Origin of the sequence: Proteiniclasticum ruminis DSM 24773 (assembly GCF_000701905.1) — a bacterium.
GTDB classification, from domain to species: domain Bacteria; phylum Bacillota; class Clostridia; order Clostridiales; family Clostridiaceae; genus Proteiniclasticum; species Proteiniclasticum ruminis.
The window spans coordinates 920,513-978,183 of record NZ_JNKC01000001.1 but is presented as its reverse complement, the minus strand read 5'-3'; the positions used below and the strand labels follow the sequence as shown (position 1 = coordinate 978,183).

47 protein-coding genes and 2 pseudogenes (2 of these 49 running past the window's edge) are annotated in these 57,671 nt (G+C 43.8%); 47 read left to right on the top strand and 2 right to left on the bottom strand.

The features are described from left to right. The 9 genes from T487_RS0104750 to T487_RS0104710 all read left to right on the top strand — a co-directional run. A protein-coding gene (locus tag T487_RS0104750; protein WP_031574644.1) for a DUF1836 domain-containing protein crosses the window boundary here: on the top strand, positions 1 to 99 show its final stretch. 480 nt of this gene lie to the left of the window's left edge; 99 of the gene's 579 nt are visible here — the last part of the coding sequence; its start codon lies off the left edge, out of view; the stop codon is at positions 97 to 99. A 47-nt stretch (positions 100 to 146) separates the two neighbouring features. Beyond that, positions 147 to 290: a YvrJ family protein gene (locus T487_RS16185; protein WP_074542595.1), complete on the top strand. Its 144-nt coding sequence runs from the start codon at positions 147 to 149 to the stop codon at positions 288 to 290. A 151-nt stretch (positions 291 to 441) separates the two neighbouring features. Next, a complete protein-coding gene (locus T487_RS0104740; protein ID WP_031574642.1) occupies positions 442 to 2,748 on the top strand; it encodes an ATP-dependent DNA helicase in 2,307 nt (768 codons plus the stop codon). Positions 2,749 to 2,862: 114 nt separating this feature from the next. Next, a complete protein-coding gene (locus T487_RS15350; protein ID WP_036909073.1) occupies positions 2,863 to 5,958 on the top strand; it encodes an SH3 domain-containing protein in 3,096 nt (1,031 codons plus the stop codon). Positions 5,959 to 6,098: 140 nt separating this feature from the next. Further along, positions 6,099 to 6,842: a MurR/RpiR family transcriptional regulator gene (locus T487_RS0104730; protein ID WP_207638283.1), complete on the top strand. Its 744-nt coding sequence runs from the start codon at positions 6,099 to 6,101 to the stop codon at positions 6,840 to 6,842. 119 nt (positions 6,843 to 6,961) lie between these two features. Further along, positions 6,962 to 8,539 carry a PTS transporter subunit EIIC gene (locus tag T487_RS0104725; protein WP_031574637.1) on the top strand — a complete coding sequence of 526 codons (1,578 nt, stop codon included), beginning with the start codon at positions 6,962 to 6,964 and terminating at the stop codon, positions 8,537 to 8,539. 33 nt (positions 8,540 to 8,572) lie between these two features. Further along, on the top strand, positions 8,573 to 9,898 hold the full coding sequence (locus T487_RS0104720) for a 6-phospho-alpha-glucosidase (RefSeq protein ID WP_031574636.1): 1,326 nt from the start codon (positions 8,573 to 8,575) through the stop codon (positions 9,896 to 9,898). Between the two features lie 87 nt (positions 9,899 to 9,985). Next, entirely contained in the window at positions 9,986 to 10,891 is a 906-nt protein-coding gene (gene gnd / locus T487_RS0104715) for a phosphogluconate dehydrogenase (NAD(+)-dependent, decarboxylating) (RefSeq protein ID WP_031574635.1), read from the top strand. Then, positions 10,891 to 12,378, top strand: coding sequence for a gluconokinase (locus tag T487_RS0104710; protein WP_051651501.1), 1,488 nt, complete (start codon positions 10,891 to 10,893; stop codon positions 12,376 to 12,378). Before gnd ends, T487_RS0104710 begins: the two co-directional genes overlap by 1 nt. Positions 12,379 to 12,447: 69 nt before the next feature. Here the strand turns inward: T487_RS0104710 and T487_RS0104705 are convergent, their stop codons facing one another. Next, positions 12,448 to 13,317 carry an aldose 1-epimerase family protein gene (locus T487_RS0104705; protein ID WP_031574630.1) on the bottom strand — a complete coding sequence of 290 codons (870 nt, stop codon included), beginning with the start codon at positions 13,315 to 13,317 and terminating at the stop codon, positions 12,448 to 12,450. Between the two features lie 132 nt (positions 13,318 to 13,449). On the opposite strand from T487_RS0104705, the gene T487_RS0104700 reads away from it, so the two are divergent. From T487_RS0104700 to T487_RS0104525, 36 genes and pseudogenes are all read left to right on the top strand, one after another. Continuing rightward, positions 13,450 to 13,671 carry a DUF1659 domain-containing protein gene (locus T487_RS0104700; RefSeq protein ID WP_031574627.1) on the top strand — a complete coding sequence of 74 codons (222 nt, stop codon included), beginning with the start codon at positions 13,450 to 13,452 and terminating at the stop codon, positions 13,669 to 13,671. 13 nt (positions 13,672 to 13,684) lie between these two features. After that, positions 13,685 to 13,891, top strand: a complete 207-nt coding sequence (locus T487_RS0104695; protein WP_031574626.1) for a DUF2922 domain-containing protein — start codon at positions 13,685 to 13,687, stop codon at positions 13,889 to 13,891. Positions 13,892 to 14,058: 167 nt separating this feature from the next. Then, complete coding sequence (locus T487_RS0104690) at positions 14,059 to 15,042, top strand: YihY/virulence factor BrkB family protein (RefSeq protein WP_031574625.1); 984 nt, start codon at positions 14,059 to 14,061, stop codon at positions 15,040 to 15,042. A gap of 167 nt (positions 15,043 to 15,209) precedes the next feature. Beyond that, positions 15,210 to 15,584 carry a holo-ACP synthase gene (acpS, locus tag T487_RS0104685; protein ID WP_242848013.1) on the top strand — a complete coding sequence of 125 codons (375 nt, stop codon included), beginning with the start codon at positions 15,210 to 15,212 and terminating at the stop codon, positions 15,582 to 15,584. A gap of 4 nt (positions 15,585 to 15,588) precedes the next feature. Beyond that, on the top strand, positions 15,589 to 17,133 hold the full coding sequence (locus T487_RS0104680) for a bifunctional ADP-dependent NAD(P)H-hydrate dehydratase/NAD(P)H-hydrate epimerase (protein ID WP_031574621.1): 1,545 nt from the start codon (positions 15,589 to 15,591) through the stop codon (positions 17,131 to 17,133). A gap of 52 nt (positions 17,134 to 17,185) precedes the next feature. Further along, entirely contained in the window at positions 17,186 to 18,415 is a 1,230-nt protein-coding gene (alr, locus tag T487_RS0104675) for an alanine racemase (RefSeq protein ID WP_242848012.1), read from the top strand. Positions 18,416 to 18,423: 8 nt separating this feature from the next. After that, on the top strand, positions 18,424 to 19,296 hold the full coding sequence (locus tag T487_RS0104670) for a YitT family protein (RefSeq protein WP_031574618.1): 873 nt from the start codon (positions 18,424 to 18,426) through the stop codon (positions 19,294 to 19,296). Then, on the top strand, positions 19,293 to 20,156 hold the full coding sequence (locus T487_RS0104665) for a YitT family protein (protein ID WP_031574612.1): 864 nt from the start codon (positions 19,293 to 19,295) through the stop codon (positions 20,154 to 20,156). Before T487_RS0104670 ends, T487_RS0104665 begins: the two co-directional genes overlap by 4 nt. A gap of 179 nt (positions 20,157 to 20,335) precedes the next feature. Beyond that, positions 20,336 to 21,028: a cell division ATP-binding protein FtsE gene (gene ftsE, locus T487_RS0104660; protein ID WP_031574610.1), complete on the top strand. Its 693-nt coding sequence runs from the start codon at positions 20,336 to 20,338 to the stop codon at positions 21,026 to 21,028. After that, positions 21,015 to 21,899, top strand: coding sequence for a permease-like cell division protein FtsX (ftsX, locus tag T487_RS0104655; protein ID WP_031574608.1), 885 nt, complete (start codon positions 21,015 to 21,017; stop codon positions 21,897 to 21,899). Before ftsE ends, ftsX begins: the two co-directional genes overlap by 14 nt. 41 nt (positions 21,900 to 21,940) lie before the next feature. Further along, positions 21,941 to 23,149, top strand: coding sequence for a S41 family peptidase (locus tag T487_RS0104650; protein WP_036909072.1), 1,209 nt, complete (start codon positions 21,941 to 21,943; stop codon positions 23,147 to 23,149). Positions 23,150 to 23,166: 17 nt separating this feature from the next. Then, a complete protein-coding gene (locus tag T487_RS0104645) occupies positions 23,167 to 24,300 on the top strand; it encodes a PDZ domain-containing protein (protein ID WP_031574603.1) in 1,134 nt (377 codons plus the stop codon). Positions 24,301 to 24,385: 85 nt separating this feature from the next. Further along, on the top strand, positions 24,386 to 26,383 hold the full coding sequence (gene uvrB, locus T487_RS0104640; protein ID WP_031574601.1) for an excinuclease ABC subunit UvrB: 1,998 nt from the start codon (positions 24,386 to 24,388) through the stop codon (positions 26,381 to 26,383). A 23-nt stretch (positions 26,384 to 26,406) separates the two neighbouring features. Continuing rightward, on the top strand, positions 26,407 to 29,226 hold the full coding sequence (gene uvrA, locus T487_RS0104635; RefSeq protein WP_031574600.1) for an excinuclease ABC subunit UvrA: 2,820 nt from the start codon (positions 26,407 to 26,409) through the stop codon (positions 29,224 to 29,226). A 209-nt stretch (positions 29,227 to 29,435) separates the two neighbouring features. Then, positions 29,436 to 29,867, top strand: coding sequence for an FHA domain-containing protein (locus T487_RS16380; protein ID WP_031574599.1), 432 nt, complete (start codon positions 29,436 to 29,438; stop codon positions 29,865 to 29,867). 9 nt (positions 29,868 to 29,876) lie between these two features. After that, complete coding sequence (locus tag T487_RS0104625) at positions 29,877 to 31,076, top strand: FtsW/RodA/SpoVE family cell cycle protein (protein ID WP_031574597.1); 1,200 nt, start codon at positions 29,877 to 29,879, stop codon at positions 31,074 to 31,076. Beyond that, entirely contained in the window at positions 31,073 to 32,569 is a 1,497-nt protein-coding gene (locus T487_RS0104620; RefSeq protein ID WP_031574594.1) for a peptidoglycan D,D-transpeptidase FtsI family protein, read from the top strand. The genes T487_RS0104625 and T487_RS0104620 overlap by 4 nt, the downstream gene beginning before the upstream one ends. Before the next feature lie 4 nt (positions 32,570 to 32,573). Further along, positions 32,574 to 34,478 carry an excinuclease ABC subunit UvrC gene (gene uvrC, locus T487_RS0104615; RefSeq protein WP_051651499.1) on the top strand — a complete coding sequence of 635 codons (1,905 nt, stop codon included), beginning with the start codon at positions 32,574 to 32,576 and terminating at the stop codon, positions 34,476 to 34,478. Positions 34,479 to 34,708: 230 nt separating this feature from the next. Beyond that, entirely contained in the window at positions 34,709 to 35,623 is a 915-nt protein-coding gene (gene murB, locus T487_RS0104610; RefSeq protein ID WP_031574588.1) for a UDP-N-acetylmuramate dehydrogenase, read from the top strand. Positions 35,624 to 35,781: 158 nt separating this feature from the next. Beyond that, positions 35,782 to 36,885, top strand: coding sequence for a histidinol-phosphate transaminase (hisC, locus tag T487_RS0104605; RefSeq protein WP_031574585.1), 1,104 nt, complete (start codon positions 35,782 to 35,784; stop codon positions 36,883 to 36,885). Positions 36,886 to 36,898: 13 nt separating this feature from the next. Further along, on the top strand, positions 36,899 to 37,351 hold the full coding sequence (locus T487_RS0104600; RefSeq protein ID WP_031574583.1) for a zinc ribbon domain-containing protein: 453 nt from the start codon (positions 36,899 to 36,901) through the stop codon (positions 37,349 to 37,351). 127 nt (positions 37,352 to 37,478) lie between these two features. Then, complete coding sequence (locus tag T487_RS0104595) at positions 37,479 to 38,816, top strand: gluconeogenesis factor YvcK family protein (protein WP_031574581.1); 1,338 nt, start codon at positions 37,479 to 37,481, stop codon at positions 38,814 to 38,816. Positions 38,817 to 39,015: 199 nt separating this feature from the next. Then, positions 39,016 to 39,966, top strand: coding sequence for a DNA-binding protein WhiA (whiA, locus tag T487_RS0104590; protein WP_031574579.1), 951 nt, complete (start codon positions 39,016 to 39,018; stop codon positions 39,964 to 39,966). After that, positions 39,966 to 41,264, top strand: a complete 1,299-nt coding sequence (locus T487_RS0104585) for a DRTGG domain-containing protein (protein ID WP_031574576.1) — start codon at positions 39,966 to 39,968, stop codon at positions 41,262 to 41,264. Before whiA ends, T487_RS0104585 begins: the two co-directional genes overlap by 1 nt. A gap of 47 nt (positions 41,265 to 41,311) precedes the next feature. Beyond that, complete coding sequence (locus T487_RS0104580) at positions 41,312 to 41,602, top strand: Dabb family protein (protein ID WP_031574572.1); 291 nt, start codon at positions 41,312 to 41,314, stop codon at positions 41,600 to 41,602. 39 nt (positions 41,603 to 41,641) lie between these two features. Further along, positions 41,642 to 45,214: a DNA polymerase III subunit alpha gene (locus T487_RS0104575; protein ID WP_031574570.1), complete on the top strand. Its 3,573-nt coding sequence runs from the start codon at positions 41,642 to 41,644 to the stop codon at positions 45,212 to 45,214. A gap of 154 nt (positions 45,215 to 45,368) precedes the next feature. After that, positions 45,369 to 46,325, top strand: coding sequence for a 6-phosphofructokinase (gene pfkA / locus T487_RS0104570; protein WP_031574568.1), 957 nt, complete (start codon positions 45,369 to 45,371; stop codon positions 46,323 to 46,325). A gap of 20 nt (positions 46,326 to 46,345) precedes the next feature. Further along, positions 46,346 to 48,118, top strand: a complete 1,773-nt coding sequence (pyk, locus tag T487_RS0104565) for a pyruvate kinase (RefSeq protein ID WP_031574565.1) — start codon at positions 46,346 to 46,348, stop codon at positions 48,116 to 48,118. Positions 48,119 to 48,453: 335 nt separating this feature from the next. Continuing rightward, positions 48,454 to 49,818: a 23S rRNA (uracil(1939)-C(5))-methyltransferase RlmD gene (gene rlmD / locus T487_RS0104560; protein WP_031574563.1), complete on the top strand. Its 1,365-nt coding sequence runs from the start codon at positions 48,454 to 48,456 to the stop codon at positions 49,816 to 49,818. A gap of 118 nt (positions 49,819 to 49,936) precedes the next feature. Further along, positions 49,937 to 50,800, top strand: a pseudogene (locus T487_RS15345) (recombinase family protein); the annotation flags it as partial. 308 nt (positions 50,801 to 51,108) lie between these two features. Continuing rightward, positions 51,109 to 52,022: pseudogene (locus tag T487_RS15340) on the top strand (virulence RhuM family protein). A gap of 284 nt (positions 52,023 to 52,306) precedes the next feature. Further along, entirely contained in the window at positions 52,307 to 53,017 is a 711-nt protein-coding gene (locus T487_RS16180) for a helix-turn-helix domain-containing protein (protein WP_074542593.1), read from the top strand. 358 nt (positions 53,018 to 53,375) lie between these two features. Next, positions 53,376 to 53,840, top strand: a complete 465-nt coding sequence (locus T487_RS0104540) for an immunoglobulin-like domain-containing protein (RefSeq protein ID WP_031574557.1) — start codon at positions 53,376 to 53,378, stop codon at positions 53,838 to 53,840. A 232-nt stretch (positions 53,841 to 54,072) separates the two neighbouring features. After that, positions 54,073 to 54,660, top strand: a complete 588-nt coding sequence (locus T487_RS15780) for a helix-turn-helix domain-containing protein (RefSeq protein ID WP_074542592.1) — start codon at positions 54,073 to 54,075, stop codon at positions 54,658 to 54,660. 383 nt (positions 54,661 to 55,043) lie between these two features. Next, complete coding sequence (locus T487_RS0104530) at positions 55,044 to 55,799, top strand: formate/nitrite transporter family protein (RefSeq protein WP_162178217.1); 756 nt, start codon at positions 55,044 to 55,046, stop codon at positions 55,797 to 55,799. A gap of 88 nt (positions 55,800 to 55,887) precedes the next feature. After that, positions 55,888 to 56,109: a YdbC family protein gene (locus T487_RS0104525; RefSeq protein ID WP_031574551.1), complete on the top strand. Its 222-nt coding sequence runs from the start codon at positions 55,888 to 55,890 to the stop codon at positions 56,107 to 56,109. Positions 56,110 to 56,154: 45 nt separating this feature from the next. On the opposite strand, the gene T487_RS0104520 is transcribed toward T487_RS0104525, so the two are convergent. After that, entirely contained in the window at positions 56,155 to 56,673 is a 519-nt protein-coding gene (locus T487_RS0104520) for a GNAT family N-acetyltransferase (RefSeq protein ID WP_031574548.1), read from the bottom strand. Between the two features lie 220 nt (positions 56,674 to 56,893). On the opposite strand from T487_RS0104520, the gene T487_RS0104510 reads away from it, so the two are divergent. Together T487_RS0104510 and T487_RS0104505 are read left to right on the top strand one after the other, a co-directional pair. Further along, positions 56,894 to 57,385 (top strand): pyridoxamine 5'-phosphate oxidase family protein, encoded by a 492-nt coding sequence (locus tag T487_RS0104510; RefSeq protein ID WP_051651496.1) that lies wholly within the window; start codon positions 56,894 to 56,896, stop codon positions 57,383 to 57,385. Positions 57,386 to 57,558: 173 nt separating this feature from the next. Further along, positions 57,559 to 57,671 carry the 5' end (the start) of a flavodoxin family protein gene (locus T487_RS0104505; protein WP_031574545.1) on the top strand. 586 nt of this gene lie beyond the right edge of the window, so 113 of the gene's 699 nt are visible here — the first part of the coding sequence; its start codon is at positions 57,559 to 57,561; its stop codon lies off the right edge, out of view.

Below are 57,671 nucleotides of genomic sequence, written 5' to 3'. Positions count from 1 at the left end.
GAAGAAGACAAAGAAAGAATATTTGTGTTTATTTCGGTGCTTGCGCTTGTTGCTCAAGCAAGTTTCATTAAAAATACAGCTAAGAGGCTTTTGGATTAGACAGCTAATTTGATCATATCTGCATAGTTCAGTTAGGGGTGATTGATGTGGATGTTTTACTGGAAGCTGCAGCTAATGTTGGTTTTCCGATGGTTGTGTCCATTTATCTGCTTACAAGAATTGAGGGAAAAATGGAGAATCTTACGGTTAGTATCAATAAACTGACAGGAGCGCTGGAAAAAAACACTTAAAATTCCATGGAAATCAGGACAGGCAAAAAAGTCTCAGAGGAAATCTGAGACTTTTTTCCGTTCAAGCAGAGTTTTCCCCATACAGAAGATGAAGAACTGCAAATAGTGCTATAATCAGTGTATACATAATGAAGAAACTGGGAGAGGACCAATGGAAATCAAGATATCTGTCAGAAACCTAATTGAATTTGTGCACCGTTATGGAGATATCATCTCTTCCGGCACAGGATCGAGCCCAAGCCGTATGGAAGAAGGAACCAGGGCTCATGTGAAGATTCAGAAGCAGAGACAAAAAGAAGATGCCTCTTATGAGAAAGAAAAATATTTCAAGTATACTGTGGAAAAAGAGGATCTGATGTTCATCGTGGATGGACGTGCGGATGGAATCGTTCCGCGTTCTTATATTGAAGAGATCAAATCCACGTACATGCCTTTGGAAGACCTCACTGAGGATTATAATTTTCTTCATTGGGCTCAGGTGATGTTCTATGGGTTTATGCATATGAAGGAAGAAGAGCTTGAAGAGATCACACTTCTTCTTACGTATCATAATCTGGAAACAGAAATTTCCAGAACCTTTGAAAGAAGATATACCATACAGGAACTTATGACTTTTGTAGATCAGACCATAGAAGAGTATCTCAAATTCGTCAGAGAGGATATCCACTGGAAAGAAGAAAGAAACAGATCTTTAAAAACTCTAGGGTTTCCTTTCAGCCGGTATCGTGAAGGTCAGAGAGATCTTGCAGTGGATGTGTACCGTACCATGCGTCAGGGAGGGAAGTTCTTTGCCAAGGCACCCACTGGAATCGGTAAGACCATCTCTACATTGTTTCCTGCAGTGAAAGCATTAGGAGAAGGAGAGACGGATAAAATCTTTTACCTTACAGCAAAAGGAACACTGAAAACTGTAGCGGAGGAGACCATGTCTATCCTTGAGAAAAAAGGAGGACAAGTAAAATTTCTGACACTGACAAGTAAAGAGAAGATCTGCATCAATGATGAAGTAAACTGTCATCCGGACCATTGTGAAATGGCAAAGGGTCACTATGACAGGGTCAATGACTGTATACTGGCCATATTAAGAAATGAGAAGCGTTATACCAAAGAGATGATTGTTGCTTATGCAAGGGAATATCGGGTATGTCCCTTTGAACTTTCTTTAGATCTTGCTTATTTCAGTGACCTCATCATATGCGATTACAATTATGTGTTTGATCCCAGGGTTTATCTCAAAAGATTTTTTATGGACGTGAAAGAAAATTATGTTTTTCTTGTGGATGAAGCGCACAATCTAGTAGACCGGGCCAGAGATATGTACTCTGCTGAGCTTTCCAAGGAGTCGCTGATGGAAGCGAAGAAAGCAGCGGACAAGTTCAGCTATCTGAAAAGACCTCTGAAAAAAATCAATGACAAGTTCATTGAAATGCGAAAAGTATTGGAGGAAAGGGGAGGAAAGTACACCTATTTTGGTGTTTCAGACGACCTTGTTTTTCTGCTTAAAGATTTTCTGCAAGGGTTTGAGATTTTTCAAAAAGAAGTGCAGGAGGAGTTTGACGGAAGAGAAAAGATTGTAGACTTCTTTTTCGCAGTGAACACCTTTCTGAATATTTCAGAGCTTTATGATGAAGGGTATGTGACCTATGAAGAAACCTATGGAAGTAATGTGAGAATCAAGCTCTTCTGTGTGGATCCAAGAGATGTGCTGATAGAAGTGTTTAAGAGGGCGAAAGCTTCGGTGCTGTTTTCTGCGACACTTTCTCCTATGAATTATTACTTCGATGTTTTAGGTGGAGAGGAAGGAGATTTCAGGAGAACGCTCCGGTCCCCCTTTGACAAAGAGAAGCTTCGGGTGTTCCTGGATGCTGCAGTGGATACCAGATTTTCCAAACGAGAAGACAGCTATATGGCCATTGCGGAGAATATTGAACGGATGGCATCGAAGAAAAAAGGAAACTATATCGCTTTTTTTCCTTCCTATAAATATATGAGGGATGTCTATGAGGCCTACGAAGAAAAGTATGGTGGAGCTCATGAAGTGTATATTCAGGAACCGAGTCTGACGGAAAAAGAGCGGGAAGATGTGCTGGGGCTATTTTATCAGGAGAGAGAGAAGAGTTTTCTTGCGTTTATGGTCCTTGGCGGTATTTTTTCTGAGGGAATCGATCTGCAGGGAGAGGCACTGATTGGAGCATCTGTTGTTTCTGTGGGATATCCTCAGGTATCTTATGAAAGAGATCTTATAAAAGAATATTTTTCCAGGGAGAACTGCGGATTTGAGTATGCCTATATCTATCCGGGTATCAATAGAATTCTGCAAGCTGCTGGAAGAGTCATCCGTTCTGAAGAAGATGAGGGGATGGTTCTTCTTATGGATATCAGATATAATTGGGCTCAGTATAAAAAGCTGCTGCCTGAGGAGTGGTTGCCTCTTCTGCCTTGGGCTGAATTTAAGTAAGGATTCCGAGGGGCAATTGTGAAATATTTTTAATACAGTTTAATTTATTGACATAACTTATGAAATAATTATAACATATAGTAGAAATCAAAATGAAATCAAAGGAGGTCGAGTATGTTAAGCAAAAAGACAAAGAAGGTTCTTTTGCAGACAGGAATAGCACTGACTATCAGTTTATCGTCATTCGCTTTACCATCACATGTGATGGATTTTACAGCTGAAGCGGCTGTCGTCAACACACAGACAGGAAAACTGACTGTGACCGCGTTTTCCTTATGGGCATATAGCGCACCTGACTGGAATGCAAAAACGAGAACTTATAACAATGGAACTACGTTTGATGTGGTGGAAAAACATGCGATTGATGGCAGAGAAATGTATAAGCTCTCCAACGGTCTTTATATAAGTGCGAATCCAGCTTATGTGAAGTTTGAAACAGCAGGAGCTTCAGAAGCACCATCAGCTCCAGTTCAGAATGAAGGGGACACTCGAGAGACCACAGCAAACCTTAAGATGAGGGAGAGCGGATCACTCAATGCAAATACTCTTCTGACGATTCCAAAAGGCACCAGACTGAAGATTGAGAGCGTTTCTGGCATATGGGCAAAAGTGTCCTATAACAGCAGAACGGGTTATGTCAGCACCGATTATCTGAAAGCAGTCACTGATTCGTCTCCTGTAATTACTCAACCTCAGACTGGTGTGCAGGAAACTCCATCAACTCCAGCTTCTGGAACAGATTTAAGAAAGTCGACCGCAAATCTTAATATGCGCAGTGGCGCAGGAACTAATAATAGAATTGTATTGACAATACCAAAAGGAACCTCTCTGACTGTAGAGAGTCAGTCCAGCGGATGGGCAAAGGTATCTTATGGTGGGAAAACAGGGTATGTTTCCACAAGCTACCTGCAAGCGGTAAGCACTACTCCTGCACCTGCCCCAACTCCGACTCCAACCCCACCAACTTCAGGGGAACAGGACACAAGAAAAACTACAGGAAACCTTAATATGAGAACTGGACCTGGAACGACAAACAGTGTCATCCGGGTCATACCTAGGGGTACAACACTTACAGTGGAAGCACTTAGTGGAACTTGGGCTAAGGTGAGCTATGCGGGAAGTACAGGATATATTTCCACCAATTATCTGGAGAAAGTTACTGTCAGCCAGCCGTCAACACCTGCGAATCCGAATCCAGGACCTGTTGTTGGAACTGATGAGCGTGAAACTACAGCAAATCTAAATCTCAGAAGTACGGCCAGTGTAAGTGGAAGAGTTATTCTTACCATGCCAAAAGGAAGTAAGGTTACAGTTCTTAGCGAGAGCAATGGTTGGGCAAAGATTAGGTACAATGGAACGGAAGGGTTCTCTTCTACAAGTTATCTGAAGAAACTTGCTGCAGCGCCAGCGCCAACACCAACACCAGAACCAACACCAGAACCAACACCAGAACCAACGCCAACCCCGGATCCGACACCAACACCAGAGCCAACGCCAACACCGGATCCAACACCAACTCCGCCGGTTGAAGTCCCTGTGACACAGAAAGATCAAAGAATCATCACAGGAAACCTCAATATGAGAGAAGCTGCAGACGGTGTATCAAAGGTGCTGACAGTTCTGCCAAAGGGTACAATTGTTACAGTGGAGTCCCTCACAGGGAAATGGGCGAAAATCACCTATAATGGTATGAGTGGATATGCTTCCACAAATTATATGAGTCCATATACAGCACCGCCATCAACCGAGGCGCCTCCAGCTGAGAAGGATGTGCGTCAGACCGCCTACAACCTCAATATGAGAGTAGGGCCAGGAACAAGTCATGGTATCATTCTTACGGTTCCCAAGGGTGTAATGCTGACTATTGAAGCCCTCGAAGGATCTTGGGCAAAAGTGACTTATAATGGAAAGTCCGGATATGTATCCGTGGACTATCTGACAAAGGTGGTTTCTACGACACCACAGCCACCAGCCACTGAGGTTCCAGCTGTAGACACCGTGCTGAAGATTGAAGGACCTGCAGGAACAAAGGAATATGGCGATCAGACCATCTCTGGATATCTGCTTACCAAGGGTACTCTGCAGAGCATCAGCATTTCAGTTAATGGTATAAACATTGGAAATGCCACACTGAATCAGAAGCGGGATGACCTACTGGCTTCCCATGCACAGTATCCAAATGCTTCTTCGGCTGGGTTCAATCTTTCAGCCAATAAAGATGTGTTTGTCAATGGTACAAATACCGTAAAAGCTACAGCCAAGCTGTCTGATGGCAGCAGCATCTCTGAGTCCATCACCTTTACTTACAACAGACCAACCTTTGACCCGGTTGGCGTGCTGGACAACAAAGATGTGGTGAATTATAAGAACGAGGATATCAAGGTGTCCGGTTACGCGAAGATTGCTACAGGCGTCAAAAATGTCAGGGTATATCTGAATGGAAGAGCTCAAGGCACAGCCGTATACGGAAAGGCAAGAACCGATGATGGGAATGCCAACACTGGATATGAATATCTCATTCGAAGAAATAACATCTTCCCTGGTGAGAACACACTTCGTGTGGAAGTAACGGGGAATGGTGGAGAGAAACTGGAGTTCACTAAGGTGCTGAAGGTGGAGAAAATCCCTACCATCGTCATTGATGCCGGACATGGCGGAAAAGATCCTGGAGCAAGGGGTATTCTCAATGGAAGCTATGTCTATGAAAAAGTATATGTGCTGCAGTTTGCCTTAGCCCTGGAAGCAGAGCTGAAGGCAGCAGGATACAATACCATCATGACAAGAAACAACGACACCTTCATCGAACTGAATGAAAGAGCAAGAATTGCCAATGCAGCTCATGCGGACCTGTTCTTCAGTATCCATCATGACTACAACAGCAATCCAAGTTCAAAGGGTGCTTTCCTCATTTATCCATCTACAAAGCTAACGAGCATTTCGGAGTCTACACTGAAAGAAAGTGTGGATGTGGCTTCTGCCATCAAGCAGTCCTTTGTTGCCATGGGGTTCCAGGATAGAAGAAATGGAACCGACAGCAGCATTTCCGGACATACTCTGGCAGTGCTGAGGCAGACAGAAATGCGTTCTGTGCTTTCTGAAATTGGATATATGAGCAATTCAGAAGATCTTTCCAAAATAACAGATCCTGTGTTCCAAAAGGCCATGGCCAAGGGAATCGCAGATAAAATCCGTGCTTATTTCGGATATTGATTTAATTACTCGGCTCCTTGCTTTGTGGCAAGGGGCTTTTTTTAGGCATTTTTAGTGTTTTGTGTGAAAGATGGAAACTATGATAGAATAAATTGAAATAATAACAAGAGAGTGTGCATGTTCAGATACAAGGGGGAAGCATGATGGTGGACTTATCTAAGATAATAAAGGGGAAATCTCTAACAGAGACAGAAGAGAAAGTACTGCTCTACATGGTGGAGCATATGGATACAGTGCTGGAGAAAGGGGTAAGACAGATTGCCCGGGAAAACTATACTTCACCTTCCTCCATTATGAGGCTGACCAAAAAACTTGGGTACTCAGGATTCATCGACATGTACTACCAGCTTGTTCCAATGATTGAGGGCGAAGGTCGAAGGACGAGCAAAATGCATGAAGGCGCTGACAATGTGATGCTGAAGGAAATTCTTCTGCTCAATGAGAAAAAAAACATGGATGCCTTTGCTGGTCTTTTGAAGAGCATCAAGGAGAAGTATATTTTCATCTATGCCACTGGGTTTTCGGGTATCATTGGGGAGTACCTTTATAAAAAGCTTCTGGTCAACGGGAAGCGGGTTATTTTTGCCACGGGAAATGATTCCATTGCCATCCTTGAAAGCAACGTGGACCATATCGGCATGCTGATCACCGTGACCAAATCAGGGGAAACCCAGCAGGTGTTGGATAAAATGGAATACTGCAAAGAGAAGGGAATTCCTGTTGTAGTCTTTACCAGTGAACTGGATAATAGAGCTTCCAGGATAGCAGATATTCCCCTGAAGATTGAAGACAGTAAAAAACTGGATGACCGGAATATCTCCAAAAATTATTTTTTTGCAGAGCTTCTTCTTTTATTTGAGTATCTGGTCTCTATCTCTATGTAACTGATTTATTCGAAACACGTTCCACATTGGCGGGACGTGTTTCCTTTTGCGTTGAAACCCTTTACCAATAGGGGGCCTATCCCCTAAACTGAACCTATCGATAAAAGGAGGATAGACTCATGAAAGAAAAACTCATGAACAGTATGCAGCGTTTTGCAAAAGCAATGTTCATCCCCGTACTCATTTTACCCATTGCCGGTATACTCATTGCCATCGGAAACCTCTTCACAAATGCCAAGCTCCTGGAGGCGGTTCCGTTTCTGGACAACCCGGTTACCAAAGGATTCGGCACGATCTTGTCTGGATCATTGGTGTCCATTCTCACCAATTTAGGATTGATATTTGCTGTAGGAATCGCCGTTGGTCTTGCGGAGAAGAAGAAAGCTGAAGCAGGATTCACAGCGCTTCTTGGATTTCTCGTATTCATCAATGCCATGAATAAATTTATGGCACTGAGTGGAAGTCTTTTTGAAGGAGATTCTCTTAGAGGAACAGGACAGACCATGGTCATGGGCGTTCAGATCCTTGATATGGGTGTATTCCTTGGGATCATCTTGGGTATTGTCACAGCTTATGTGCACAACAGATTCATCGACAAAGAATTCAACAATGCTTTCCAGATATATGGTGGAGCAAGATTTGTCTTTATTGTTCTTATTCCAGTGGTGGTCCTTCTTGCCATTCTGTTCAGTTTTGTGTGGCCATTTTTCCAAAGCATCATCAATGGTCTGGGAAGCTTCATCAATGGCAGTGGAAATGTAGGACTGTTCCTGTATGGAATGCTGGAGAGACTTCTGATTCCAACGGGTCTCCACCATCTGGTCTATACCCCTTTCCTCTATTCTTCCTTGGGAGGAGTTCAGGAAGTGGGCGGAGTTCTTCTCGAAGGATCAAGGAATATCTACTTTGCTGAGATTGCAGACAATACGGTGAAGGTTCTTTCTCAGAGTGTCATCTGGGATGCCAGGGGTATTTCCAAGATGTTTGGGCTCATCGGTGCCTGTGTTGCCATGTATCAGATGGCAAAGCCGGAGAACAAAGCCAAAGCCAGAGCGATTCTGATTCCTGCAGCTGTGACTTCCTTTATTGCAGGTGTCACAGAACCCATTGAGTTTTCCTTTATGTTCGTGTCACCCATCCTATTTGGGATCCACTCTGTGCTCAGCGGACTCAGTATGGTAGTTCTGAACCTTTTCAATGTGAGAGCCATCGGACCAAATGGATTCATTGATTTCCTGCTGTATAACGTGCCCTTGGGTGTGGAAAAGACAAGATGGCCGATGTATATTGCAGTGGGCCTCGTGTTTTTCCTTCTTTACTACTTTATCTTCAGAACCCTCATTAAAGTGTGGAATTTGAAGACCATCGGTAGAGAAGAGGATGGGGGAGAAGTGAAGCTCTACTCCAAGAAAGAGTACGAAGAAAAAAAGCAGAGCGGGAATAACACCAGGAATGAGGAAGTTCCAGCTGACATCATTGTTGAAGCGCTGGGTGGCGCTGAGAATATTGAAACGGTGGACAACTGCTTTACAAGACTTCGGGTGATGCTGAAAGAGCCCGGAAAAGTGGATGAGAGCAGACTGAAGAGTGAGACTGGAGCCACTGGTGTGGTGTCAAAAGGAAAGAATGTTCAGGTGGTCTATGGACTACAGGTGAACAGTGTACGCAAAGCGGTTGATTTGTATCTGGAAAGCTAAACTTCCAGAATTTTGAAGGGAATGAATGAACATATGAAGAAATTTTCAGTAGTGATTGCTGGCGGGGGAAGCACCTTTACCCCAGGAATTGTCATGATGCTTCTGGACAACCAGGACAGGTTTCCACTGAGGAAACTGACACTTTATGACAACGATGGGAAGAGGCAAGGAATTCTAGGAGACGCACTTGCAATCCTTCTAAGAGAGAATGCACCAGAAATAGAGTTCAAGCACACAACAGATCCTGAGGAAGCTTTTACAGACACAGATTTTTGTATGGCTCATATCCGTGTTGGAAAATATGCCATGAGAGAACTGGATGAAAAGATTCCGCTGAAATACGGCGTCATCGGACAGGAAACCTGTGGACCTGGCGGGATTGCCTATGGCATGAGAAGTATCACCGGTATGTTGGAAATCATTGATTATATGGAGAGATACTCCAAAGACTGCTGGATGCTGAACTATTCCAATCCTGCCTCCATTGTTGCAGAAGCTTGCAGAGTGCTGAGACCAGAGGCGAAGGTTCTGAATATCTGCGATATGCCAGTGGGAACATTACGTAGAATGTCTCAAATTATTGGTAAGACACCAAAGGAACTGGATGTAAGGTACTTTGGTCTCAATCATTTCGGATGGTGGACCAGTGTCAAGGATAAAGAAGGAAATGAGTATCTTGAAGACATCAAGTCCTATGTCAGTGAGCATGGATATTTGACACAGATTGAAGTGGACACACAGCATACAGACCCCAGCTGGCAGAAAACCCATAAAAAAGCCAAAGATCTTTTGGCCATAAATCCAAGATATTTGCCCAACACCTACCTGAAGTACTATCTGTACCCCGATGATGAAGTCGCCCATGCAAACTGCAGCTTCACTAGAGCCAACGAGGTCATGGAAGGCCGGGAAAAGACTGTGTTTGATGCCGCCAAAGAAATTGTGAGAAAAGGTACTGCGGTGGGCAGCGGATTCCATATCGATGCACATGCATCCTTTATTGTGGATCTGGCTAGAGCCATCGCCTACAATACCCATGAAAGAATGCTGATGATTGTGGAAAATAATGGCGCTATCTCAAACTTCCCGGATGATGCCATGGTGGAAGTGCCATGTATTGTTGGCAGCGGGGGTCCAGAACCTCTTTCCCAAGGCAGAATTCCTGATTTTGAAAAAACCCTCATGTACCAGCAATTGATGGTGGAGAAGATGGTGGTGGAAGCCTATGTTGAAAAAAGCTATTTGAAGCTCTGGCAGGCGCTGACGCTTTCCAAGACCATCCCCAGCGCAGGCGTGGCTAAAGCGCTGCTGGATGATCTAATTGAAGCCAACAAAGACTTTTGGCCAGAACTGAGCTAGTGGCGAAGGCAAGGAATATCCTTGCCTTTTGCTTTGTGCACTGCGGATGGTAAATGAGTACAGATACAAAGAAGAGGAGTGAATAAATTGGTAATAGGACTGATAGGGCTGGGTAAGATGGGAAGAATGCTGTTTTCCCAGATGAGAGAGAGAAATCATGAGGTGCATGCTCACGATATCAATGAAGTGGTTTCAGACGAGGTTGTGGCGGAAGGAGGCTGCTTTTACGATTCCTTGGAAAAACTTGTCCAGTCGCTGGAACGGCCCAGGGCATTGTGGCTGATGCTTCCAGCAGGGACCATCACAGAAGCGGTTTTCCAAAAGCTTCTGATCCTCCTTGATCAAGAGGACGTGCTGATGGATGGCGGCAACGCTCACTATAAAGATTCTGTGAGAAGGGCAGAGGAGGCGGCTATAGCCGGAATTCATTATCTGGATGTTGGTACTTCAGGTGGTGTGGAGGGTGCGCGTAATGGAGCATGTATGATGATTGGGGGAAAGAAAGAAGTATTTTTCCGGATGGAAACACTATTCAGAGACCTTACCGTTCCATCCGGATATCTTTATACAGGCACTGCTGGAAGTGGTCATTATCTCAAAATGGTTCATAACGGCATTGAGTACGGGATGATGCAGGCCATAGGAGAAGGATTCAATCTGCTTCACCACAGCCCGTATGATTTTGAACTGGAGCAAGTAGCCAAAGTGTTCAATCATGGTTCAGTGGTGAGAAGCTGGCTCATGGAGCTGACGGAGAAGCTTCTTCGGGAGGATCCGGGACAGGAGGCTCTGGCGGGGGTGATTCCCTCCTCGGGAGAAGGAAAGTGGACTTTGGAGGAAGCTCTCCATCTACAGGTGCCCATTCCGGTGATTGCACAATCTCTCATGGTGCGGTATGCTTCAGGTGATGAGGAAAAATACGGGGAAAAAATCGTGGCTTCGTTGAGAAATGCTTTTGGCGGTCATGAGGTCCATAAAAAGGATGTTAAGTGATGAAGTATTATATTGGTGCAGATATTGGCACCACCAGCACAAAAGTGGTGCTTTTTGATGAAGCGCTCCAAAATATTGACTCCATAAGTAGAGGGTATGATACCTATCATAGCCAAGCATACTATGCAGAGCAGGATCCGGAAGAGGTGCTTGAAAGCCTTCTTCAAGCAGTGGAAGAGCTCTTGGAAAGACATGAGGAAAAGAGAGATGATGTGGCTTATATGGCTTTTTCCAGTGCCATGCACAGTCTGATCCTCATGGATGAAAAAGATCAGCCTTTGACCAAAAGCATACTTTGGTCAGACAGCCGTGCTGAAGAGTTTGTGGAAGAGTTTAAGAAAAGAGAGGATGCAGAGACTTTTTACCAAAAAACAGGTACGCCTCTTCATCCCATGAGCCCATTTTTCAAACTGCTTTGGTTTCAGAAGAATACGGATCTTTTGAAAAAAACCAAAAAGGCCATTGGCATCAAAGAGTTTATCATGAGAAAACTCATTGGAGAGTATGTGGTGGACTATTCCATAGCATCTGCCACAGGGCTTTTTCATCTTCAGGATCTGGTCTTTGATGAGGAGATTCTGAAAGAGATCTCCATGGTGCCTGCGCAATTTTCAAGACCCGTGGATGTGGAGGAGATATTTTCTTTAAGCAATCCAGAAGTTCTTTTGAGAACGAAACTTCCCTCCAACTGCAAGGTTCTCATTGGCGGGTCCGACGGCTGCCTTGCGAATCTTGGTGGGGATGTGACAGAGCCTTATGAGGCTGCGGTTACCCTTGGTACCAGCGGTGCGGTGAGGATCACCTCTGACAGGATTCTTCTCCATCCGGAGGGGAAAACTTTCTGCTACTATCTCAGGAAGGGGCAGTATGTCCTGGGTGGTGCAGTGAATAACGGAGGGAATGTTCTGGCTTATCTCAGCGGTCTTTTCTATGAGCATCCGGATCATTTTTACAGAGATCTTTCCAAAAATCTGTTAGAATCAGAACCAGGTGCAGAGGGGATCACTTTTATTCCCTACCTTTATGGAGAGCGGGCTCCTTATTATGATGGTCATCTTTCTGCAGGTTTTGTGGGGATCACACCCAGGGCGGGAAAAAAGCAATTCATCCGTGCTGCGGTGGAGGGAATCTTCTACAATTTGAAAGAAGTGCTGACAGAGCTCGAAAGACTTCATGGGAAGGTAAGACTCCTTAAAGCCTCTGGAGGAGTCTTCGAGAACAATGAAATGGCAAGTGTTCTTGCGGGTGTCATGGGACGTGAAGTACAAAGAGTGGAAGCTTCCAGCAGTTCTGCATTGGGGGCTGTCCGCTTAGGAGTGGAAGCCATAAGGCTGAACTCGAAGAAGATAGAGGTGTTTTTGCCTGGTGAAGAGGTTCTTCAGTATGAAATGAACTTCAAAAGGTATCAGAAAATCACCAAAACTGTGATTCTCCTGAAGAATGCCTTAGCAGCAGCAGAAGAAGAAGAAGAAGAAGAAGAAGACTGAAAGATCATCCATGAATGAAAAAAAGCGGTGCACAGTCCATTTTATTGGACCGGGCACCGCTTTTGGCGTCTATCGGATTTCAATGGTGTAGGAGAAGGTTCTGGACTCGTTTTGGTTTAGAAGGACATTATCTTCTTTTTCCAGATAGTCTCCCTGGAACCCTTCATAATCTGCATGTCCTGCCCAAGGCTCCAAGCAGAGGAACGGCGCATCATCATCGGTGGTCCAGATGCCAAGAAAAGGAAATTCCTTAAAATGGAAACGGACAGTGCCTTCATTCTTGGAAGACTCCAAAGTGACATAAGAGGATTCGAGATTCTGGAAAATCAGGGCATCTTCCTTGAAAAGACTCTTTTGGAGGGGGATTCTGGAAGCTTTCTCCATGAAAAGTGTTTTAGGCTTTTTCAGGAGTCCGGTTTCGATATTGATGGGAACCCGTTCAAGATGCTCCTCCTTCTCAAAAACCAGAGCATAGTCTGTGAACTCTTCATCTTTCTGGAAAGGGACCCAGAACGCCGGGTGTGCGCCAACGGAATAGGGCATCACTTCACTGCTTCTGTTCTCCACCTGATAGGAGATGGTCAGGGCGGTGTTTTTCAAGGTATAGATGACCCGGAATAAAAAATCAAAAGGATAAAGGGACTTTGTCTTTTCACTGGAGAGAAGATCAAATACCAAGGTATCTTCTTTTTGAGAAGCTACTTGAAACTCCATGTTTCTGGCAAAGCCATGGCGTTTCTGGGGATAATTCCTGCCCTCATGACGAAGCGTGGAATCCTGAAGCATCCCAATGACAGGGAATAGATGGGGAGCGGTATAGCCCCAGTACCGTTCATCTCTCATGAGGTATTCGGTTCCCTTGCTGTCTTTTAGAGAAATCAGTTCAGCGCCTGTGGTTAAAAAGGTTGCGGTGAGGTGTTCATTTTTAAGTTCTAGCATAGAAGACTCCTTTTTCTGAATTGATAGTATCTTCAGTATAGCATCTGGCGTAAATTTTATTCAATTATTCTAGAAAAGCTTTGCTCTTTTTGACCAAACTGCATAATTCAGTAGTGAAAGGGGTTGGTAAATATGACAGTATCACAAGAATTACAGTCCAAGGAGCTTATTCTTACCTTTACGAGGTTGAACGACCAGGGGAAGAATGTGGGTGAACTGAGAAGAGTCAAAAACTTCAAGGTTTCTGCTCTTGCAGAAGACATCCATGAGGTGGCTATGCTCATTGCGGATCTTTCTGAACAGACCTTTGAAGGGGTTTCGGTTCAGGAAACCAGCAAAATTCAATTAGTGTAGGAGGTAAGGCAGTATGAACACATTAACCATGACATTCCTGACAAAAGAAGGCAAGAAGTGGAACCTGAGACTTCCAAAGGTCCGTGAGGATATTTTGGATGAGGAAGTGGAGGCTCTTATGAGCGCCATCATTTCCAAGAATGTTCTCTTTGAAGGAGAGAAGGAGCTGGTGGAAATCGAGTCAGCGTCCATCAATCGTGAAGAGGAACTCATCGCATAATTCTGTAAAAGGGCTCTTGAATCCGGAAATCTGGATTCAAGAGCCCTTTTTCCTTGTTTGTTCATGTCTTTTTCTCCTTTTGTTTACGGAAGAGAAAGATGGAAAGGACGTATCTGTAGTATAATGGAACTATATTTTCGTGATTCTGGAAAAAAGGAAGTGAAAAAATGAAGAAAGCTATTGATTTCATTCTGGGATTCATCAAAAAAGTAGGCGAAGACGAAAGCATGGTCTATGCATACAGACTGACCTATGGACTTCTTCTGTCGATTTTTCCATTTCTGATTTTCCTTTTGTCAGTGATTGCTTATCTGGGTCTGGATGCTGGTTATATTCTCAATCTCATGGAAAATTCGCTGCCCAAAGAGATTTATGAAATCATCAGCGGTCCGGTGCTGGATCTGGTCCTGGTTCAGAGGGGAAGCCTTCTGACAGCGTCGATCTTTGCAGCGGTTTATACAGCGTCCGGAGGCTTCCGGGCTTTTATGATCGCCATGAACCGGGCCATGGATTTTAAAGAGGACCGCAATATTATAAAGAAATATGTGGTGTCCTTTCTCTGGGTGGTGCAGCTGGCCTTTGCTATCCTAGTCGCTTTGGTCGGTATAGTTTTTGGCAGAACGATTCTTAACATCATCTCCAGCTACTTCCCTCATTTTCCAACAGAAGGATTCATAACCCTCATTAGAATACTTCTGCCTGTGGGACTTATATTGGGGATTCTGATTCTTGCTTATATGTTTATTCCTGTAAAGAGCATCCGGTTCAAATATGCTTATCCCGGTGCAGTTTTTTCTACACTGGTTTGGATTTTGGTTACCTTGGGATTTCAGTACTACATTAATAATTTTGCCAATTACTCCAGATTCTATGGCACTTTAGGAGCTGTCATCGGTCTTCTCCTTTGGCTGCTTCTCACATCCAGCATTATGGTTCTGGGAGCGGAGCTCAATGCCTATCTTATTTTATACAGGAAGGTGGAACGGCCTTATCTTCGAAGCATCAGGGACTGGAGACGAAGCGAAAGGATTAAGGATCCTGAAAAGAAAGAGGAAGTTCAAGAACCTGTTCCCTTAAGCAGAACGGAAGGGAAATTTCAGAAACTGAAAAATCATCTGGAGTCTTCAGAAGAGAATGAAGCCAATGACTGATCCTTGGACCCGGGATGCCGGGTCTTTTTTTATTGTTGCTGTCCTTAGAATCCTTTTGATTCAGATCTATTTATGAACTTTTTGATAACAATTTTCCGCTGTACAGGAAGAATGCTACTTTCATGAACTTCGAAACGATATAATGGTAGAAATGGAAGGTGGGAGAAATGATGATTCTAGGTTCTGGTGTGGATATTATTGAAATTGAGCGGGTTGCAAAGACCTTCTCCACAAGAAAGAAAAAAGAACGTGTCTTTACGAAGAAGGAGATTGAGCGCATCGGGGAGCTGAATAAAGCAAGTCTTGCTGGATGCTTTGCAGCGAAAGAAGCCTGCTCCAAGGCCTTAGGCACAGGAATCAGAGGCATTTCTTTCGTGGAGATGGAAGTTCTGAAGGATGAGCTTGGTAAACCCTATTTCAATATGGAGCTTCTATCTCCACACCTTAAGAGAGTGTATGGAGATAAAAAAATGGCAGTACATCTCTCATTATCCCACGATAAGGAAAGAGCCATTGCCATGGTCATTATCGAGGAGGTCTGAACATATGGAGATAATGGATGTCAAAACCTTACGGTCCATGGATGAGAGAGCCATCACAGAATATGGGATACCGGGAATTCTCCTCATGGAGGCAGCAGCCTCTTCTTTGCTGCGCCATATCAATCCTTCTTTATCCTATGCAGTAATCCTGTGCGGGCGTGGAAATAATGGCGGTGACGGCATAGCACTGGCCATTAAACTGTATCAGATGGGTAAAGAGGTGGATGTTTATCTTCTGGACGATGTAGACCAGATCAAAGGAGATGCTTCTGTATTTTATCGGGTGGCAAGTAAAATGGAGATTCCAATGACGATACTCAAGGAAGAGGAGGACCTTTGGAGTTTTCAGGAGGCGCTTGGTGATGCGGATCTTATTGTGGACGCGCTCTATGGAACTGGGTTCCATGGGGAAATGAGTCCCTTCACAGGTCTTGTCATTGACATGGTCAATGAATATCAGGAAAAAGTCATGGCGGTGGATGTTCCGTCAGGCCTTCTGCCGGATCAAGGTGCTCCTTCATATTATACGGTCCGTGCAAAAAAAACGGTGACTTTTGAAGCATACAAGAAAGGCTTTTTTTCATATGCCGCCATGCCATATCTCGGAGAGATTCTGGTAGAGTCTGTGGGTATTCCAAAGAAGCTGAAAGCTGAAATGTCCCAGTCCACATATTTTGTTACAGAAGAAACCGTACGTGCTCTTCTTCCAAGAAGAGCAGTAACAGGCCATAAGAATACTTATGGCAGAGTCCTTGCTGTGGCTGGGTCACAAGGCTTTACAGGTGCGGCTGTACTGACTGTGAATGCTGCAGTAGCGTCGGGATCCGGTCTAGTGGTGCTTACTTCCTTTGATGATACGTTAAAGGTTCTTGCCCCGAGACTCACGGAAGTCATGAGCCTTCCTCTGGAAAAACTGGAAAGTGGTGTGCGTAGTGCCCAGGCGGTAGCTTTCGGGCCGGGTCTTGGACAGCATCGGGATGTGTACAAAATGCTTTTGAGGACGGTGAAAATTCTTCAGGAAGAAAAGGAAAGTCAAAAAACGCTGGTGCTGGATGCTGATGGTCTTCGGGCGATGACTGGGAAATGTGATCTTTTTGAGGAGATGTCCTTTCCCGTGATCATTACGCCTCACCCAGGAGAGATGTCTCTTCTTTCAGGTATTTCTAAAGAGGAGCTGGAGAAAAACAGACTGGAAACTGCGGAGTCCTTTGCGAAAAAACACGGGATTGTGGTGGTACTGAAAGGATATTATACGGTGATCACCGATGGTGAAAGGACGTATGTGAACTCCACAGGGTCTTCTGCCATGGCCCAAGGAGGGATGGGAGACGCTCTTACAGGCATCATTGCCTCATTGGCAGGGCAAGGGCTTCAAGCCCTTGATGCGGCAGTCCTTGGTGTGTATATCCATGGAGCCATAGGCGATGAGCTGTCTGAGACGAGATACACGGTGAAGCCCAGCGAGGTGGTGGAGAATATTCCCCGGTATCTGAAAGAGCTTTTAGATAAAACCGTTGTCAGAGAACGGACATCCCCAACTGTGATGTGAAATATCGGAAGAAATGGATGAAACATCATTGAGACCTATGATAAGATAGAAGATGGATTTATTTTTAGGCAGAAGAGAAAGTTCTGCTTACATCACAGGGAGGAAACTGAGCTTGATGTTTACCGAAAAGCTGCGTCCGGTATGGGCGGAAATCAATCTGGATCATTTGGCATATAATGTGAAAAATATAAAAAAACTTATAGGAAACAGCAGACTGATTGCCATTGTCAAGGCGGACGCCTATGGACATGGAGCTGCTGAGGTGGCAAAAACTATGCTGACCCATGGGGCGGATGCATTTGGCGTGGCCATCGCAGGAGAAGCACTAGCCCTCAGGAAAAGCGGCATCAGAGAAGATATCATTGTGATGAGCTATACGCCCCCTGGTTTCTATGAGGAGGCAGTCAAAGAAGACCTGACGCTTCATATGGTAAGTTATGATGATGCACTGATTCTTCATGAGACAGCACTAAAGCAGAAGAAAAAGGCAAAGGTGCTGATTTCTCTTGATACGGGTATTGGCCGTCTTGGATTTTCTCCAGAGAAGGATGGAATCGATGAAATCATAAAAATCAGTCAGCTGGAAGGTCTTTCTATGGACAGCATTTATACTCATTTTGCTGCTTCTGATGAAGAGGATAAGAGCCTCACGCATAAACAGCTTGAGAAGTACCGAAAAGCCATGGATAAGCTGCAAGAAAAAGGAGTCTTCTTTTTGCATGAACATGTAGCCAACAGCGCTGCCATTGTGGATCTTAAGGAGACGTATCTTGAAAGCGTCCGTCCTGGAATCATTCTTTACGGTTATCATCCTTCTGATGAGGTAAGAAAAGAAAACCTGTCTCTGAAACCGGTCATGAGCCTCAAAGGAATCATCGCACAGCTGAAGACGGTACCCAGAGGTACAGGAATCAGTTATGGACACTGCTTTGTAACAGAGAGAGAAGAAACAAAAATCGCAACCATTCCCATTGGTTATGCGGATGGATATTTCAGAAATCTATCCGGCAAAGCGAAAGTCATTGTACATGGTGTGCTATGTCCACAGGTAGGGTCTGTCTGCATGGACCACATCATGGTGGATGTGACAGAAGTTCCGGATGTGAAGCGTCTGGATACCGTAACGCTGTTGGGAGAAGAAGGCGATGTGGTCTTTAATGCGGATGATATGGCAAGGATTCTTGGCACCATCAATTATGAGATCACCTGTGCTGTATCTAAAAGAATCCCCAGAATCTATTTGAGTGAGGGGAAAGAGATTCAAAGTAAAGTTTATGTGTAGGAGATCGTATGAAAAAATCTAAAGAATATATTCTCATAACCATTGGAGCTCTTCTGGTGGCTGTGGCCATCCAGCTCTTTTTTGTTCCGAACCAAATTGCACCAGGAGGGGTGTCTGGTATCGGTCTGATATTGAACTCCCTCTTTCCTGGAGTCTCTATATCCACTTATGTCATTGTGCTCAATGGCATTCTTTTTCTTCTTGCTTTTAAACTGCTGGGGGGAGGATTTGGTTTTAAAACCCTCTATGCCAGTTTTTCGTTGTCGGGTATCATGTGGGTCATTGAGAATGTCATCAGACCTGAAAAAGTCACTGGGGATCTGATGCTTGCAACGCTCCTCGGGATTCTTCTTCTGGGTACGGGACTTGGGATGGTCTTCAATCAGGATGCCTCCACTGGCGGGACGGATATTATTGCGAAAATACTCAATAAATATACAAATCTATCCATGGGAGTCTCCATGACCATCATCGATCTTCTAGTGGTGGTTCTCGTGGCAGCATTTTTTGGCATTGAACGGGGACTTTATGCAGGTCTTGCCACTTTCCTCAATGGCGTAGTCATCGACAGGGTCGTAGGCGGTTTCAATGAGAAAAAACAGGTCTTTATCATCACCAGAAACAAGGAAGAAGTAAAGTCCTATGTGGTGGAAGTTCTGGAGAGAGGAGCTACGATCTTCAATGGAGAAGGTGCCTTTTCTGGAGAAGGCAATTATGTGATTTATACAGTGCTGTCCACCAAAGAATTTGTCAATCTCAAGACGTTTCTCAGAGAGTATTATCCGGATGCTTTTGTCACTGTCACAAGCACCACGGAAGTTCTGGGACAGGGGTTTTCACTGCCAAAGCGAAAACCTGACAAGAAGGAGGCTGTTGGATGAAAAGAATACTCAAGGATTTTAGCGTGAAAGACTTCATTATGATCACCATCGGAATTTTCCTGGTGGCTTTTGGTTTGGAGTATTTCCATATTCCAAACAACATTGCTGCCGGAGGTGTCTCGGGTCTTGCCATCATCATCAACAGCTTTCTTAGTATGATTCCTGTCGGAGCCATCATTTTAGTACTGAATCTGATTCTGTTTGCTGTGGCTTTTGTCACCGTGGGCGGTGGATTCGGTGCTAAAACGCTGTATGCTTCTTTTGGGCTGTCTGTGATCATGTGGGTGATGGAAACATTTTTTACTCCTGGAGTGCTTACGGATGATTTATTTATTAATGCTGCTGTTGGAACCTTTGTCATTGGGATTGGTATGTCCATGGTGTTCAATTATGGTGCTTCCACAGGCGGTACGGATATTCTGGCAAAGATTCTCCATAAGTATATTCACATGGATATTGGAAAAGCTCTCCTTGTGGTGGACTTTGTCATTGGTCTTACAAGTATTGCAACCTTCGGCATCACCGCGGGACTCTATGCGCTCCTTGCCATTGTCATCAACGGCACGCTTATTGACCGGCTGATTCTGGGATTCAATACGTCTAAGGAACTGATGATCATCAGCAAGAAAGAACAGGAGATCATCAAATTCATCATTGAGGAGCTGGACAAGTCCTGTACTGTCCTCAATGGATATGGCGGGTACACCTCTGAGGATATTCAGGTGCTTTATGTCATTTTAAGCAGACGAGAATATATTAGATTAAAAGGTTTTATCAAGGAAATTGATCCAAGGGCCTTCATCTCCGTCAATGAAGTCCACGAAGTGCTTGGTGAGGGCTTTATTGATATCAAACTGTAAGAGGCTCAAGTGATAGTATGCACCTATGCTTCTTCATAATATCTTCACATGGTTATGACATAATGTATAATCGTGAAGACGTGTATCGGTTCAGCGACAGCTGAAGTCTGATGTGATGATGGACAGCGTAGTGAAGGGGAAGCTTCATTATGCAAAAAAGAAACTTTGGGAGATGTAAAATGATTGAATTTAAGAATGTAACCAAAAAATATGACAATCATGTAGTAGCATTAAATGACATTAGTATAAAGATTGAACCCGGCGAATTTGTTTTTCTCGTAGGTGCCAGTGGTGCTGGTAAATCCACTTTTATTAAAATGCTTTTAAAAGAGATTGAACCGACCATGGGAGAGGTTGTTGTAGGAACCAAAAGCCTCAGAAATGTCACGAAAAAGGATATTCCTTACTATAGAAGAAAAATCGGTATGGTGTTTCAGGACTATCGCCTGATTCCGACACTGAATGTATATGAGAATGTGGCTTTCGCTATGAGAGTCATCGACGCTACCCCAAAAGAAATCAGAAGACGTGTACCTATGGTGCTGGCTCTGGTCGGACTTTCCGACAGATCCAAGAGTTTTCCAAATGAACTGTCCGGTGGAGAGCAGCAGAGAGTATCCCTTGCCAGAGCCATCGCAAACAATCCCACTGTACTCATTGCGGATGAGCCAACGGGAAATCTGGACCCTGAAACAGCTAAAGATATCATGAGACTTATCATGGATATCAACAAGGCCGGAACGACAGTGCTTATGGCAACCCATGCCAAAGATATTGTGGATTCCAGCAAGAGAAGAGTAATCGCCTTGGAAAAGGGTAGAATCGTTCGAGACGAAAAGAAGGGCAGGTACGAGTTCAATGCAGAAGTTTAAGATGTTTATCATAGATGCGCTGAAGAGTCTTAAGAGAAATAAGACCATCACCTTCGCAAGTATCATTACTGTTGCAGCTACACTGTTTATTTTCGGTGTCTTTCTGATTGTAGCTCAGACCATCAATATGGGCGTGGAGTCTGTGGAATCCAAAGTAGAGATCAAAGCCTATCTTATCGATGAAATCACCACTCAGGAACAGTCGAATATTGAGACCATTCTTCAGGGGGTTGAAGGTGTCAAAGAAGTCACCTATGAGTCCAAAGAGGAAGCTTTTGATAAGTTTAAGGAAAGACTTGGCGAAGACAACGCGATCCTTGCAGGGTTCTCTGAAGACCGGAATCCGCTGCCCAATTCCTTTGTGGTGAGCTTGGAAGAGCCTGAGGCAGCTATGCGTGTGGAAGAAGCCCTTTCTGGTGTAAGAGGTGTGGAAGATGTGGGAAATGAGAGAGAGACGGTGGAGAGAATCATTGGACTTGCTAAAATCATCCGAACCATGGGTGTTGTGATTTTCATCATCCTTGTGCTGGTGTCCTTGTTCCTGATCTCCAATACCATCAAACTGACGGTTTATTCCAGAAGAAGAGAGATTGGTATCATGAAATTTGTCGGTGCCACAGACTGGTTTATCAGATGGCCATTCCTTATAGAAGGGATGATCATGGGACTCATCGGAGGCATCATTGCTGTTGGTGTGGTTTTCTTTGCCTACCAGCTGGTCTATGCAGATATCACGCAGAGTCTTTTTTATGCAGGTCTTGTAAAACCCAGCGAGGTGCTCAACAGCTTCTCCTGGCAGTTTGGACTTACCGGACTTGTCATTGGTGCATTGGGTAGTTTTATTGCATTAAAGAGATTCTTGGATGTATAATTGAATTCTTAGATAAATGCAAGGTTTGGAGAGTGATAGCTGTGTACGAGGAAGAAAAAAGAGGTTTTCCCAAAATCATACTGGTGATTCTGTTTCTGGTGGTAGCCATCGGATCCTTTTTCGGCGGATCCATTTACGGTTCCCTGAACAGTCCGGTCATACTTCCAGGTGGCGGCGGAAGCTCAACAAATGACGGTTCTTTCGATAAACTCTTTGAAGTCAAAGATGTGCTGCATCAGCAGTATTATCAGGACATTGGTGATGAGGCTCTTCTGGAAGGCGCCATCAAAGGTATGGTGGATGCTGTGGGAGATCCATATACAGTGTTTTACAATCAGGAGGAGTATCAGGAGTTTCAAGACGATGGCCAAGGCAACTACGTTGGCATCGGTGTCATGGTAGGAATCAAGGAAGATAAGATTGTTGTCATCACACCTTTTGAAGGATCACCTGCCTATGAGGCAGGAATCCGTGCTGGAGACTTTATTCTGAAAGTGGAAGGTGTGGAGTATAAAGGCTCGGAAATGGACAAAGCAGTATCTGTGATCAAAGGGGAAGAAGGGAAACCTGTCACCCTAACCATTTCACAAAATGGGATTGAGAAAGAAGTGACCATTGTCCGTGCGAGCATAACTCTTGTGAATGTGCAGTCTGAGATGGTTGCTGGGAATATTGGTCATGTGACCATGCTCCAATTTACAAACAATACGGCAAAGCAGGTCCGTGAAGCCATGGAAGAGCTGAAAGCACAGGGTGCTGAAGGATACATTCTGGATCTTCGAGGAAACCCGGGCGGATATCTGGATGAAGCTGTGGACACCGCTTCTCTCTTTGTGGAAAAAGGGAAGACAGTTCTTTATACGCTGGATAAAGCCCAACAGAAACGGGAATATCTATCCAAGGGTGGAGATTTCATCGGTGCACCTCTGGTGGTGCTTCTGGATGAGGGCAGCGCTTCTGCCTCTGAAGTGGTGGCAGGTGCCCTGAAGGACTATAAAGCCGCAACCATCGTTGGTCAGAAATCTTTCGGTAAAGGTATTGTCCAGATGGTGTTCAATGTTGGTAACAAGGAAGGTGTGAAAGTTACTGTATCTTCCTACTATTCACCAAATGGCATCAATATTCATGGGGAGGGAATTCTCCCAGATGTGGAGGTGCAGCTTCCAGAGGGTGTTGAAGCTCCGCTGACCATTGATAATGATACACAGCTTCAGAAAGCTGTGGAGATTCTACAGGACGGTTTGCAATAAGAAAAGAGGGACATTGTATGTTTAGTGAGATTCTGCAGGGATATAGTAGCCTGCTAAGTTCTCCGCAATGGATCATTTTAATCGCCGCAGCTGTGATGTTCTATATAAAGAATGTCCAGGAAGCGTCACTGAGAAAGCTAGTACTAGGGGAAAGTGAAAACCATCCCCTAGTTTTAACTTTTTATCAGGTATTTTATGGTCTTGTCGGCGGATTTGCCATCAGTCTTTTGGCTGGTATGTTTCAGATTGCCTTTTTCACCTATTTAGAAGTGGCCATCATTTTTATGCTGAGTATATTTTCTGTCACCCGATTTTCCGGTTATGTGAATGTCGGGTTTCATGCTCTTACAGTTTTTCTTCTCATGTATCTTCTCCAAGGAAGACTCATTTCTTCCCATGACCTCATCCAGATTTTTTTGTTCCTTGGCATCTCCATGATGGTTCAAGGGCTGATTTTTCTCGTATCCTATGAGGGGGGAGATTTGCCAGTACTTTTCTCTAGAAAAGAGGAGCTGCGAGGAGGATTCCGTATCGAGAAAAGCTTTATGCTGCCTTCTGTAGCGGCTTTTGTCACTGCTGGAGGAAGTATCCTGGGGTCTTCTCTTCTTTTTCTCCCCATTCTTCAGTTTTTTTCCATGAAAGAAACGGTGATGACCTTCGGGAAAAAAGAAGGAAGATTTATATTGAGTGCTCTCAAAATAATATCAGGCACAGTGATTCTACTTCTCTCCTATCTCATCAGTTTCCATATGGAGTGGACGTATCTTCTCCTTGCTGTAGTTCCAGCGCTTCTTTATCTGGAACCTCTGATATTCCGATTTATGGAGAAGAAGAGAGCACCTAAGTTTGTGTCCAGTGAGGAAGAAATCATGGTATTGGAAGTGCGTGAGAACTCCGCAGCTTATCTTGCCGGACTGAGATCTGGAGACAGAATTTATAAGGTGGATGGAAAGATCAATCCAACTTATAAGAATCTTCTGGCCTTCATGGGTACCTTATCCTATGAGCGGACCATTTCTCTGGAAGTCCGGACTGCGGAACTAATCAATAAGAGTATACGGTTTACCATTCTTCCAGGCACAAGCACTGGAATCCTTGTGGTTCCTCCAAGTGCTGAATTTTTTCAGATGAAAAAGGAAGGCAAACTGTAGCTGTGAAGAATAAGTGAACATATGTACTTTTTAAATGGAGAAGTGTATAATAGATGAGGAACAAGCAAAAAGGAGGGACTATGTTTTGGAAGGAACCTTTACCATTGCATCAAAATTCAAACCAACAGGTGATCAGCCGGACGCGATAAATACACTGGTCAACTCCATCGAAAGTGGAAACAGAGGACAGACACTTTTAGGGGTGACCGGTTCAGGTAAGACTTTCACCATGGCGAATATTATTGAAAGAACCCAAAGGCCTACCTTGGTCCTGGCACATAATAAGACCCTGGCTGCGCAGCTCACCTCGGAGTTTCGGGAGTTCTTTCCAGACAGTGCCGTGGAGTACTTTGTTTCCTATTATGATTATTATCAGCCAGAAGCCTATGTGGCTCAGACGGATACCTATATTGAAAAAGATTCCTCTATCAACGAGGAAATTGATAAGCTGAGGCACTCCGCGACTTCGGCTCTATTTGAACGCAGAGATGTGATTATTGTCGCGTCTGTTTCTTGTATTTATGGTCTGGGAAATCCGGATGAATACAAGAATCTTTCTATATCATTAAGGCCTGGTATGACCAAGGATAGAGACGACATCATCAGAAAGCTCATTGAGATCCAATATGAAAGAAATGATATTGATTTTGCCAGAGGTTCCTTTCGGGTTCGGGGAGATATTCTCGATGTGATTCCTGCCAATGAGTCCAGCAGAGGCGTCCGTATTGAATTTTTCGGTGATGAAATTGACAGAATCAGAGAGTTTGATGTTCTTACTGGAGAGATTCTCCATGAACTGTCCCATACGGTATTTTTCCCTGCCTCCCACTTTGCCACTTCCTATGAGAATCTGCAACGAGCCATCAAAGAAATCGAGGAAGAGATGGAAGCGAGGGTCCGTGAGCTGAACAGCCAGGACAAGCTTCTGGAAGCGCAGCGTCTGAGACAGAGGACCAACTTTGATATTGAGATGATGATGGAAATGGGATACTGCTCAGGCATCGAGAATTATTCGAGAATTCTCGATGGAAGACCTCCTCATACACCACCCAAGACACTTCTGGATTACTTTCCAGATGATTTCCTCATCTTTATTGATGAAAGTCATGTGACACTTCCTCAGCTTAGGGCGATGTATGCAGGAGACCGGTCCAGAAAACAGAATCTGGTGGAGTATGGATTCCGGCTGCCGTCGGCTTTTGATAACAGACCTTTGAAATTTGAGGAATTTGAAGAAAAAATCAATCAGGTGCTTTTTGTCTCTGCCACACCTTCTGTTTATGAAAAGGAGCATTCTGCTGTCATTGCAGAACAGATCATAAGACCTACAGGTCTACTGGACCCTGAGGTGTTTGTACGGCCTGTGAAGGGACAGATTGATGATCTCTATGGAGAGATCAATAGAACCGTGGAGAAAGGATTTAGAGTCCTCATCACAACACTGACTAAAAGAATGGCTGAGGATCTCACCAAGTATTTCCAGGAACTGCGGGTAAAGGTGACCTATATGCATTCAGACATCGACACCATGGAGCGTATGAGGATCATCAGGGATCTAAGACTTGGTGAGATTGATGTGCTTGTGGGTATCAACCTCTTGAGAGAAGGACTGGATATTCCAGAGGTTGCTCTCGTAGTGATTCTCGATGCAGACAAGGAAGGTTTTTTGCGTTCGGAAACCTCAATGATTCAGACCATCGGCCGTGCTGCCAGAAACAGTGAAAGTAAAGTTATTCTTTATGCTGACACCATCACAAAATCCATGGATCGGGCCATGAAGGAAACAGAACGAAGAAGGAAGCTTCAGGAAGAGTACAATACGAAACATCATATCACGCCAACAACGATCATCAAGGATATTCGTGGCGTTCTGGAAATTTCACAGATTGTGGATGAGGTACAGGAATTTGAGTCTCTGGAAGATGTGGTGAAGTATAATAAAGAGCAGCTGGAGAAAACCATCAAAAAGTTTGAGACTGAAATGTATAAAGCTTCCAAAGATCTGGAGTTTGAAAAAGCTGCGTATCTTAGAGATGAGATTGCAAAACTGAAGAAAGAACTGATCAAGAACAGGAAAGGGTAGCTTTCCGCAGGTAGGAGTAAAATATGAGAAATATTGTCATCAAAGGCGCAAAAGTAAATAACCTGAAGAATATCGATGTGGAGATCCCAAGAGACAAACTGGTGGTTCTGACGGGATTGTCCGGGTCAGGGAAGTCCTCTCTGGCTTTTGACACCCTCTATGCGGAGGGACAGAGAAGATATGTGGAGTCCCTGTCTTCCTATGCAAGGCAGTTTCTGGGTCAGATGGATAAACCGGATGTGGAGTCCATTGAAGGACTCAGCCCTTCCATCGCCATTGATCAGAAAACCACTTCAAAAAATCCGAGATCCACGGTAGGGACCGTTACTGAAATCTATGATTATCTGAGACTTCTCTATGCAAGGTTAGGTGTTCCCCACTGCCCCATCTGCCACCGGGAGATTTCTTCCCAGAGTGTGGACCAGATGGTGGATAAAATCATGGAGCTTCCGGAAAGAACAAGAATCCATGTGCTGGCTCCCATGATCAAAGGGAAAAAGGGAGAGCATGAGAAGATTTTTGAGACCATCAAGAAAACTGGATATGTCCGTGCAAGAATTGATGGGATCATTGTGGACATCACGGAAGAGGAAGTGAAGCTGAAAAAGACCCTGAAACATAACATTGAAGCGGTGGTGGACAGACTGGTCATCCGTGAGGACATCAAAGGAAGACTGACCGAGTCCATAGAACAAGCGCTAAAACTGGGAGAAGGAACGGTCATCATCAGTGTCATCGATGGGGAAGATCAGGTCTTCTCTGAGAAGTTCGCCTGTCCGGAGCATAACATTGGGTTGGAAGAGCTGGAACCAAGGCTTTTCTCCTTTAATGCTCCTTATGGAAAATGCGAGCACTGTGATGGTTTGGGAACACTTCTTGAAATCGATGAGAACCTTGTGATTCCTGACAGAACAAAAAGCATCATGGATGGTGCCATGGCGTCCTGGGGTGACAGTAGACTGAAGGAAGATTCCTGGACCTTTGGGATTCTGCAGGCGCTGTCCAAAGAATATAAATTTGATCTTAATACCCCGATCGAAGATCTGAGCGATGAGATTGTGGACATTCTTCTTTATGGAACCAGAGGCAAAAAGCTTAAAGTGTTCTATACCAAGAATTATTCCAAAGGAGAATACATGTATGCCTATGAAGGGGAAGTGAATAACCTCAAGAGGCGCTATATGGAAAGTGGATCCGATTATATCAAGGGCGAGATTGAGCAGTTTATGAGCAGCAACCCTTGTCCAACCTGTAATGGAGCAAGACTGAAGCCGGAAGTGCTCTCAGTGACCATCGCAGGAAAGAATATTTTTGAATTTACCACCATGAGCATTCAGGAGTCACTGAATTTCATCAGAAACTATGAGCCCACGGAGCGTCAGGTGATGATTGGTGAGCAGATCATGAAGGAAGTAGAAGCCAGGCTGCAGTTTCTGGTGAATGTGGGACTGGATTATCTGAACCTTGCCAGAAATGCGGGAACGCTTTCCGGTGGAGAAGCTCAGAGAATCCGTCTGGCCACCCAGATCGGCTCCAGTCTCATGGGGGTGCTCTACATTCTGGATGAACCGTCCATCGGACTCCACCAAAGAGATAACGATAAGCTCATTGAAACACTGAAAGCGCTGCGGGACAATGGAAACACCCTTGTGGTGGTGGAGCACGACGAAGACACCATCCGAAATGCGGATTATATTGTGGACATTGGACCAGGAGCAGGGGAGCACGGTGGCGAGGTGGTTGCCAAGGGAACTGTGAAGCAGGTCATGAAATCGAAAAAGAGCATTACAGCGAAGTATCTCACAGGAGAGATGAAAATTGAGGTGCCTTCCGAAAGAAGATCTGGTGACGGAACACACATTATTGTAAAAGGTGCGACGGAAAACAATCTGAAGGACATCACTGTGGAATTTCCATTGAGAAAGCTAGTGGCTGTGACGGGGGTTTCCGGATCAGGAAAATCCACCCTAGTCAATGAGATTCTCTATAAAGCTGTGCATCGGAAGGTGAACAAGGCGAGAGTCCTACCGGGAAGACATGATGCAGTGACGGGGATTGAATACATCGATAAGATCATTGACATTGATCAGAGCCCCATTGGAAGAACTCCACGTTCCAATCCTGCCACCTACACCGGGGTCTTTGACAAGATCAGAGATCTCTATGCCAATACTCCGGAAGCCAAGGCGAGAGGATATAAACCAGGCAGATTCTCCTTCAATGTGAAGGGCGGAAGATGTGAAGCCTGCAGTGGAGATGGAATCATCAAGATTGAAATGCAGTTCCTCTCGGATGTCTATGTGCCCTGTGAAATATGTAAGGGAAAGCGCTACAACCGTGAAACCCTGGAAGTGAAATACAAAGGAAAGAACATCGCGGATGTTTTGGAGATGACTGTGGAAGAAGCAGAGCGGTTCTTTGAGAACCTTCCTTCAATCCATAGAAAGATTGAAACTCTTATGGATGTAGGTATGGGCTACGTAAAAATGGGGCAGCCCTCTACGCAGCTTTCTGGCGGAGAAGCTCAGAGAATCAAGCTCGCCTATGAACTTTCTAAAGTCAGTACAGGCCAGACTCTCTATATCCTAGACGAACCCACCACAGGACTTCATACAGATGATGTGAAGAGGCTGAATGAAATACTCCAGAAACTGGTTTCCTTAGGAAATAGTGTCATCGTCATTGAACATAACCTCGATATCATCAAATGCGCAGATCATATTATAGATCTGGGTCCAGAGGGTGGAGACAAAGGGGGTACTCTTGTTGCTGTTGGTACTCCAGAAGAAGTGGCAAAGAATGAGCACTCCTACACGGGACTTTATCTGAAGAAAATGCTGTAAACAAGACTCCTTCTCCAGGGCGGTTTTATTCCGGTCTATTTCTGGAGAGGGAGCCTTTTCTTTATATTTTCTGTAGTTCTTTCACTTTCATGGCATATTCTTCAGACTTTTTGTAGAATAGTAGTAATAGAATTTAGAAGGATTTCAAAGATTCTTCATGTTTTCCTAGTAAAATAGGAATATCAATGCAATGTGCAAGGAGGCTTTATATGGATATTGAACGGTTTATTGGATTGGTTTTTACAGGTTTCTTCGTCCTTATTCTTTTATATATCATCATCCGGTCCCTGATTCTCATGTCAAAAGATATGAATGGACAGGAGGTCATCAGTGAGAAAGCTCTGCAGCTTCTCATCCTGAAGACAGGGGAGAATCATAGATTAAGTGAAGGTGGAAAGTTCAACATCAAAGAAGAGACCACTTTTGGCAGAAAAGAAGACAATACAGTGGTTTTGGAAGATCCTTATGTATCAGGATACCACTTCCGGATTTTCCCCCATGAAGGGCGGTTTGTCATTGAAGACAATGAATCCACCAATGGGACCCTTCTCAATGACAAGAAGCTGACACAGAAGACGTATCTCAAGAGAGATGACGTGATTAAAGTGGGCAATCTCACCATGAAGGTGAAAATGCTCTAGGAGGCTAGAATGAAAGATTCTAAAATCAGAATGCTGATGCCCATTTTTCTTTTGACTTTTGGGCTCTTTTTCAACATTGCCATCTTCCAGCCGGTATTTGATATCGGAGCCATGGTCATGGCAGGCGTCATGTGTGTACTCATTGCCTATGCGCATTTTGTCATCAACAAGTTTTTCGGCAATGGGGACAAGTTCCTCGTAACGTTTGTTTCGGTGCTGCCTGTCATTGGTATCGCGGTACTCTACAGACTGAACCCTTCCATAGCCATCAAACAGGTGCTGTGGTTCATCATCGGTATCAGCACCTATATCTCCCTGGTGATCGTGCTGCCGGATTTGAAACGCTTTATGAAGTTCAGATACCTGTATCTAGTGGGAACTGTGGTTTTCATGGCCATGGCCACCTTCATCGGAGAAACCCGATATGGTGCTAAAAACTGGGTGGACTTAGGATTCATCTCTTTTCAACCATCAGAGTTTGGAAAAATATTCTTTGTTTTCTATCTGGCCAGCAGTCTGAAGGATTTCAAAACTCTGAAATCCCTAATTGAGCCTGGAATTATTGTCCTGGTGTCTATAGGATTCATGGTCCTTCAGAGAGATCTGGGTTCTGCCATGATTTTTGCTTTCATCAGCATCGCCATGATTTTTGCGGCTACATCCAAGGTGAAGTACCTTCTGGCATCCTTCGGTATTGGTGCTGTAGGAGCTGTCTTCAGCTACTATATCTTCCCGCATATCAGAAGACGTGTGATGATTTGGAGAAATCCTTGGGAGTATGCACAGAATGAAAGCTACCAGATTGTTCAGGGACTTTATGCCATGGCGTCAGGTGGTCTCTTTGGAAGCGGTCTTGGACATGGAGCTCCACAGTATATCCCTGTCCGTGAATCGGACTATATCTTTGCGGTGATTGTTGAGGAGCTGGGCATGATTTTTGCCTTCCTCATTCTCATCATCTATTTTCTGATGTTCTATCGGAACATCCGTAGTGCGCTGAAGGCCACGTCCACCTTTACATCCCTCCTGGCGGTAGGGTTTTCTGTAATGATTGCTATGCAGGTCATTGTCATCATCGGTGGTGTGCTGAATATGATTCCCTTAACAGGTATAACACTGCCCTTGATCAGCTACGGTGGAACCTCCATGCTGACGGTATTCTTCAGCCTTGGCATCATTCAGAAAATTTCAGAGGAGGCGGCGTCATGAATGAACTGGAACGAAAAAAAGCACTGAACAGAAATATAAAAGTCATCTCCGCCGTGATCCTTGCCCTTTTTGTGGGTATCATGGGTTATATGCTCTATTTCCATGGGGTCCTAGCAGAAGAGATTGCTGCTAAGCCTGGAAATGTAAGAGAACAGGCCAAAAGAAATGAGATTCTAAGAGGTACTATTTTCGATAGAAACGGAAAAGTGCTGACCTATAGTGAACGGCAAGCGGACAACACACAGAAACGAATCTATCAGGGAGCTGAAGCATTTGCTCAGGTCCTCGGGTATGAACAGAGAAATACCGTCACAGGGCTGGAATATGCCCTGGATGACATCCTGACGAAGGATGAGTTTGTCTTTGACTTCTCGAAAGAAGGTTTTCTGGAAATGCTGAAGGATCCTTCTTCAATTTTGAACAGAACCAAAGAAGGGAACAGTGTCGTCACAACTTTAGATCAGGAGCTCCAGTGGAGAGCCTATGATCTTCTGGGAGATGAACTGGGAGAAAAAGGAGCCATTGTGGCCATGAATCCTAAAACAGGGGAAATTTTGGCCATGGTGAACAGACCCAGCTATGATCCCAATGGACTGAAAGAAAACTATGCCTCTCTCAATGAGAAGCAGTATGATGATGGAGTATTCTTAAATACTGCAGCCAGAGGAAGTTATGCGCCTGGTTCTACCTATAAAATCATCACGCTTCTTGCCGCTCTGGAAAAGCTGGATGGTATAGAGGAAAGAACCTTCAAAGACAATGGAGAACTTAAAGTAAACGTGGGGAATAATCTCCCCAACATCAATGGAACTCCTCATGGCAACATTAAGCTGAAGGAAGCTTTTGCGGTGTCCTCCAATGTGGTGTTTGGCACCCTGGCCATCGAGCTTGGCGGAGAATCCTTGGCAGAAGTGGTGGAGCGGTTCGGATTCAACAAGGAGCAGTCCTTCCCCTTCCTCAATATGAGTACTTCCAAAGCGCCCAAATATCCTAAAAATGAGGATGGTGCATTGGCTGCTTCTGGAGTGGGACAGACAGGCGTTTCGGCCTCTCCCCTTCAGATGGCCATGGTGGCCTCTGCCATAGCCAATGATGGAAACCTCATGACTCCGATGATTGTGAATTCTGTACTGAAGTATGATGGAACCCAGAAAGAAAAGTTTGCACCGAAACTGTACAATACCGTGGCGGATACAGAGACCGCCCAGACGGTGAAAACCTTTATGAAAAATAATGTGGACAGCAGCAGAAATGAGACCATGAAAGCCTTGGCAAAACTGAGAGGTGCTGGAAAGACAGGAACAGCACAGGACTTCTACCAGAAGACCGACGGCACGAAAATTGATGTGGTGAATTCCTGGTTTGTGGGCTTTGCCCCCTATGAGGATCCCCAGATTGCTGTGGCAGTGGTGATTCTGGATGGCGGTTCAGGTGGTGGAAAAGCCGCCTCCATCGCCACAGAGCTCATGCGCTGGTACACAGAAAACAGGTGATGAAGTGTTTGATTTTGACTATCAGCTGAGTATACTCCCGGATAATCCGGGCGTATACCTTATGAAAAATGAGTTAGGTGAGATTATCTATGTAGGGAAAGCAAAGAATCTCAAAAAGAGAGTGAAGTCGTATTTTCTGAACTCCAAAAATCACTCGGAAAAAACCAGAGTTATGGTCAGTAAAGTGGCGGAGTTTGAGTATATTCTCACGGACAGTGAGATGGAAGCTCTGATTCTTGAGATGAACCTCATTAAAAAATACAGTCCGCGATATAATGTGCTGCTGAAAGATGACAAGCACTTTCCCTTCATTAAGATCACCACCAATGAGGATTTTCCGAGGGTTTACGTGACAAGGACCTTTGCCAAAGATGGGAACCGGTATTTCGGTCCCTACACCGATGCCACGGCGGTCCATGAAACCCTCGATACTATTAAGAAAATCTATCCTATCCGGACCTGTAAAAGAATTATCCTGGAGTTCGGAGAAAGGACAAAGCCATGCCTGAATTACCACCTAGGTCTTTGTAAAGCTCCCTGTGCGGGATATATTTCGAAGGAAGAGTATGGTTTTATGATTGAAGACATCATTCGTCTTCTGGAAGGAAAAGATGTGAAAATCAAAAAGAGTCTCAAGGATGAAATGATGGAAGCTGCCGAAAAGCTTGATTTCGAACGTGCTGCAGGACTTCGGGACAAACTTCTTTCCATTGAGAAGACAGTGCAGAAGCAGAAGATTTTCACAGGAAGAATCGACGACGAGGACTATATTGGTCTGTTCAAGGACGACGAGGATGTCTCCGTTCAGGTTTTCAATGTCCGGGACGGAAAGCTCATGGGCAGAGAGCATCATATTCTGAAAGGCTTTGCCAAGGAAGAAGATGAGATCATTCTCATGGACTTTATGAAGAGCTATTACAGTGGTACCGCTTTTGTGCCTAAGAGTATTTATACTAGGGTTGAGATTACAGAAGAGGTTCTTCAGAAATGGCTTGAGATGAGAAGAGGAAAGGGTGTTCTTCTCCATGCACCCAAAAGAGGAGAGAAACTCAATATGCTCACCTTGGCAGAGAGCAATGCCAGGGCCACCATGGAGCAGTTCAAGGAGAAGATTCTCAGTGAGTACGAGAGCAATATGGAAGCTCTGACAGATCTTGCCACACTGCTGGAACTTGAAGATCTGCCTCATAGGCTGGAAGCCTATGACATTTCGAACATCCAAGGGGTGGATTCCGTTGGTACAATGGTGGTCTATGAAGACCACAAGTTTAAAAAGAGTGATTACCGAAGATTCAAGATTAAAACGGTGAAGGGCGCCAACGACTACGATTCCATGAGGGAAATTCTCACCAGGCGATTCCAGCGTGGACTCAATGAGATCCGCGAGATACAAGCTCAGAAGCTGGATTATCAGGGTGGAAAGTTCTCGATTTTTCCAGATCTGATCATCATGGATGGCGGAAAAGGTCAGGTGAACATTGCTTTAGGAGTAATGCAGGAGCTGGGGCTGGAAATTCCAGTTATGGGTCTTGTGAAGGATGATGCACACAGGACAAGAGGTATCATCTATAACAATGTGGAATATGGACTGAGAGACCGCAAGGAGGCTAGAAACCTCCTCACAAGGATCCAGGACGAAGTCCATCGGTTTGCCATCACCTATCATAGAACTCTACGGGATAAAAGAACACTTCACTCCATTCTGGAAGATATTCCTCGGGTGGGAGAGAGAAGAAGAAAGAATCTTATGATGAAGTTCGGCTCCATTGAAGCCATTAGAGGGGCTTCTTTGGAAGAGCTGAAAAAAACTCCAGGCATTGATCTGGAAACTGCCAAAAGCATCCACAGCTATTTTCATGGCAGAATAGAAAAAGAGGCAGGTTCAGCGATGAATCCGCAGTCTGAATGATGGAAATCTGCAAGGGGTTTAAATCACGAGCAGGAAAAAATTCACAATTATTTTTCTCGTCATGATTCCTTAACTATTTAGTCAAAGAAGAGCGCTATGATAGGGATAGAGACATAGATACATAGAGTTTCAAGTAACACTTGTATTTCATTCTGTGCGAATGCCTATTTATTTCTTCCGCAGGATTGTGTATAATGCATAGATGGAATGAACTGTAAGGAGCACTGATGATGAACAAATATTTGTATGCCTATGAAGATTTGGCATCGATCCTCACCAAAGAGGAAATTTTACTGGATGAACCCATGAGAAACCATACCTGGTTTGAGATTGGCGGAACTGCAGATGTACTGGTTATACCGAATTCTGTGGATAAACTGGTTCATATTATTGAATACGTAAGAAAGAAAGACATCCCCACTTTCCTTATTGGAAATGGATCAAACCTTCTGGTGAAAGATGGCGGAATCCGGGGGATCGTCATTAAAACAGATAAAATCAACGGCATCATGGTTAAAGAAGATACCATCGTCGCTGAATGCGGAGCGCTTCTGGAAGATATTTCCAAAAAAGCCCTTGATGCAAGCCTCACAGGATTTGAGTTTGCCTGTGGTATTCCAGGAACTCTGGGCGGAGCGGTGTTCATGAACGCTGGAGCCTATGATGGAGAAATGTCTTTTGTGCTGGAAAGTGTCCGGGTTATTACAAAAGACCTGAGAGTGATTACACTGAAAAAAGAAAGTCTGGAGATGGGGTACCGCACTTCTATCATCAAGACGGAGAACTATGTGGTGCTGGATGCAGTAATCAAGCTCTCACCAGGCAGAGTAGAGGACATCAAGGAGAAAATTGATGATCTTACCCATAGAAGAGAAGAGCGTCAGCCGCTGGAATTCCCATCAGCTGGAAGCACTTTTAAGAGACCAACAGGACATTATGCGGGAAAACTGATTCAGGATGCAGGTCTGAAAGGATATCAGATTGGCGGTGCTCAGGTTTCTGAAAAACACAGCGGATTTGTCATCAACAAAGACCATGCAGAAGCGAAAGATGTTCTTAATCTCATCAGCTATATTCAGTCCACCGTCATGGATAAGTTCAACGTTGAGCTTTGTACTGAAGTGCTCATTGTTGGAGAAGACTAATTATTGATTTTAACAGTTTGGAAGGTTTGGCTCTTTAATGGAGTATACCTTCCTTTTTTTGTCTGAATCTGGTACAGGCAGTATGAAATTCCTGGGTTGATTGCCATGGGCACATAAGGTATCATGGAGGTATACGATTTCATTCAAGGGGGAAGAAAATGGAGTTTAGAATCAGAGAAGAGATCAAGGCGATGAAACGCTATGTGGCGGGAAAACCAATTTCTGAGGTCAAGCGTGAACTGGGGCTGGAGACTGTTGTTAAAATGGCATCCAATGAAAATCCCATGGGTGCCAGTCCAAAGGTAAAGGAAATGATGAGAAGGACACTGGAAGACATCAGCCTTTATCCGGATTCTGGATCCTATGGCTTACGCCATGAACTGAGCCTCCGGACAGGAAGAGCCATGGAAGAGATCATCATCGGAGGGGGCTCAGATTCGCTGATTAAAGTGATTTCGTCTACCTTTCTGTATCCAGGGGATGAAATTATCATGGGGGAGCATTCCTTCTCACGTTATGAAGATAATGCAAAGCTCATGGGCGCAAAGGTTGTAAAAACTTCTATGGAAGATCTGGCCCTGCAGCTGGATTTGATGCTGGAGGCTGTGTCCGACAAAACAAAGATCATCTATCTTTGTAATCCAAACAACCCCACAGGATCATCCTTTGGAAAAGAGGAACTGGAAGGTTTTTTACATAGAGTACCCTCTACAGTGATGGTTATTCTAGACGAAGCATACAGAGAGTATGTGACAAGAGAAGACTACTTCGATGCTCTGAGCTATCTAGATGACTATAAAAATCTCATCGTGCTGAGAACCTTCTCCAAGGCCTATGGTATGGCTTCACTGAGAGTAGGCTACGGATTTGCAGATCCTGAGCTCATCGGATATTTCTACCGGGTGGTGGATCCCTTTGATGTGAATCTCTTTGCCCAGGAAGCCGCAGTGGCAGCCCTTCAAGATGAAGAGTTCTTAAATGAAGTAGTGACGGAAAACACCAGAGGAAAAGAGTTCTTCTACAAGGAGCTGGAAGAGCTTGGTCAGCCCTATGTGGTGACGGATGCGAACTTTATTCTCTGGGATACCCAAAGAGATGATATGGAGATTTTCAGAAGACTCATGCAGAAAGGATACATCATAAGACCTGGCGGATTCCTTGGGATTCCAGGTCATATCCGAGTATCTATTTCCACCATGGACCACAACATCGGATTTATGAAGGTGTACAAAGAAGTCTTAGAAGAAATGGACGGCAACTAAAGGAGGAGTATACTTGGACAATCAGAAACCCCGGGACAAAAAGAAAATATCTCCGGAACGAAAAGGTCTGTACTATACAGGCATGGCAATGATGGGTATTGGTATCATCCTCTTCATGTCTGTCTTTTTCATCGCCTTTACGGGAGACCCTTTTGCCTATGAAGGAAACTTCATGCAAAATGGATTCTACGGGTTTATTCTAATCGGTGCGGGGACTTTTGTGATGAATCTAGGTGCTAGAGGTGCTGCAGGTTCTGGTCTTGTGCTCGACCCTGAAAAAGCCAGAGAAGATCTGACGCCTTATACGAAAGCCGCTGGCGGCATGCTGAAAGATGCTCTGGAAGAGATTGATCTTCCTTCGGTGAAAAGCGGTGAGAAGGAAGTGGTGAGAGTCCGCTGCATCCATTGCAGAGCTCTGAATGAAGAAGATGCCAGGTTCTGCAAGAACTGCGGCAAAGAAATGTAGAAACTTGGAAGGGTGTGCTCTAAAAGAGAGTCATCCTTCTTTTTTTATACCTGTGGTATAATGAAAGGAAAAGTGATGTGCTATATTATAGAGTAAAGAAATCATAGTAAAGATACAGGTGTGAAAGATGAAGATCAAAGACTGGCTTAACATGGGCGTAGGACTGAAAAGATGGTTTGGACTGGGGATTGTAGGCATAGGACTTCTTATATTTGCGATCATAGAGCTTATTTTCAGACGCTTTGGCGAAGAAGCCTACAGCGTCTATTATGTGTATCTTCTGATACTCGGGGCTTCTACCCTGTATGTATCTACAGCGGAGCTCATCAAAAGTTTCATGAGTCTCGTGCAGGATGGTCTTATTCATTTCAATATGGACTCCAGAGAAATCGGAAGCCTTATTCATGACAAGAAGCTTCTGGTCCAGGGACCAAGGGTGGTCATTATTGGTGGAGGAACAGGTCTTTCCACCATCCTGAAAGGCATCAAGAACTACACAAACAATATTACAGCTGTGGTGACTGTGGCCGATGACGGAGGCGGCTCAGGTGCGCTTAGGGATGATCTTGGCATCCTGCCTCCTGGAGACATCAGAAACTGTCTGGTGGCCCTTGCCAATACAGAGCCTCTTATGGAGGAGCTTATGCAGTACCGTTTTAAAGATGGTACGCTGAAAGGACAAAGCTTTGGCAATCTTTTTCTGGCGGCCATGGATGGAGTCTCAGACAACTTTGAGGATGCAGTGCAGAAGATGGCCAGTGTCCTTGCCATCACTGGAAAGGTGCTCCCTGTGACCTTAGATAATGTGAAGATTCATGCGGTGCTGGACAACAACCAGCTGGTGGTGGGAGAGTCCCATATTCCAGATGTGAGCATCAAAGAAGGCGCGAGGATTCAAAGGCTCTATATTGTACCAGAGGATGCAGAGGCGTTAGAAGATGTGAAAAATGAAATCCTACGGGCAGATGCCATCATTTTAGGCCCGGGCTCCCTGTACACCTCGGTTATTCCAAACCTGCTGGTGAAAGGTGTGCCTGAAGCCATCAAAAAGAGCAGAGGCAGGAAGATTTACATTGCCAATGTCATGACTCAGCCGGGAGAAACGGATGGCTTTAAAGTATCGGATCACCTGAAAGCTCTGTATACCCATGGGGACATTGGTCCACTAGACTACGTTTTTGCCAATGATATGAAAATCAGAAATGACCATCTTCGGGACAAGTATCATAGGATGAACCAGTTTGAAGTGGAGATCGATTATGAGAATCTCAAAGAAGAGCCTTTCAAGCTGATTCAGGGTGACTTCATCAAACCAAGGGAATCTTCTGTGCGTCATGACGCGGATAAGCTTTCTCAAAAGCTCATGGAGATTATTCTGGAGGAGACCTTGGTCAGTGATAAGAAACGAATTCTGGAGTATGTGGCGCTCTCTGGAAAACTCAAAGGGAAGAAGCAAACTGTGTGACAAATAGATGGGACCGGAAATCTTTGAGTTCAATATCAAAGACTTCCGGTCTAATTTTATGCGAAGCGAAGGGTTCTTATGCGATGCACCAGGGGTGGTTTATGATATAATTGAAGGGTCAGCTGTACTAAAACTGTCTTGAAAAATACAGAAGATACAGAGAATTATCGAACTATAATAAAACAGGCTGGTGAGTTGTATGTCTTTTTCCTCTACAGTTAAAAATGAAATCACTAAAAATACAGAGATTACAAGGGCAGAGATCATTGCTCTTCTATCCGCCATCATGCGTCTTTCTGGGACGCTGGCTTTTGGGTCAGCGAAGCTGTCTTTTAAAATCACCACTGAAAATCCTTCTACAGCGAGGTTTATTTTCAAGCTTCTCAAGGACCATCTGAAGATTCACGGAAGGCTTCTTGTGAAAAAATCTGGATCTCTCAAGAAAAACAATGTTTATGTCATCGTCATTTCGGAAGATATGGGTCTTCGGGAACTTCTTCTGGAGACCGGAATACTGAAGGAGGAAGAAGGTGCGATGGGACTGAACTACTCCATCAGCCCCAATCTGGTACATACGGATGCCTTGAAGAAAGCCTATATCAAAGGTTCCTTTCTGGGATCAGGCAGTGTATCAAATCCAGAGAAAGCCTATCATCTGGAGTTTGTTGTGAACTCTCTGGAGCTTGCGGAGGAGCTGAAAGAGCTCATCAATTCCTATGGGCTGACCTCGAAGGTCATTGCCAGAAAGAACTCCCATATCGTCTACCTAAAAGAGGGAGAGCAGATTGTGGATATTCTTTCTATCATCGGCGCTTACAACAGCCTTTTTGAATTCGAAAATGTCCGTATTGTCAAAGATATGAGAAACAATGTGAACCGTTTGGTGAACTGTGAGACAGCGAACCTTTCAAAAACCGTCAACGCCGCGGTACGCCAAGTAGAGTCTATAAAACTTATTGAGAAAGAAATTGGTCTTGGAAGACTTTCAAAGCCCCTGCGTGATATTGCAGAGCTGCGCATTGAATATCCGGATGAGTCCCTGAAGGAGCTTGGGGAAATGCTGAATCCTCCTGTGGGAAAGTCCGGTGTGAATCATAGATTGAGGAAAATAGAAAAGATAGCAGATGAACTGAGAAAGGGAGGACTCTAATGGCGAAGATTGACCGTATCATGGAACATATCAAAGAAATGCAGCTGGGCACGAAGCTTTCCGTCAGAACCTTGGCAAAAGACCGGGGAGTGAGTGATGCCACGGCTTATAAAGCCATTAAGCTCATGGAGGAGGAAGGGTATCTGGAAACTCTTCCAAGAACAGGAACCATCCGTGTAGAGAGTGAGAAGGAAAAGAAGATTGAATCCATCACCTATAACGAGATCATCCGGATTGTGGATGGCGAGCTTCTAGGGGGGAAAGATGGGGTTGAAAAGACCATCTACCGGTTCAACATCGGAGCCATGACCATGGAAGCCATGAAAAAGTACCTCACAGTTGGGGGACTCCTCATTGTGGGCAACCGGGATGAAGTGCACAGTCTTGCGCTCAATATGGGTGTTGGCGTTCTCATCACCGGTGGCTTCAAAGCTACTGAGAAGAATGTGGCCCTGGCGGACAGGCTGAAGATTCCAATCATCTCCTGTTCCTATGACACATTCACCACAGCATCCATGATCAATCGTGGTATTTCAGAAAATCTCATCAAACAGACCATTCCCTATGTCAAAGACATCATCCAGAAGGAAACCTATCATCTGACGGTGCGGGACACCATCCATGACTATATCAGGCTTTCTGAGCGTTCTGGCCATGAGAAGTTTCCAGTGGTGGATGAGAAAATGGTGGTCCAGGGTATCATCACTCCAAAGGAAACCCTTGGCAGAGAAGAAAGTGATCGGGTGGGAGAGGTGCTCCGTAAGGTGAATCTTTCTGTGACGCCCAAGACCACGGTATCCTATGTGGCCCACATCATGGACTGGGAAAATCTTCCACTATGCCCCGTCACTGAAGACGGAGTTCTTGTGGGTGTCATTACGAGAACAGACATCCTGAAAGCCCTTCAGGAGCGTCATATGAAACCCATGGAAACAGACACCATGGAGGACAAGATCATACGGCACTTGACGGTGGAAAAAAGAGAAGGAAAGTTCTACTATAGTGGCGTGGTAACGGCAGAATTTCTGGATCCCTTGGGTAATGCTTCAAGAGGACTCCTTTCCATGCTTATGTCAAAGACTGCCATCTCACATCTGCAGAACCAGTACTACAGCTGCAGCTTGGATAAATGCGCTACGGACTTTTATGAAGTGCTGGGCATTGATGCGAAGTTCACCATGGAGATCAACATCATCAAGACATCTAAGCTCCACTCAAAAGTAGATGTGAACCTGAAGTCAAGAGACAAGCTCATTGCCACATCCAGACTCAGTATCCTGCATACGCTGGATGAGTAAGTAAGAATGTGTAAAGAAAGTACATGTAGTAAATAGGGGGAAATTATATGTTTTATCATGTTGTGATGTTCAAATTAAAGGAAAATTCCAAAGAAAATATGGAAAAGGCAAAGGGGCTGCTTCTGGCCATGGAGGGGGAAATCCCTCAGCTGAAGCATCTGGTGGTAGGTCAAGATGAGCTGTTCACGGGAAGAAGCTACGACATCTGCCTCATTTCAGGCTTTGACTCTAAAGAAGCCATGGATGAGTATCAGGTGCATCCTTACCATGTGGATCAGGTGCTGGCGCACTTAAGACCGATGCTTTTAGACTCCAAAGCCTGTGACTTCAGCGCATAGGAACATCTTTTTGTCTTTGGTATAGAAAGGACTGAATTTATGAATAAACCATTTGCCCATCTTCATCTTCATACAGAATACAGTCTTCTGGATGGATCGGCGAAGATCAGCGGAATCATCAGCCGTGTGAAAGAACTGGGCATGAAGCATGTGGCCATCACGGACCATGGCTCCATGTACGGCTGTGTGGATTTTTACAAAGAAGCAAAAAAAGCAGGCATCAAGCCCATCATCGGCTGTGAAATCTATGTGGCTGCGAAAGATATGAGCATCAAGAATCAGGATCCGGAGAATACGACCCACCATCTTGTTCTTCTTGTAAAGAACGAGACCGGCTATGAGAATCTCATGAAGATTGTGTCGGAAGCCTCCTTGTCTGGATTTTACTATAAACCAAGGGTAGACCACGCTTTTCTGGAGAAGCATTCAGAAGGGCTTATTTGTCTTTCTGCTTGTCTCGGTGGTGAAGTGCAGGAGTTTTTCAATCTGGGTATGCCGGATAGAGCCAAGGAAGCTGCGAAATTCTATCATGGACTGTTCGGGGAGGATTATTATCTGGAGCTTCAGGACCATGGACTAGAGGAGCAGAGGAAAGTCAATAAGCTGAACATTGCTTTAGCCAAAGAACTTGGCATCCCTCTTGTCTGCACCAATGATGTCCATTATCTGAAGAAAGAAGATGCCAGAGCTCATGACATTCTTCTTTGCATACAGACAGGGAAAACAGTGGAGGAAGAGAACCGTATGCGGTATCCTTCCGATGAGTTCTATCTGAAGTCCTATGAAGAAATGGAAGATCTTTTTTCCCATGTACCGGAAGCTCTGGAGAACACGGTGAAAATTGCGGAGATGTGCAGCTTTGATTATGAGTTCCACGTATCGAAACTGCCAAAGTTCCCGCTGCCAGAAGGAGCGGACCCTTACACCTATCTCACTGAAAGAACCTACGAAGGTATGGTGGAGAAGTATGACGCCTTCTCTGCCTATCGGGGCAAACCTCTTCATGTGGAAGAGCTGAGAGGTCTGGTGGAGAAAGAGCAGAAGGAGATCATCACGCGAATTGACTATGAGCTGAAGATCATGAATGACATGGGATATGTGGACTATTTCCTCATTGTGTGGGACTTCATCAAGTTCGCCAATGACCATGGCATCGCCACTGGAGCTGGCAGAGGAAGCGCTGCGGGGTCCTGTGTGTCTTATTGCCTCAACATCACGAAGATTGACCCCATCAAGTATCAGCTGCTTTTTGAGCGTTTTCTCAATCCGGAAAGAATCTCCATGCCGGATATCGATTCGGATTTCTGCTACGAAAGGCGTGGTGAAGTCATTGACTATGTGGTAGGAAAATATGGGGCGGACAATGTGGCTCAGATCATCACCTTCGGTACCATGGCTGCAAGAGCTTGTATCCGGGATGTGGGCAGAGCCATGAACTATCCTTATGGGGAAGTGGATCAGATCGCCAAGATGATTCCAACGGTTCTGGGCATTACGCTGGAAGGAGCCATTGAAATGAATCCAGAACTGAAACGCGCCTATGAAAGTGATGGGCGTGTCATGGAGCTTCTGGATATCGCAAAGAAGCTGGAAGGTCTTTCAAGACACGCCTCCACCCATGCGGCGGGAGTTGTGATTTCTGAAAAGCCCCTGGTGAATTATGTCCCTCTTCAGAAAAATGAGGAGTCCATTGTAACGCAGTTCACCATGAACACCTTGGAAGAACTTGGACTTTTGAAAATGGACTTCCTGGGTCTTCGTACGCTCACCGTCATGCGGGATACCGTGGATATGGTGAAAGACAATAGAGGCGTGGACATTGATATCGACAACCTGCCTCTTCAGGACCCTGAGGTCTATAAAATGATCGGAGAAGGAAAAACCGTGGGGGTTTTCCAGCTGGAGTCTGCGGGTATGACAAGCTTTATGAAGGAGCTGAAACCAGACTCTTTAGAAGACATCATCGCGGGCATTTCTCTATACCGTCCAGGACCTATGGCGGAGATTCCAAGATACATCGAAAATAAGAACCATCCGGAAAAAGTCTCCTATCTTTGTCCAGAGCTGGAGCCAATTCTATCGGTCACTTATGGTGTCATTGTTTACCAGGAGCAAGTTATGCAAATTGTGCGGGACCTTGCAGGATATTCCATGGGAAGGTCTGATCTTGTAAGGCGAGCCATGAGCAAGAAGAAACATGATGTCATGGAGGAAGAGCGCAAGAACTTTATTTATGGACTGGATGATGAAAAAGGAAATGTCATTGTGCCTGGCTGTGTTCGAAATGGAATCTCTGAGCAGGTAGCCAACACCATCTTCAACCAGATGATGGATTTTGCAAGTTATGCCTTCAATAAAGCGCATGCGGCAGCCTATGCGGTCATCGGTTATCAGACGGCCTATCTCATGCGGTATTACCCTGCGGAGTTTACAGCAGCTATGCTGAACTCCTTCCTGGGCAATGCAGATAAATGCTACGCCTATCTTAGATTTGCCAAAGGTTTAGGCATCGAAGTGGATGCTCCAGACGTCAACTTGTCTGAATGGAAATACAAGGTAAAAGATGGGAAGATCGTCTTTGGCCTCGGCGCCATCAAAGGGGTTGGGAAGCAGATGGTGGAGTCCCTGGTGGAAAACAGAAGATCCGGCGGCGTATATAAGACACTGATGGATTTTCTCGAGAGAAACACCAATGGAAGCCTTAATAAACGAGCAGTGGAAGCGCTAATCCGTGCGGGGGTTTTTGATGGACTCGATGGAAACAGAGCGCAGATGCTGGCAGTTTATGAGAAGATCATGGACAGTTTCACGCAGAAAAACAGAAAAAATATTGAAGGTCAGGTCTCTTTGTTTGGAGATCTTCTGGAAGAGGAGGAAATGATGACCATTTCCTATCCGAACCTTAAGGAGTTCAGTCATAAGGACCTGCTGTTCATGGAAAAGGAAATGACAGGGATGTACCTCTCGGGTCATCCGTTGGATGAGTATGAGGACAGGCTGGCAAGGAGTATCAGCCACAAAGTGTCTGATATCCTCACGGAGGATCACAGCATCCTGGATGATGTCCGGGATGAAGCTTCCATGTTTGCAGATGCGGTTCTTCATGAGAAAGATCTGAAAGACGGTGACCGGGTGATTCTTGGCGGACTCATGAGAAACATTACGAGGAAAATCACAAGAAACTCTTCTATGATGGCCTTTCTGATGCTGGAGGACCTGTCTGGTGTCATTGAGTGCATCGTGTTTCCGAAAGCCTACGAAAAAGTAGTTTCAGAGCTGAAAGAAGACCGTATTGTGCTGATCCGGGGTAGAGTTTCCATTAAAGAGGAAGAGAATACAAAGATCATTGTGGAGTCCATCGGAAACCTGGAGGAGAAAAAGAAAAAGCTCTATCTGAGGTTTAAGGACATGGAAGAAGCAAGGCTGATGGTGAAGACTTTACGAACGGTGTTTAAAACGTTCCATGGAGAAATGCCTGTCCATGTGGTTTCTTCCAAGACCAGAGAAGTGATGCAGCTGTCCAGGGATCTGTGGGTGGATGAATGGTCCCCCATTGTAAAGATGCTGGAGGAAAAACTTGGAGAGGATAATGTCAAAGTGGTTGAATCTTAGGAAAAGTCCAGACGGTGGTATCATGGAGATATTAACTTTTTCTCGCGGCAGAGCATCATCTTGAAATCATTTCATTTTAGAGATACAATAAGATGGGCTAAATTTTAATGGACGGAAGAGAACCTCTTCTGCCTCTTTAGGAGGGTATATAAAAATGAAGAAAATTGGGATACTGACCAGCGGTGGCGACGCGCCAGGAATGAATGCGGCCATCCGAGCTGTTGTACGTACTGCTCTTGTGAACAATATAGAAGTCATGGGGATTTACAAAGGATACTTAGGGCTCCATGAGGGAGAAATCCTTCCTATGGACAGAAGCTCAGTATCTGATATCATCCAGAAGGGTGGAACCATCCTGAAAACTGCCAGATTCCCTGAGTTTGCGGATCCTAAGGTTCGTGAAAAGGCTGCACAGGTGCTTAGAGTATATGGCATAGAAGGACTTGTGGTCATTGGTGGAGATGGATCCTTCTTGGGGGCAAAGGGATTATCCGATCTTGGCATCAAAACCATAGGAATTCCTGGAACCATAGACAATGACATGGCTTATACGGACCGTACCATTGGATTTGATACTGCCCAGAACACCGTTATAGATGCCATCAACAAAATCCGTGATACCTCTTCCTCCCATCAGAGAGTCTCTGTGGTGGAAGTTATGGGAAGAAACTGTGGAGACCTTGCACTGTATGCAGGAATTGCCGGTGGAGCCACCACCATTCTGGTTCCGGAAAAGAAATACAGCAAAGATGAAATCATCAAAACCGTCATGGACGGAAAAAGACACAAGAAGCATCACAACCTGGTGGTCATTGCTGAAGGTGTCGGAAATTCTGAAGAGATTGCAAAAGAGATTGAAGATGTGTCAGGTATTGAGACAAGAACTACTGTACTGGGCCATATTCAGAGAGGCGGTATGCCTACAGCCTACGACAGAATTCTTGCTACCCGTATGGGACACCGTGCGGTGGAGCTTCTGATAGAAGGAAAATCCGCAAGAGTCATCGGGACTGTAAAAGGAGATATTGTTGATTATGATATCCATGAAGCGCTGAGTATGACAAGACCCTTTAATGAAAAACTCTATCAGATTGCCATGGACCTTGTATAAGAAAAAATAGGAGGATGAACATGCGTAAAACGAAAATTATCTGTACCATTGGACCCACATCAGAAAGTGAGGAAGCCATCCGAGAGCTCATCGAGGCGGGCATGAATGTTTCCAGACATAACTTTTCCCATGATACCCACGCGAATCACCGCATGAAAATGGAGAGAGTAAGAAAGATTGCAGAGGAGCAAGGGAAAACTGTAGCCATTCTTCTTGATACCAAGGGTCCTGAAATCAGAACCCACGATTTCAAAGATGCTCCAGTTCAATTGGAAGAAGGGAAATTCATCGACATCCATACCAAGGAAGAGATTCTTGGGGATGCCACAAAGTTTTCTCTGACCTACAATAAGCTTGCGGAAGATGTGGAAGTGGGATCCAGAATCCTCATCGATGATGGTCTTGTTGCACTAGAAGTCGTTTCTGTGGAGCTGGTTTCAGGGGTAATCAAAGCGAAAATACTGAACTCTGGTACAGTGTCCAACCACAAGGGAATCAATCTTCCTGGGATCAAGACGCAGCTTCCTGCGCTGACGGAAAAGGATCTGGAGGATTTGGCCTTTGGTGTGGAGATGGGTGTAGATATCGTTGCAGCATCGTTTATCCGTAAAGCGGACGACGTCCTTGCCATAAGAAAAGTGCTCAGAAATCTTGGAGCGGATGATATTTTCCTGATGTCCAAGATAGAGAACCAGGAAGGCGTAGACAACGTTGAAGAAATTGTGAAGTATTCTGACGGTGTCATGGTTGCCCGTGGAGATATGGGCGTGGAGATTCCCCTGGAGCAGGTGCCTGGAATCCAGAAGAAAATCATTGAACTGTGTAACTTGGCTGGGAAGCCTGTAGTCACAGCAACCCAGATGCTGGAGTCTATGGTCCGCTTCCCAAGACCAACAAGAGCTGAAGTTTCAGATGTGGCCAATGCGATTTTAGATGGTACTGACTGTATCATGCTTTCAGGAGAAACAGCCAATGGCAAGTATCCTGTGGAAGCAGTAAAGACCATGGTGAAGATTTCGGAAGACGTGGAAGGACGCATCAAGCACGACAAGGTGCTCTCCAAGCTCATGATGAGCCATGCTTCTTCTGTGCCCATGGCCATTTCTCTTGCCAGTGTGACCACAGCTTATGAGCTTGGCGCATCCGCCATCATTTCAGCGACTGTATCAGGAAGCACAGCGAAAAACGTGTCCAGATTCAGACCGGAGTGTCCGATTCTTGCCATCACACCAAGCAAGAATGTGGCAAGAAAGCTGTCTGTGTACTGGGGCGTATACCCTATTGTTGCAGAGCTTTATGAGTCCACGGATGAAATGATTGACAGCACTGCTGAAATCGCTAAGAAAAAAGGCTTCGTGAAGGATGGAGAACTTGTAGTCATCACTGCGGGTCTACCAATTAACTTTGTAGGATCCACCAATATGATCAAGGTTCATCTCATTGGAGATGTGCTGCTGCAAGGAAAGAGGACCCACGAGACCAAGCAGGTGGTCAGTGGTGTCATCAAGAAAGCCATTAATTTCAAGATGGCCGATGAGAAGATTTCTGATGGAGATATTCTTGTGGTGAATGCTCTTACAGACGATTACCTCAATATCATCCATAAGACAGCAGGAGTCATAGTAGAAACCAATCAGGTGACCCCTGAAATCTCTGTGGAAGCCATGAAACATGACATACCAGTCATTGCTGAAGCATTAGACGCTATGTCTGTTCTCACTGAAGGTACTCTTGTGACCATCGATGGAAAGAGAAGTCTTGTGATCAATGGCAGAACAGTACTGAAGTCATAGAATTTAAGATATCCATGAGAGGAGCCTTCGGGCTCCTTTTTGTTGGAATATAAAAATTAACATTTTATACATATTTTTGAAACGCATTGAGGCTCAATCAGTTTAGGTGTTATATGATTATGGTTTATAAAATTTAATAAAAAGTTTACAATTTAGACTCTAAAAATTTACATTTAGGCTAAAAACTGATGATATAGTAGTACATGTAAAAAATTGAATTATTGGCAACTGATTCAAAAACTTCAGCACCCTTTGAATGGGTGCATTTTTTTTGTGGTTCGGTAGCTTTATAGATTATAATGAGAGAAAGAATGAGAATGATGGGGTAGGTATACATGAAGAAGAATGATGAAATAAAGCTGGCCATATCGGGGCAGGGCCATACAGGGGAAGGCATTGGAAAAGTAGAAGGATATCCTCTGTTTGTGGAGTTTGCACTGCCTGGGGAAGAGATCCATGCTAAGGTGCTGAAGACCAATAAATCTTACGGATTTGCGAAGATGGTGGAAGTGGGGAAGGCGAGCAGTCACCGGGTGGAACCGCCCTGTCCTTATTATTACAGATGCGGAGGCTGTCATCTCATGCACAGCGATTATGAAGGACAGCTGGACTTTAAGAAAACCAGGGTCAAAGATTCCCTGGAACGAATCGGTAAAATCTCCCATGTGACGGTGGAGGATACACTGGGTATGGACACACCGTTCCGCTACAGGAATAAAGTTCAGATTCCTCTTGGCAGAGTGGATGGGAAATTTGTGGCAGGGTTTTACGCGAAAAGATCCCATAGAATCGTGGATATTGAAGCCTGCATCGTTCAGCATCAGGAAGCAGATGAGGTGCTTTCTGTGCTTCGAACTTGGGCGGAGACTTATGATATTTCCACCTACCATCAGGATCTAAGGGTGAATCCTCAGGGAATTCTCAGACATCTTATGGTCAGAAAGGGATTCAGTACAGGAGATCTTATGGTGGTGCTGGTGGTTACAAGTAAGGATGTGCCACATCTAGATGTGCTTCTTACAAAGCTGAAAGAGCTTCCTGGGTTCCAATCACTGATTCTTAACGTGAATCGTGAAGATACCAATGTGGTTCTTGGTAGGCAGAATCATCTGGTCTATGGAAAAGAGTTCATAGAAGACTACATCGGACCTTTTAGATTTAAGATTTCTCCTCATTCATTTTTCCAGGTGAATCCAAAGCAGACGGAAGTGATGTATGGAAAGGCACTAGAATATGCAAACCTTTCTGGTAGTGAGACTGTATTTGACTGCTACTGCGGCGCAGGAACCATTTCTCTTTTCCTTTCGCAGAAGGCAAAGAAAGTCTATGGTATTGAGATTGTGCCGGAAGCTGTAGCTGACGCCAAGGTAAATGCAAAGATCAATGGTGTTGAGAATGTAGAGTTCCTTCTTGGGAAATCTGAAGAGGTTATCGTAGACCTTATGGAGAGAGGCATTCATGCGGATGTGGTTGTTGTGGATCCTCCAAGAAAGGGATGTGACGGTTCTCTTCTTGAATCCATAGCGAAGATCCACCCTGAAAAGATTGTCTATGTTTCCTGTGACCCTGGTTCTCTTGGAAGAGATCTCGGTATACTGGAGACACTTGGGTATAGAACAGAGAAAGTGACTCCCATTGATAACTTCCCTCAGTCCTATCACGTTGAGACGGTTGTATTGATATCAAGGATAGAGAAATAAGGGTGTAAAAACATAAGTAAATAAGGACTTTCCGTGATTTGAGATCTGGCATAAACCAGGAGGATAATCACGGTTTTTTATGTGAGAAATAAATTGTAATAAGATGAGAAAGGCATAACTGAAATCTATCCAGTTCGAAAAAAGGGTGGGAAGTACAGCTGCAAACGAAAAAGTAAAGAAACTGCGTGTTGCTGGCTATTGCAGAGTTTCTACAGAAATGGAAGAGCAGAACTCCAGCTATGAGATACAGGTAGCTCATTACACTGAGTTCATAAAGAAAAATACTGAATGAGAGTTTGCAGGCATTTTTGCAGATGATGGTATTTCAGGCACGAACACGAAAAAGCGAGAAGAGTTTACCCGCTTGATTGATGAGTGCATGGAAGGGAACATCGATCTGGTTATTACAAAATCCATTAGTCGATTTGCCCGCAATACTCTGGATTGCCAAAAATATATTAGGCAGCTCAAGGATAAGAACATATCCGTATTTTTCGAGAAAGAGAACATCAATACAATGGATGCTAAAGGAGAGGTGCTACTTACCATTATGGCATCCCTCGCGCAGCAAGAAAGTCAGAGCCTTTCTCAGAATGTTAAGCTGGGACTTCAGTATCGATACCAACAGGGTAAAGTCCAGGTCAACCACAATCGCTTTATGGGGTACACAAAAGATGAAGAAGGGAACTTGATCATTGTTCATGAAGAGGCTGAAATCATTAAGCGCATTTACAGAGAGTACCTTGAGGGTAAAAGCCTAGCAGGCATTGGTAGGGATCTTGAGAAGGACGGTATTTTAACAGCTGCAGGAAAACCAAGATGGCGACCGGAGACCATAAAGAAGATTCCGATGAATGAAAAATATATCGGGGATGCCCTTCTACAGAAGACCTTTACGGTGGATTTTCTAACAAAGAAAAGGGTTAAGAATGAAGGCCGTGTCCCACAGTATTATGTTGAAAATAGCCATGAAGTGATCATAAGGGCAGATGGAAACGTAATGAAGTATACAATACAGTTGGTATGTTTTTATGCCCGCTTGATGAAAAGATGACATGAGAAAAAGATTTCTCAAAATCAATTCTGAGTTGGAAAGAAAATATAAAGTAAAACGAGGTTTATGTGGTTAAGTTATAGCCACTTTGGTAAGATTATAATAATAAGGAACATAGATTGAAGCTACTTATGGTGAAGGAGGGTTATATTGGAAAATAATAACGATTTTCTCATATATCAGACAGAAGATGGAAAAACAAAAATAGATGTAGACTTGAAAATGAGACTGTATGGATGACACAGAAGGCGATTTCTGAGCTTTATCAAAAAAGCGTTAATACCATAAATGAGCACATAAAAAACATTTATGCAGAAGGTGAACTTGAAGAAAATCGAACTATTCGGGAAAACCGAATAGTTCAAACTGAGGGAAATAGAGAGGTTGAGAGAACAGTACGTTTTTATAACCTGGAATTAATCATTGCAGTAGGTTACCGTGTACGCTCTAGTCGAGGTACACAATTTAGACGGTGGGCAACAGAAAGATTAAACGAATACTTAGTTAAAGGCTTTGCTATGGATGATGAACGCCTTAAGAGTATGCGTAATATTGGTGATGATTATTTTGATGAGCTATTAGAACGCATACGTGATATTAGAGCCTCGGAGAAAAGATTTTATAAGAAGATCACAGATATCTATGCCTTATCCATAGATTATGATGGAAAATCTGAAGAAGCTAAAAAGTTCTTTGCAACAGTGCAAAACAAGCTCCATTTTGCTATTCATGGACATACGGCAGCAGAACTTATTGAGCAAAGAGCTGATGCGTCAAAAGATAATATGGGACTTACCACTTGGAAGGGTGATAAGGTGCGTAAAGGCGATATCACTGTTGCTAAGAATTATTTGACGGAAAAAGAGATAAAGTCCCTCAATCGTATTGTAACCATGTATCTCGATTATGCAGAAGATCAGGCAGAAAGACGTAATCCTATGTATATGAAGGATTGGAAGAGAAGCTTAATGCCTTCCTAAATTTTAATGAGAGAGATATTCTTACTGGTGCAGGGTCTATTTCACGTGAAGTGGCTAAAGAGCTTGCTGAGAAAGAATATGATAAGTTTAATAAAAAACGGTTAAGTGCACCTAAAAAAGATGATTTTGATATGTATTTAGAAGAGCATGAATGGACACATAAGAAATAACCCTGTTTTAGATTCCGCAATGGAAGTGATTTCATGAAAGGGGTAGGAGTTATGGGGTATTGCAGGAGAATGGTGACCATAATATATTAATGATGATTCGAAGTTTATGTTTCCAGTAAAACACAACGGTTCAAGCTTTTTGCTTAATGGTTAACTTTAGTTAATCAAATTTGTTTTTTTGAGGTAAACAGTACGTTTATCTTATACATGAGAATGTAAACTAAACATCGGTTGATTGAAACAGACTTGAGGATATAGTATGAAGTTATAAGGGAGGTGGATTTATGGATGCAAAACAATTGGGTCCATTTATTTCAGAAAGAAGAAAAGAACTCGGGATGACTCAAACCCATCTTGCTAAAAAACTTCATGTTACTGATAAAGCTGTATCGAGATGGGAACGGGGTGTTGGATTACCCGATATAAATAGTATTGAAGCTCTGGCAAAAGCATTGGAAGTGAGCTTGGTTGAACTGATGCAGGCAAAGCGTAATGAGAATGAACATATTAGCACGAAAGAGGCTGAGAATCTAATGATGGACATAATTGAGTTATCAAAGATAACGTCAAAAGTTGTAAAGGGCATTGGAAGTGTTATACTCTCAGGGTTTACGCTCGTTGCATTATTGTTATTGCTTCTGCTTGTTTCTGATGGGGAGATAGTGCTGTTTTCTGTTGGTAGCATTATCGCTGGTCTGATTGCTTGGGGAATCCCAATTTGGCAAATCTCGTATGCAAATTCAGGGGGGATTGTTATTTCTATAATTTCAAGTTTAGGCTTTACTCTAATATCACTTATGATTCAGTTCTTAAATATTTCAAACGAAGTGCATACAGGTGATTGGGCTGCAATCGAAGATACGATTGATGCATTGATTGTAGTTATTATATTATTTGTTTTTATCACTATGTTTCTCAATGTTACGATGACAAAGATAGTAACAAAGAGACATGGATTCAAAAATAGGAAGGTTTCTTACTCACCTAATGATTAATATATATTAAGCGGAGTAAGATCAATCTCTGATCTCAATGTTATCATTTTTAGACATGTGGAGATAGTTGTAGTCCTACATAGAAAAGTAGATTATTTTATGTAATATTCAAATCGACGCCTCATATCTGTTATAGTCATCTCAGTAAGTTTTTGGATAGCGATTACAATAAGTGTTTAATAATCCGGGATAGATAATATATAGCAAAGATAATTGTTAAATGATTACTTTCAAAGTCATCTGAATAAGAGGTCGAGATGACATTCTATTCGTGTTATGGTTAAAGAAACTCTATTATAAACAAGAGTATTTATTATGACTCATAGCTAAGTAGCAACAGAATCAGGGGGGGATATATTTGAAAAAAGGAGTAATTGCTTTTTCATTGGTCATCATCACTATTTTTACCGGATGTAGCGGCTGGAAAAGATCAGGATACGATCGTATGGAATTGAATTCTGTAGGCGAGGTAGAAATCACTGATGTTCGCCAAAACAATAATGTTATTTATTATACGCTTATTAACGGAACAGATCAGAGCATCTGGTTTGGTTCGAAGTTTGAGTTTGAAAGAGAGCGATTAGGGAAGTGGTATAAAATGGAAACTGTTGTAGATGCAGAAGTTACGCCGGAACTATATCATATTCCGCCCAATAGTAAAGAGGAGTACCCAATTTATCTTGAATACTGGAAGAATGTAAAACCCGGGAAATATCGGATCGTAAAAGAGTTCAATCTTTCACAGTATAATGAAATTAGAAAAGAAGAAGAACCTGGAAATGAATATTTCTTCGTTTCTCAAGTTTTTGAAATTGTGGAGTGAGGATCGTTATGCGGATGACAAGATATCAAGAATGTACACTGGTATCGATGATCTGAAAGACTATATTCGGAGCGTTGGAAGTGAATGATAGAATGGAGTCGTTATTGCATAGATGGGAGAGATGCAAACTCTCTCTTTTCTTTGGTATGCAACTGACAGTTGCGTAGGTTCAAAGTCAACTTGGTAGATTATATCTATTTTAAACTCCATACTGGAACCATAAATACTGGAGGTGGTCATCATAACATTCGGAGAAAAACTACAAATTCTACGCAAACAAAATGGTCTATCGCAAGAACAGTTAGCAACAAAACTAACCATATCAAGGCAATCTGTATCAAAATGGGAGCTCGACAGCTCTTTGCCTGACACAGAAAATATTATTCAGCTCAGCAAACTGTTCCATGTTTCCATAGATTATTTGTTAAAAGACGAAATTGAGGTTCATGAGAATGATGCTACAATGTTTGAAGAGAAGCCCCAAAATAGTGAAGGTTTCTTGGGTATTTCTAACAACTACTTGGGAATCTCCCTTTCCTTAATGGGTCTGTTTGGTATACTCATCATAGGAATACTAAGTTCCATATTTCCAGTTGAAATCTCTACAGCAATCGCAGGAGAGGAGAATTCAACCAGGATAACGTCAGGGATATCTGCATTTATTGAGCATAATAATGTAGAGTGGCTGATTGTGCTATGTGTTTCTTTTGTTTTAATGGGAATAGCAATCATAGTCTATCCTTATATGAAAGAGAAGATAATCATGAGACAGCCTTCTTTTGAACATTATTTGAAGAAATCGAGCAGGAAGCTGTTTTAACGGTACCTGGTACCGATTAAATACTCCTGGAAATCACATGCTTTTGTTGACCTCCTCCTCTTTCATACTGTATAATGGAATGTGATTGTGTAAATGCAGGAGAAAAGAACCCTATCAGGGAGTTTGTCATGTAGGGTTTATAATCTAGATTTAATTCATCATCGAAACATTTACTGTTTAAAGTGTTTCGATGATGAACTGCGTTTAGGCCTAGTTTCAATTGCCATTATTAAAAAAATATCACTGTTAAAAATCATAGGAAGGAGACCAAAAAAGATAGCAGCAAAACAAAAGTGAAGCGGATCCTAGTACTCTTAGGATTTCATGGGGAAGAGAAAAAGAAACAAAAAAAACAGTATACAGGAAGAATGTTGGAGGAAGTAATGAAAAGTTTTAAAGAAATCATGGAATACATTGAACATGCCGGAGTGAGCAAAACAGAAAGAAATATTAAGGCGCTGGTCATTCAAGGGATTCTTGCAGGAATGTTCATCGCGATTGGTGCAATCGCTTATTTCAGACTGGTAGCTTATACGGAAGATCCAGGTGTGGGAAAGTTCTTGGGAGCGCTGATTTTCCCAACAGGTATCATCGCAATACTTCTTTTGGGAAGCGAACTCTTTACCAGTGATTGCATGGCGATTCTCAGTGTGTATAAAAAATCAGTAAAAATGGGCAAATTTATGAAGATGCTCACTACAGTACTCGCAGCAAATCTTGTTGGTGCAGTAATCATCGCGCTGCTCAGCACAGGGGCGGGAATCTTCAGTGAACATATGATTGAAGTAATCTCCAATAGTGCCGTAGTAAAAACAACAATGCCCGTTGGACAGATGTTCATCAGTGCAGTTTTGTGTAATATTATTGTCTGCAGTGGGGTGATGATGGCTTACAGTGCGAAGACAGTAGCAGGTAAAATCCTTGCGGTATGGTTCCCGATTGCTGTTTTTGTTCTCAGTGGCACAGAACATATTGTTGCCAATATGTTCTATCTGGTTATGGCATTTGTCAATGGAGCTAATATTACCGTAGCTGGCATTCTAATTAGTTTTGTGGTGGTTGCGATTGGGAATTTCGTTGGTGGCGCTGTGATAATTGCTGGAGCAAATTACTACATTGACAAAGAACTGGCTGCATAGACCTGTCCCTAACTGCCGGCGCTTACATTGATTTTTCATAAAAAGTGTATATACTAAGAATCACTTACAGATGAAAGGAATGAGGATTATGGCAGATATCAAGTATGAGATCAAAGAAACCTTAGGCATACTTTCAGAAAACAACAGAGGCTGGTCAAAGCAAGTGAACCTCATCAGCTGGAATGACAGAGAGCCAAAGTATGACATCAGAGACTGGTCACCTGAACATGAGAAAATGGGAAAAGGTGTAACATTGAGCGTAGAAGAGATGAAGAAACTTCGTGATCTCTTTAATGATTTAGACCTTTAACATTGTAATAAAGCTGCTGAAAAAGCAAGGCACTCTAATCTAAAATTAGAATGCCTTGCTTTTTAAATTTAAGATCTTATGGAAAATCAAGTCGTCCACGAATTCACCGGTGGCACGATCTTTATGATGCATGAGCACGGTTCCAGCGTGTGTAAAATCCATCTTCTGGATGGCTTTGATGGAAGAGATGTTATTGCTGTAGACATAGATTCTCGCGATGGTGATGCCTTCATGCTCCATCTCATTCAAAGCATAGTCTGTGAGTTTTGAAACAAGGCCCCTTCCTCTAGCGCTTCGGGCAGTAGCTGCGGACAGGAAGACTGCATGCTTTTTTTCTTCCGACATCTCACGCTTTCCTTTTATGAGGCAGAGCACAGTATGAGGATCTTCTTCTGAAACAGCCACATAAGTAAGTTCTGAGGGATTATCCACATAGGATGTAACCTCTTCAATACTGGATATTTCGGCAAAGGACATGTCAATCTTCTCTTCTCTGATGTCCTGGAACATGCGCCACACACTCTCCACGTCTTCCATGCTCATTCGTCTGAAAATAATACTCATAAAGCCACCTCTTTCTTTCTCTTTTCAATTATAAGATAATAGAAGACAACTAGTAAACATTCATTTTTCATACAATGGCAAAGAAAAAAGTGTTGAACTCAAACCGCTATAGAGTTATGAAGTCTTTCGTCATGATTTGTGAGGAGGTAGAGCCTTATGAAGGGCGGGAAGAATTCTATCTGGCTGATGAATTTAAGATATGAAGAAAAAGGAGAGTACTATGAGAAGAACGGATCGGGAAGTACGGGAGTTTGAAGACATTCTTAAAATAATAGAGAAAGCTAAGATTCTGCGTCTTGGATTATTTGATGGTGCGTATCCTTATATTGTTCCGCTTCATTTCGGGTATACGTATGATTCTGAAACAAAAGATCTGCTCTTCTATATGCACTCTGCAAAAGTAGGACATAAGCTGGATCTGATAAGAGACAATCCTAATGTATGCATCGAACTGGATGCAGATGTGGAAGTAGTCTCTGGCGGTGATGTTCCTTGCAGATATGGAGCGTCCTTTTCCTCTGTCATAGCCAGAGGAAGTGCAGATATTGTGGAGAACCCAGAAGAAAAAGTGAAAGGATTAGAGCGTCTGATGCTCCACCAGACAGGCAGATCCTTTGAGATCAGTGAGCAGATGGCTTTATCCGTGGAAGTAGTAAAAGTAAAAGTTCTCGAGATCACGGCAAAAGAAAGAAAGAAACCCAAAGATTTCTAACGTAAAGACAGAAGGAACCACTGATGTTTTTCGGTGGTTCTTTCTCATATCAACTCATTCCACTCTTTAGCATACTCCGACTGCGGTACGAAAAAAACGTGATATGTAGAATTTTTGACGAAATTGCGTATACTAGAAGTGAAAAGTATAAATTTGAATGTGTGGTGTTAAAAATGAAGATAGTTCTCATCCATGGCCAAAATCATAAAGGAAGTTCCTATCATATTGGAAGAATGATTGAGAATAAGCTGCCAGGAGAGAAAGAAGTGACAGAGTTTTTTCTGCC

What these genes read in the sequence shown, in the direction of transcription:
- T487_RS0104705 (WP_031574630.1), bottom strand. Translation starts at nt 13,317, where the DNA reads ATGCTAGAACTTAAAAATGAACACCTCACCGCAACCTTTTTAACCACA.
- T487_RS16180 (WP_074542593.1), top strand. Translation starts at nt 52,307, where the DNA reads ATGGATGCAAAACAATTGGGTCCATTTATTTCAGAAAGAAGAAAAGAA.
- T487_RS0104645 (WP_031574603.1), top strand. Translation starts at nt 23,167, where the DNA reads ATGTTTAGTGAGATTCTGCAGGGATATAGTAGCCTGCTAAGTTCTCCG.
- whiA (WP_031574579.1), top strand. Translation starts at nt 39,016, where the DNA reads ATGTCTTTTTCCTCTACAGTTAAAAATGAAATCACTAAAAATACAGAG.
- T487_RS0104710 (WP_051651501.1), top strand. Translation starts at nt 10,891, where the DNA reads ATGAAGTATTATATTGGTGCAGATATTGGCACCACCAGCACAAAAGTG.
- T487_RS0104530 (WP_162178217.1), top strand. Translation starts at nt 55,044, where the DNA reads ATGAAAAGTTTTAAAGAAATCATGGAATACATTGAACATGCCGGAGTG.
- hisC (WP_031574585.1), top strand. Translation starts at nt 35,782, where the DNA reads ATGGAGTTTAGAATCAGAGAAGAGATCAAGGCGATGAAACGCTATGTG.
- ftsE (WP_031574610.1), top strand. Translation starts at nt 20,336, where the DNA reads ATGATTGAATTTAAGAATGTAACCAAAAAATATGACAATCATGTAGTA.
- T487_RS0104730 (WP_207638283.1), top strand. Translation starts at nt 6,099, where the DNA reads ATGATGGTGGACTTATCTAAGATAATAAAGGGGAAATCTCTAACAGAG.
- T487_RS0104510 (WP_051651496.1), top strand. Translation starts at nt 56,894, where the DNA reads ATGAGAAGAACGGATCGGGAAGTACGGGAGTTTGAAGACATTCTTAAA.
- T487_RS0104695 (WP_031574626.1), top strand. Translation starts at nt 13,685, where the DNA reads ATGAACACATTAACCATGACATTCCTGACAAAAGAAGGCAAGAAGTGG.
- T487_RS0104575 (WP_031574570.1), top strand. Translation starts at nt 41,642, where the DNA reads ATGAATAAACCATTTGCCCATCTTCATCTTCATACAGAATACAGTCTT.
- T487_RS0104690 (WP_031574625.1), top strand. Translation starts at nt 14,059, where the DNA reads ATGAAGAAAGCTATTGATTTCATTCTGGGATTCATCAAAAAAGTAGGC.
- pyk (WP_031574565.1), top strand. Translation starts at nt 46,346, where the DNA reads ATGCGTAAAACGAAAATTATCTGTACCATTGGACCCACATCAGAAAGT.
- acpS (WP_242848013.1), top strand. Translation starts at nt 15,210, where the DNA reads ATGATGATTCTAGGTTCTGGTGTGGATATTATTGAAATTGAGCGGGTT.
- T487_RS0104595 (WP_031574581.1), top strand. Translation starts at nt 37,479, where the DNA reads ATGAAGATCAAAGACTGGCTTAACATGGGCGTAGGACTGAAAAGATGG.
- T487_RS15350 (WP_036909073.1), top strand. Translation starts at nt 2,863, where the DNA reads ATGTTAAGCAAAAAGACAAAGAAGGTTCTTTTGCAGACAGGAATAGCA.
- alr (WP_242848012.1), top strand. Translation starts at nt 17,186, where the DNA reads ATGGATTTATTTTTAGGCAGAAGAGAAAGTTCTGCTTACATCACAGGG.
- T487_RS0104680 (WP_031574621.1), top strand. Translation starts at nt 15,589, where the DNA reads ATGGAGATAATGGATGTCAAAACCTTACGGTCCATGGATGAGAGAGCC.
- T487_RS0104670 (WP_031574618.1), top strand. Translation starts at nt 18,424, where the DNA reads ATGAAAAAATCTAAAGAATATATTCTCATAACCATTGGAGCTCTTCTG.
- rlmD (WP_031574563.1), top strand. Translation starts at nt 48,454, where the DNA reads ATGAAGAAGAATGATGAAATAAAGCTGGCCATATCGGGGCAGGGCCAT.
- ftsX (WP_031574608.1), top strand. Translation starts at nt 21,015, where the DNA reads ATGCAGAAGTTTAAGATGTTTATCATAGATGCGCTGAAGAGTCTTAAG.
- T487_RS0104585 (WP_031574576.1), top strand. Translation starts at nt 39,966, where the DNA reads ATGGCGAAGATTGACCGTATCATGGAACATATCAAAGAAATGCAGCTG.
- T487_RS0104580 (WP_031574572.1), top strand. Translation starts at nt 41,312, where the DNA reads ATGTTTTATCATGTTGTGATGTTCAAATTAAAGGAAAATTCCAAAGAA.
- T487_RS0104620 (WP_031574594.1), top strand. Translation starts at nt 31,073, where the DNA reads ATGAATGAACTGGAACGAAAAAAAGCACTGAACAGAAATATAAAAGTC.
- T487_RS0104520 (WP_031574548.1), bottom strand. Translation starts at nt 56,673, where the DNA reads ATGAGTATTATTTTCAGACGAATGAGCATGGAAGACGTGGAGAGTGTG.
- T487_RS0104725 (WP_031574637.1), top strand. Translation starts at nt 6,962, where the DNA reads ATGAAAGAAAAACTCATGAACAGTATGCAGCGTTTTGCAAAAGCAATG.
- T487_RS0104700 (WP_031574627.1), top strand. Translation starts at nt 13,450, where the DNA reads ATGACAGTATCACAAGAATTACAGTCCAAGGAGCTTATTCTTACCTTT.
- T487_RS0104665 (WP_031574612.1), top strand. Translation starts at nt 19,293, where the DNA reads ATGAAAAGAATACTCAAGGATTTTAGCGTGAAAGACTTCATTATGATC.
- T487_RS0104525 (WP_031574551.1), top strand. Translation starts at nt 55,888, where the DNA reads ATGGCAGATATCAAGTATGAGATCAAAGAAACCTTAGGCATACTTTCA.
- T487_RS16380 (WP_031574599.1), top strand. Translation starts at nt 29,436, where the DNA reads ATGGATATTGAACGGTTTATTGGATTGGTTTTTACAGGTTTCTTCGTC.
- T487_RS0104625 (WP_031574597.1), top strand. Translation starts at nt 29,877, where the DNA reads ATGAAAGATTCTAAAATCAGAATGCTGATGCCCATTTTTCTTTTGACT.
- uvrA (WP_031574600.1), top strand. Translation starts at nt 26,407, where the DNA reads ATGAGAAATATTGTCATCAAAGGCGCAAAAGTAAATAACCTGAAGAAT.
- murB (WP_031574588.1), top strand. Translation starts at nt 34,709, where the DNA reads ATGAACAAATATTTGTATGCCTATGAAGATTTGGCATCGATCCTCACC.
- T487_RS0104740 (WP_031574642.1), top strand. Translation starts at nt 442, where the DNA reads ATGGAAATCAAGATATCTGTCAGAAACCTAATTGAATTTGTGCACCGT.
- T487_RS0104720 (WP_031574636.1), top strand. Translation starts at nt 8,573, where the DNA reads ATGAAGAAATTTTCAGTAGTGATTGCTGGCGGGGGAAGCACCTTTACC.
- pfkA (WP_031574568.1), top strand. Translation starts at nt 45,369, where the DNA reads ATGAAGAAAATTGGGATACTGACCAGCGGTGGCGACGCGCCAGGAATG.